Below are 57,671 nucleotides of genomic sequence, written 5' to 3' on the forward strand. Positions count from 1 at the left end.
TGTACGGCGCCGGGGGCCGGCCGTGAGGGGCGAGCGGTGCGTCAGTGCACCGGGACGACCTGCTTCTCCTCGGCGAAGTGGCACGCCGAGAGGTGGGCGGCCGGGTTGTCCTGAACGCCCTGGAAGCGCTCCGGGATCGCCAGGAGAGGAGTCTCCTGCGAGCACTTCTCCTGCGCCTTCCAGCAACGGGTGCGGAAGCTGCAGCCCGACGGCGGGTTCGCCGGCGAGGGGACGTCACCGGTCAGGATGATCCGCTCGCGGTGCGCGCGGGCCTGCGGGTCCGGCACCGGCACCGCGGAGAGCAGCGCCTGGGTGTACGGGTGCGTCGGGTGCTCGTAGATCTGCTCGTCCGTACCGATCTCGGCCATCTTGCCGAGGTACATGACGCCGACCCGGTCCGAGATGTGCCGGACGATCGACAGGTCGTGCGCGATGAAGAGGTAGGACAGGTTGAACTCGTCCTGGAGCTTCTCCATCAGGTTGATGACCTGCGCCTGGACGGAGACGTCCAGGGCCGAGACCGGCTCGTCGCAGATGATGATCTCCGGGTTGAGCGCGAGGCCTCGGGCGATGCCGATGCGCTGGCGCTGACCGCCGGAGAACTGGTGCGGGTACCGGTTGATGTACTCGGGGTTCAGACCGACGACGTCGAGGAGCTCCTGCACCTTGCGGCGCCGGTCGCCCTTCGGGGCCACCTCGGGGTGGATGTCGAAGGGCTCGCCGATGATGTCGCCGACCGTCATACGCGGGTTGAGCGAGGTGTACGGGTCCTGGAACACCATCTGGATGTTGCGGCGCACGGCCTTGAGGGCCCGCCCGCTCAGCTTGGTGATGTCCTGGCCCTTGTAGAAGACCTCGCCGGCGGTGGCCTGCTCCAGGTTCATCAGGAGCTTGGCGACCGTGGACTTGCCACAGCCGGACTCGCCCACGATGCCGAGGGTCTCGCCCTGGTAGAGGTCGAAGGAGACCCCGTCCACGGCCTTGACCGCGCCGACCTGCTTCTTGAAGAGGATGCCCTGCGTCAGCGGGAAGTGCTTCTTCAGGTTGCGCACCTGGAGGATCGGCTCGCCGCGGCCCACGCGGGACCCGCCGGCCGCGTCGTTCTTGCTGAGGTCAGCCATGGATCGTCTCCTTCCAGAAGTGGCAGGCGCTCTTGCGGCCCGGGAGGTCCGCACCGTTCTGCTCGGTGACCGGCGCCAGGGCCGGGATCTCCGTACGGCAGATGTCGTCGGCCTTGGGGCAGCGCGGGTTGAAGGCGCAGCCGGTGGGCACGCGAAGCAGGTTGGGCGGCAGGCCCTTGATCGCGTAGAGCTCCTGGCCCTTCTGGTCCAGGCGCGGGATCGAGTCCAGGAGGCCTCGGGTGTACGGGTGCGCGGGGCGCCCGTACAGCTCGTGCACCGGCGCCTGCTCGACGATCCGGCCGGCGTACATCACGGCGATCTTGTCCGCGACGTCGGCGACGACGCCGAGGTCGTGGGTGATCAGGATCAGGCCCATGTTGTATTCCTGCTGGAGCTCCGCGAGGAGGTCCATGACCTGGGCCTGGACGGTCACGTCGAGAGCCGTGGTGGGCTCGTCGGCGATGATCAGGTCCGGCTCCAGGGCGAGCGCCATCGCGATCATGATGCGCTGGCGCATACCGCCGGAGAACTGGTGGGGGTAGTCGGAGACCCGCGCCGCGGCGGCGGGGATCTTGACCTTGTCCATCAGCTCGATGGCCTTGACCTTGGCGTCCTTCTTGGACAGGCCCTGGTGCACCCGGAACATCTCGCCGAGCTGGTAACCGACGCTGAGAACCGGGTTGAGGGAGGACAGCGCGTCCTGGAAGATCATCGCGATCTTCCGGCCGCGGACCTTGCGGCGCTCCTCGTCGGACATCTTGAGCATGTCCTGGCCGCGGAACAGGATCTCGCCCTGCGGGATCTTGCCGGGCGGCATGTCGAGGATGCCCATGATGGCCTGCGCGGTCACGGACTTGCCGGAGCCGGACTCGCCGAGCACGGCGAGGGTCTCGCCGGCGTTCACCGAGTAGTTGACGCCGTTGACCGCCTTGGCCACACCGTCGCGGGTGTGGAACTCGACGTGCAGGTCGCGGACTTCGAGCAGCGGACCGTTGTGGCCGGAGCCGTCGCGGGGCGACGGGACCGTCGCGGTGTTGTCGATGATGGTCACCTTTACGCCCTCCTAGCGCAGCTTGGGGTCGAGGGCGTTGCGGACGGCTTCGCCGAGCATGATGAACGCCAGAACGGTGATGCTGAGCATGATCGAGGGCCACAGCAGGATGTGCTGCGCCACTCGGATCTGGTCGACACCGGTGGAGATGTCCACACCCCACGAGACGGTCGGGGCGGCGAGGCCCAGGCCCAGGTACGAGAGGGTGGCCTCGGCGGAGATGTACCCGCCCAGAGCGATGGTGGCGACGACGATCACCGGAGCCATGGCGTTCGGCAGGATGTGCCGGAACAGGATGCGGGTCGTGCCGGCGCCGAGCGCCTTGGCCGCGTGCACGTAGTCGGCCTGCTTGACCGTGATCACGGCGCCGCGCATGACGCGGGCCATCTGGGTCCAGCCGAGGAAGGCCAGGGCGAAGACGACGACCCAGACCGTGCGCTCGACGAAGGACTGCAGGACGACCATGGCGCCGAGCAGGAACGGGATGCCGAAGAAGATGTCGGTCAGCCGCGAGAGCAGCGCGTCGATCCAGCCGCCGAAGTAGCCGGCGAGCATGCCCATCACACCACCGACGAGGGTGACGATCGCGGTGACGGTGACGCCGACGATGATCGAGGCACGGGTGCCGTAGATCAGTCGGGCGTAGACCGAGCGGCCCTGGCCGTCGTAGCCGAGCCAGCCCTCGGAGCCGATCGCACCGAGCTCCGGCTTCCCGAGGAAGTGCTTCACCAGGTCGCCCTTGGTCGGCGACGCGCTGGTGAACACGCTCGGGAAGACGGCGATCAGCAGCAGGAAGAAGATCAGCACCGACGCCACGAGGAAGTACGGGTTGCGGCGGAGGTCGACCCAGGCGTCACCCCAGAGGCTGCGGGCCTTCTCCTGCTTCGCCGGAGCGGTGACGTCGGCGGGAAGCGCGACGGCGTCCTCGACGGCGGTCGCGGTCTTGGTCACGTCAGGCATACCGGATCCTCGGGTCCAGGACCGCGTACAGCAGGTCGATGAGCAGGCTGGTGACGAGGTAGATGATCACCAGGATGGTGACCAGGCCGACCAGGGTGGAGCCTTCGCGCCGGGTGATCGACTCGGCGATGAGGCCACCGACACCCTTGATGTTGAAGATGCGCTCGGTGACGACCGCGCCGCCCATGAGGGCGCCGATGTCGGTGCCGAGGAAGGTGACCACGGGGATCATCGAGTTGCGCATCAGGTGCACGCCGATGACACGGCGGCGGGGCAGGCCCTTGGCGACGGCCGTACGCATGTAGTCGGCGCGCAGGTTCTCCGCCATGGAGGTCCGGGTGAGCCGGGCCACATAGGCAAGCGAGAGACCGCCGAGCACAATGGCCGGAGCGATCATCTCGGACACCAACTGGTCGTTGCTGACGTTCGGTTCGATCCAGCCGAGCTCGAAGGCGAACACCATCTTGATGATGAAGCCGAGCACGAAGACCGGGATCGAGATGATCAGCAGCGTGAAGATCAGGATCGCGTTGTCGGCGAGCCGGCCGGCCTTGAGGCCCGCGATGATGCCGAGGCCGATGCCGAAGACCAGCTCGAACGCGAACGCCAGAGCGGCGAGCTGCAGAGTGACGGGGAACGCCTCACCCAGGACCTCGGTGATCGGGCGACCGTTGCGGATCTGGTTCCCGAAGTCGAAGTGCAGGATGATGTCGGTCATGTAGTTCCAGTACTGCTGCCAGAGCGGCAGATCCAGTCCCAGATCGTGTCTGATCTTCGCGAGGGTCGCGGGGTCAGCGCCCTTGTCCCCGAACATACCCGCCACGGGGTCGCCGGGCAGGCTGTAGACCATGAGGAAGATCAGCAGGGTGGTCCCGAGGAAAACCGGGATCATCTGGAGCAGTCGTCGTGCGACATAGCGCCCCATCATGCCTCCGTTGAAATATGACAGCAGCAACCGACGGGCCCTCCCTCGGCAACCGTGACCCGAAACGGGCACACGAATGTCGTGGAAGGGCCCCCCAGCCACATACGTAAGGCGCCGAGGGCGGGGCTGACATCCCGTCAGCCCCGCATCGGCAGGCGGACTACGCTTGGGTGATTACTTCTTGACCTCGACGCCGGTCAGGATCGGGTCGCCGTCCTGGCCGTACGCCACGCCCGAAACCTTCTCGGAGTAGCCCGCGTTGACCTTGTAGTACCAGAGCGGGATCGACGGCATGTAGTTGACCAGGTCCTTCTCGATGGCCTGGAACTGCTTCACCGACTCGTCCAGCGTCGCCGCGGAGTCAGCCTTGGCGATCTTGGCGTCCAGCTCCTTGTTGGAGAAGTCGCCCTGGTTGCCCGCCGCACCCGTACGGAACAGGTCCGAGATGAAGTTGGCGTTCACCGGGTAGTCGAGCACCCAGCCGGAGCGGTAGATCGACTTGACCTGCTTGGTCTTGCGAGCCTGCAGGTCGGCCTGGAAGTCCGGCTTGCCGTCGCCGACACACTGGACGGTCGTGGCCTGGGTGATGGAGTTGCAGACAGCGTCCACCCACTCCTTGTGGCCACCGTCGGCGTTGAACTGGATGGAGATCTTGTTGCCGGGGACGCCGCCGCCGGCCTTGATGAGCTCCTTGGCCTTCGCCGGGTCGAACTTGGTGACGCCGGCGCCACCGTCCTCCTGGAAGCCCAGGACACCCTTGGCGACCCAGCCGGTCGCCGGCTCACGCGTACCCTGCAGCACCGTCTTGGTGATGGTGGCACGGTCGATCGCCATCGACAGACCCTGGATGACCCGCGGGTCGATCGCCTTCGGCTTCTTCCACTGGTCGGCGTAGAAGGCGATGGCCATCGTCTGGATCGCGGAGTACGCCTGGTCCACGGCACGGTCGCCGAGGTCCTGACGGTAGACCGGGAGGTCCTTCGGCGCGATCTGACGCAGAACGTCGACGTTGCCCGACTTCAGGTCCTCGTACGCGGCCTCGAGGGTGGTGTAGTTCTTGAAGACCACACCGCCGTTCTTCGCCTTGTTCGGGCCCTTGTAGGCGTCGTATCGAGTGATCTCGATCTTCTTCTTGTGGTCCCAGCTCTTGAACTTGTAGGGACCGTTGCCGACCGGCTTCTGGCCGCCGGCCGCGGGGTCCTTGTAGAAGGACGCCGGGAGCGGGGCGAAGACGATGTAGGCGAGCTTGTGGCCGAAGTACGGAACGGCCTTCGTGAGCTCGATCTTGAAGGTCGTCTCGTCGACGACGGTCAGACCGTCCAGCTTGTCGGAGGTGGGCTTGGCGCCCTCCGCCTCGGGGTGGACCTTGTCGAAGCCCTTGATGTCCGCGAACCACGAGGACAGACCCTGGGCGTTCTTGACGTTGGCGTTCCAGTTCCACGCGTCCACGAAGGACTTGGAGGTCACCGGGGTGCCGTCGTGGAAGGTCCAGCCCGGCTTGAGCTTGACGGTCCACGTCTTCGAGTCCGTCGTGGTGACCGACTCGGCGTTGATCATCTCCAGCGAGCCGTCAGCCTTGTAGTCGACCAGGGTCGAGAACAGGCCGGCCATCACGGCGGAGCCGTTGGACTCCATCGTGTCACCGGTGAGCAGGGGCTTCTCAGGCTCGCCCAGCTCGACGGAGAAAATTCCGTTCGGGTCAACAGCGCCCTTGGCGTCGCTGCCGCCGTCGCTCTTACCCCCGCCACAGGCGGTCGCAGCAAGGGCGACGATGATCGCGCCCGTTACCCACTTGGCGCTCTTGGCACCGCGCATGGGTTCCTCCTCATGAGTCCACTTTGTCACTACAAGAGGGGCACTCCGAGTTTCGCCGACACCCCTGACGGCTTTGCACTCAAGTGCCCCGAGTGTGCTCGTGAGTCGGCACTCCCCACAGTGCGTGACCCATTGACCCGAGCTCAATGGAGCCAACTATTAAGTACGTCCGGGCTGTAAACCACACTTAAGTGGTCTCGTTTTGACAACATCACCACACCCCCGGATACCGAAATCCGGACAAACTGAGCACAGACAGACACCCGCGAAACGGACCGTTAACACACGTACCGGAGAGCGATGGCCGATATGCGGACACGTGGCCTCTGAAATGGAGTTGACGGAAGTTGACGAAAAGCCCGGACCCACCCACTGCCTGTGGGGGTCCGGGCTCCGGTGCTGACGCCGTGTCGAACCGAAAGCGGGGTAGATCACAGAATCGTGATCTACCCCACTGTCATCGGCCGCATGCGGCCGAACTCAGTCGATCTCTCCACCGAGTTCGGCGGTACTACGGGTGCGTCGCCGTACGGCCGGCACTGCTCGTGCTTGGGCTCGTGCTGCCGGTACCGCTCGCACCGCGTGTACGCGTACCGCTCGTACCGCTAATGCTGCTGCTCCTGCGCGGTTCAGCCGTTCTTGGCGCGGGAGGACGCACGACCACGCGCGTTCTGGTCCAGGATGACCTTGCGGATACGCACGGCCTCCGGGGTGACCTCGACGCACTCGTCGTCGCGGCAGAACTCCAGGGACTGCTCCAGGGAGAGCTTCCGCGGCGGGACGATCGCCTCGAAGGAGTCGGCGGAGGCGGAGCGCATGTTGGTGAGCTTCTTCTCCTTGGTGATGTTCACGTCCATGTCGTCGGAGCGCGAGTTCTCGCCGACGATCATGCCCTCGTACACCTCGGTGCCGGGGTCGGTGAACAGGACACCGCGCTCCTGGAGGTTCGTCATCGCGAAGGCGGTGACGGCGCCGGCGCGGTCGGCGACCAGCGAACCGTTGTTACGGGTCGTCAGCGTGCCGAACCACGGCTCGTGGCCCTCGTGGATCGAGTGGGCGATGCCCGTACCGCGGGTGTTGGTCAGGAACTCCGTACGGAAGCCGATGAGGCCACGGGACGGAACGACGAACTCCATGCGGACCCAGCCGGAGCCGTGGTTCGACATGTTGTCCATGCGGCCCTTGCGGACACCCATGAGCTGCGTGACCGCGCCCATGTGCTCCTCGGGCACGTCGACCGTGAGGCGCTCGACGGGCTCGTGCGTCTTGCCGTCGACCTCCTTGGTGACGACCTGCGGCTTGCCGATGGTGAGCTCGAAGCCCTCGCGGCGCATCTGCTCGACCAGGATGGCGAGCGCGAGCTCACCACGGCCCTGGACCTCCCAGGCGTCCGGGCGCTCGGTGTCGAGCACGCGGAGCGAGACGTTACCGATCAGCTCGCGGTCGAGGCGGTCCTTGACCTGACGGGCGGTGACCTTGCGCTGCTTGACCGCGGCCTTGGCGTCCGCGCCCTTGCCGGTGCCACCGCGGCCGACGAGCGGCGAGGTGTTGGTGCCGATGGTCATGGAGATGGCCGGCTGGTCGACCGTGATCAGCGGAAGCGCGATCGGGTTCTCCGGGTCGGCCAGGGTCTCGCCGATCATGATGTCGGGGATACCGGCGACGGCGCAGATGTCGCCGGGGCCGGCGACCTCGGCCGGCTTGCGGGTGAGCGCCTCGGTCATCATCAGCTCGGTGATGCGGACGTTGGAGATCGTGCCGTCCCGCTTGATCCACGCGACCGTCTGGCCCTTGCGCAGCTCGCCCTGCTCGACGCGGAGCAGCGCGATACGGCCGAGGAAGTTGTCGGCGTCCAGGTTGGTGACGTGGGCCTGGAGCGGGGCCTCCTCGTCGTACACCGGGGCCGGGACGTGCTCCAGGATGGCGCTGAAGAACGGCTCCAGGCTGTCGCTGTCCGCGGGGACCGTGCCGTTCTCCGGCTTGGTCAGCGAGGCGATGCCGTCACGGCCGCAGGCGTAGACGATCGGGAACTCGATCTGGTCCTCGTCCGCGTCCAGGTCGAGGAAGAGGTCGTAGGTCTCGTTGACGACCTCGTCGATCCGGGAGTCCGGGCGGTCCGTCTTGTTGATGCAGAGGATGACGGGCTTGCGCTGCTGGAGGGCCTTGCGCAGCACGAAGCGGGTCTGCGGGAGCGGACCCTCGGAGGCGTCCACGAGGAGGACGACCGCGTCCACCATCGAGAGACCGCGCTCGACCTCGCCACCGAAGTCGGCGTGGCCGGGGGTGTCGATGATGTTGATCGTGATCGGGGCCCCGCCGTCCTTGGGGTGATACTTCACCGCCGTGTTCTTGGCGAGGATCGTGATGCCCTTCTCACGCTCCAGGTCGTTCGAGTCCATCATGCGGTCGTCGAGCTGCTGGTGGGCGGCGAAGGCACCGGCCTGCTTGAGCATGGCGTCGACGATGGTCGTCTTGCCATGGTCGACGTGGGCGACGATGGCGACGTTACGGATGTCGTGGCGCGTGGGCATGGGTGCTTGCGCTTCTCTCGGATCGTGGGATGCGGCGTCAGTTCCTCGTACGCCCGCCGGGCGGACGCGCCACGGCTATGTCCTATGGTACGGGGCTGCCGCGCAAGGGGCTTCCCCGCCCGGATCCGAGAGGGTCCATCGGGGTGTTTCGCCGCCGCGCCCGGGGTGTGGCGCGGCGGTGGTACGACTGCGGTACGACGGCGGTGCACGTGCGGGGCGACTGCGAGTGACAGCGGGACGGGCCGGGTCAAAGGGCCGACGCGATCCTGCCCGCCGGGATCACCGGCGGGCAAGGAAATTGAGCTGGTTCTGAGGTTGTGACCAGTGCTTTCAGAGCTTTCAGGGGGTTCGGCTGTTTCGTTCGGCGCCCTTGGAGGTCTCGGCCTTCTTGAAGCCGATGTCCTGGTAGCGGGGACCGGCGAGACCCCAGGCTCCGGCGTTCACCAGATCGGCCTTGGCGGCGACGAGCTGGGGGCGCTGATAGAGGGGAATGGAACCGGCCGCGGCCCAGATCCGGGCGTCCGCCTGGCGGACGAGCTCGCGGGCCTCCTCCTCGTCGAGCGTCCCCGCCGCCTGGTCGAAGAGCTGGTCGATGCGGTCGGTGCCGACCCGCGAGTAGTTCTGCTCGACCAGGAGCGAGCCGTCCGAGGCGGGCTCGGGCTTGGCGAAGATCGGCCGGGCGTCGGTGGCCGGGAAGGCGGAGGCCGGCCAGGAGTAGAGGGCCAGGTCGTAGTCGCCCGAGGCGACGTGGTCCTTGAAGAAGCTCTCGTCGGAGACCTTGGTGACCTCGGTGCGGATGCCGACGGCGTCGAGCATCCGGACGATCCGGTCGCCGACCGCCCGCAGCGATTCGGAGCCGGGGCCGGAGGGCAGGACGAAGCGGAGGCTGAGCGCCTTGCCGTCCTTGCCGAGGGCCCGGGCGGCGTCGGGTGCCGTCACGGGGGCGGCGGTGCCGCGCGGGGCGTAGGCCCCGGCGACGCCCTTGTCCGTCCCGGAGACCGGCAGGGCGGCGCGGGCGCCGGAGCCCGTCCCGGTGTCGAGGGCCTCGGCCCGGGCGAGGAGTGCGGCGCTCTGGCGGGCGGCGGCGGGGGCCGGGGCGAGGATGCCGGTGGCGCTCTCGGCGCCGGCGGCGGGTGCGGGAACGGTTCGGCGCTCGCCGGGCTTGTCGTCGCCGACGATGTAGAGGCCCTCGTCGGAGGCGGTGTCGCCCGCCTCCTTCTTCTTGGCGTCGGTGGTTCCCTCGGCCTTGGCGGCCTCCTTCGCCGCCTCTTCCTTCGCCGCGTCCTCCTTGGTGCCGGTCGCCTTGTCGGCCGTCTTGCCGTTCGCCTTCTCCGCGGCCTTCCGCTCGGCCTCGCTGCCCGCCTTGGTGCCCGCGTCCGCGGGCTTCCTGACCGCGCCGCCGGGGACCCAGCCGGCGTCGGCGAGGAGCGCCCTCGCCTCCTCGGTGTCCTGGCTTCCGAGGGCGTCACTGCTGTCCGCGTACGCGGCCTGGCCGGCCAGGGCCAGATGGCTGCCGGGGGGCTTCGCCGGGAGTCCGAGCGGCTTGAGGACGGATTCGGCCAGTTCCTGGCGGTTGATGGCTCGGGCAACCGCGCGCCGTACCCGCTCGTCGGCGAGCGGCCCGGACTCGCCGTTCAGCGAGAGCTGGGTGTAGGCGGGCTCCAGGGACTTGCGGACCACGTACTTCGCCAGGGTGTCCTGGGCGCTCGCGTACACGGCGATGGCCTGCTGGTTCTTGGTGCGGGCGGCCTGGACCTCGGCCGCCTTCTCCTCGTCGGAGCCATGGGCCAGTGCCCAGGACTTCAGGGCCTTGGAGGGGGTGATCGAGGATCCGGGGCCGTGGGCGAGGGCGGCCTGGGCGCCGTTGCGTCCGGCGCGGGCGTCCCGGAGCGCGAGGGCGATCCGCTCGGCGGTGGACCGGTCGATTTCGGCCAGGTCGAGGGTGCCGGCGGCGAGGGAGGCCGCCCGGTCGGCGCGCGGGACGGCCGTGAGGACGACGCTGTCGAGCTTGGCGGGCTGTCCCCACCAGCGGGGGTTGCGGGTGAGGGTGACGGTGCTGCTCTTGCGGTCGATCGCCTTCAGGAGGAACGGTCCTGCAGTGGCCTTGAGGGTGGTGCGGGCCCCGTCGTTGAAGGTGTTCGGGGCGCCCATCACCTGCTTCGGATAGAGCGGGGTGAAGAGGGACTTCCAGTCGGAGTAGGGCTTGGCGAAGGTGACCCGTACCTCCAGGTCGTTCTTGCCCCGCTCGATCTTCTCGATCCGCTCGTAGCCGGAGTTGCGGGCGGTCCAGTACGCGGTGTCGCGCCCGCTCAGCGCCCGCCACTGGGCCACGAAGTCCGGAGCCCCGATCTCCCGGCCGTCGCTCCACACCGCCTGCTGGTTGAGCTTGTAGAGGACGACCTGCTTCGGCTCCGTCTCGACGACCTGCGCGGACTCCAGGTAGTCGGCGTTCCGCTGCGGTCTGCCCCGCGCGTCGAGCGTGTAGAGGGAGGGGAGCACGGCCCCGGCGATCCGGGAGGTGGTGCCGTCGGCGTCGGCCTGGAAGCTGTTGAGGGTGCTGGGCAGCGCGTCGACGGCCCAGCGCAGGGTGCCGCCGTCGGCGACCTTGTCGCGTGCGGCGGGCGCGTTGTCCTGGGCCGCGGCCGGGGCCTCGTCCGCCTCGTCGCCGGAGCTGCATCCGGCGAGGACGGTGACGGCGAGGACGGCGCTGGTGAGGGTGGCGACGGAGCGCAGCGTGCGGGAGCGGGGGCTCCTGGAGCATGTCCTCCCGCGAGGGGCGCCGATCTGGGACATGACTTGTACCCCTTCGTCCAGATTCATTCCATTTGGAGATGATCACACCTATTGCTCATACACTGAAAAGGACGGAGCGGATCCGGCCACGGCGACACGGCGGCACGTCCGGGAAACCCCACTCGTGCGGCCCAACCCGCCGGAAGAGGAGCGCTCCGGACGAGTGGAATCCCGTGCACATGGCTTCCCAAGCGGGAATGTGACGCGCGACACTCCTGCCGAAGCCGCTCGCGGAAGTGAGGGCAACCATGTCCGTTCAGGACGATCTGGCAGCCGTCAAGCGCTGCCTCGAAGACCTGGTGCGCACCGTCGGACAGCTGGAGCGCTCCGTCACGGCGGAGCGGGGCTCACCCCCGGAACCGGCCGGCCGACGCCCCGAGAACCTGGTGACCATCCCCGACACCCCGTACGACAGCGGGCTGTGGACGGACACGGACGACGAGGGACTGGGAGCACGCGACCGCCACGCACCCTGAGCAGCCACGGGAGCCCACCGGAGCCACGGGCCGGCTCCCGCCGTGGACCGCCACGCGCCGCAGGACGTACCGGCAACCGACCGTAGGAGGGCCTGTTGGCCACAGGTACGGAACCCCCGGGAACCGACCGCACCGCGACGGGCGTGCGCTCCCCGGGGCGCGCCGCGATCGCCGCCCGCCATCTGCGCACCGACCGCTGGTGGCTCTCCCCCGCCGCCACCGCCGCCGGACTGCTCGCCTTCGTCGCCTACTCGACCTGGCGGGCCTTCGCCAACGCCGACTACTACGCCGCCCCCTACGTCTCGCCGTTCTACTCGCCCTGTCTGGCGGAGAACTGCGTCCCCATGCGCGGCGGACCGAACTGGGAGATCTTCGGCAGCTGGTGGGGGCTCTCCCCCGCCCTGCTGATCCTGGTCTTCCCGCTCGGTTTCCGGCTGACCTGCTACTACTACCGGAAGGCGTACTACCGGGGGTTCTGGGCGGCTCCCCCCGCCTGCGCGGTCGCCGAGCCCCACCGGACCTACACCGGCGAGACCCGCTTCCCGCTCCTCCTGCAGAACCTCCACCGGTACTTCTTCTACGCCGCGCTGCCGGTGGCCGGAATCCTCACGTACGACACCGCGCTCACCTTCCGGAACGCCGACTACGCCTGGGGCCACGCGGGGTTCGGGACGCTCCTCTTCCTCGTCAACATCACCCTCATCTGGGCCTACACCCTCTCCTGCCACTCCTGCCGGCACATCGTCGGCGGCCGGCTGAAGCACTTCTCGAAACACCCCGTCCGCTACCGGCTGTGGACCTGGGTGGGCCGGCTGAACGCCCGCCACATGCTCCTCGCCTGGGCCTCCCTGATCAGCGTCGCCCTCTGCGACCTGTACGTGTACCTCCTCGCCACCGGCACCTTCGACGACCCGAGGTTCTTCTGAGATGACGCACGTCGAGCGAGAGCAGTGGGACGTGATCGTGGTCGGCGCGGGCGGCGCCGGCCTGCGGGCCGCGATCGAGGCACGCCGCGCGGGCGCCCGCACGGCGGTCGTCTGCAAGTCCCTCTTCGGCAAGGCGCACACCGTGATGGCGGAGGGCGGCATCGCCGCCTCCATGGCCAACGTCCACCCGCAGGACGACTGGAAGACCCACTTCCGCGACACCATGCGCGGCGGGAAGTTCCTCAACCAGTGGCGGATGGCCGAACTGCACGCCCAGGAGGCCCCCGAGCGGGTCTGGGAGCTGGAGACCTGGGGCGCGCTCTTCGACCGCACCCCCGACGGCCGGATCTCGCAGCGCAACTTCGGCGGTCACGAGTACCCGCGGCTCGCGCACGTCGGCGACCGCACCGGCCTCGAACTGCTCCGCACCCTCCAGCAGAGGTCCGTCGGGCTCCAGCAGGAGGACCATCGCGAAACGGGCGACCACGAGGCACGTCTGAAGGTCTTCCAGGAGTTCACCGTCACCCGGATCCTCAAGGACGGGGACGGCCGGGTCTCCGGGGTCTTCTGCTACGAGCGGGAGAGCGGACGCTTCCTCGTCCTGGAGGCGCCCTCGGTCGTCCTCGCCACCGGCGGCATCGGCAAGTCCTTCAAGGTGACCTCGAACTCCTGGGAGTACACGGGCGACGGGCACGCGCTCGCCCTGCTCGCCGGGGCGCCGCTGGTGCACATGGAGTTCGTGCAGTTCCATCCGACCGGCATGGTCTGGCCGCCGTCGGTCAAGGGCATCCTCGTCACCGAGTCCGTACGCGGAGACGGCGGCGTTCTCCGGAACTCCGAGGGCCGGCGCTTCATGTTCGACTACGTCCCCGATGTCTTCAAGGAGAAGTACGCGGAGACGGAGGAGGAGGGCGACCGCTGGTACGAGGACCCCGACCACAACCGGCGCCCGCCCGAGCTGCTGCCGCGCGACGAGGTGGCCCGGGCCATCAACTCCGAGGTGAAGGCGGGGCGCGGCTCCCCGCACGGCGGGGTGTTCCTGGACGTGTCGACCCGGATGCCCGCCGAGACGATCAAGCGCCGGCTGCCCTCGATGTACCACCAGTTCAAGGAACTGGCGGATGTCGACATCACGGCGGAGGCGATGGAGGTCGGGCCGACCTGCCACTACGTGATGGGCGGGGTAGCCGTCGACTCGGAGACCGCCGCGACCGTGGGCGTGCCGGGGCTCTTCGCGGCCGGCGAGGTGGCCGGCGGCATGCACGGCTCCAACCGGCTCGGCGGGAACTCCCTCTCCGACCTGCTGGTCTTCGGCCGGCGCGCCGGACTCCACGCCGCGCAGTACGCGCTCTCGGGCGCCGGCGGCGGAGTGGTGGCGGCCCAGGTCGATGCCGCGGCGGCGGAGGCACTCGCCCCGTTCGGCTCCCCCGACGGGCACGCCCCGGAGAATCCGTACACCCTGCACCAGGAGCTCCAGCAGACCATGAACGACCTCGTCGGGATCATCCGGCGGGAGGGCGAGATGGCCGAGGCCCTGGAACGGATCGCCGCCCTGCGGGCGCGGGCCCGGCACGTCTCGGTCGAGGGCCACCGGCAGTTCAACCCCGGCTGGCACCTGGCCCTCGACCTGCGCAACATGCTGCTCGTCGGCGAGTGCGTGGCCCGCGCCGCCCTGGAGCGCACCGAGTCCCGGGGCGGCCACACCCGCGAGGACTACCCGGCGATGGACCGCTCCTGGCGCCCGGTGAACCTGCGCTGTCACCTGGACGGCGACGGCATCGCGCTCGAACGGACGCGTACGGAGCCCGTCCGGCCCGATCTGCTCGCGCTGTTCGAGCGGGAGGAGCTGGCCAAGTACCTGGCCGAGGACGAGCTGGAAGGGGGGCGTGGCGCATGAGTACGTACGACGCGCGGTTCCGCGTGTGGCGGGGGGACGCCGGCGGCGGTGAGCTGACCGACTACACCGTGGAGGTGCACGACGGGGAGGTCGTCCTCGACGTGCTGCACCGCCTCCAGGCCACCCAGACGCCGGACCTGGCGGTGCGGTGGAACTGCAAGGCGGGCAAGTGCGGTTCCTGCTCGGCGGAGATCAACGGCCGGCCGCGGCTGCTCTGCATGACCCGGATGTCGGTCTTCGCCCGGGACGAGGTGATCACCGTGACCCCGATGCGCGCCTTCCCCGTCGTGCGCGACCTGGTCACCGACGCCTCCTTCAACTACGCGAAGGCCCGGGAGATCCCGGCGTTCGTGCCGCCCGCCGGGGTCGGACCCGGTGAGTACCGGATGCGGCAGGAGGACGTGGAGCGCTCGCAGGAGTTCAGGAAGTGCATCGAGTGCTTCCTGTGCCAGGACACCTGCCATGTGGTGCGCGACCACGAGGAGAACAAGGAGGCCTTCGCCGGGCCCCGCTTCCTCATGCGGGTCGCGGAGCTCGACATGCACCCGCTGGACGCGGCGGAGGAGGCCGGGCTCGACCGCCGGCGAACGGCCCAGGAGGAGCACGGACTCGGCTACTGCAACATCACGAAGTGCTGTACGGAGGTGTGCCCGGAGTCCATCCACATCACCGACAACGCCCTGATCCCGCTGAAGGAGCGGGTCGTGGACCGGAAGTACGACCCGCTGGTGTGGCTGGGCAACACGATCGGACGGCGGCGGAACCGACGAGCTCCGTAGCCGTTCCCGCCCGCGGGCCGTCGGCCCGGTCTCCGGCCGCACGCGGGCGTGTCCCCGCCGCTCAGTGCCAGCCCGCGCGGTAGGCCGCCCAGTCGCCCTCCTCCGCGGCGAAGTCGACGTACAGCGCGACGCCGAACCGTTCACGGTCCGGGTCGGTGCGCCCGAGCCCGAGTCTGACGCCCCGGACGGCGGCCTCGACGGTCTCGGCGTTCTCGTGGTGGCCGAGGTCGTCCTCGTGGAAGAAGGGGAGTCCCATCAGCAGGTCGGTCGACTCGGGGGTCACTTCGAGGGCCAGGCTGGTCTGCTGGGCGACGTACCCGCCGTACAGGCTCTCCAGCGGCATCCAGGTGTCGTACGACATGACGGCGATCTGGTCGACCCGCCGGGCGACCTGCCCGAAGAACTCCTGCGACCACCACTTCTCCCTGCCGCTGAGCGCGCCGTTCACCGAGTGCGCGCCCGGCAGCGGGTCGATCTGGTGGGCGGCGATGGAGAGCTGAGCCCTCCGCACCCGGGTCAGCTCCCGGAGGTCGTCGAGGAGGGAGAGGTAGTCGGCGTCGTCGGAGAGCAGCGGTTCCAGGTCGAAGTGGACCCCGTCGAAACCGACGTTCAGGATCTGCCGGGCCGAGGTGACGACGGCCGCCCGGGACTCGGCCCTGTCCAGCCGCAGCCCGTCGGTGCCCTCGGTGACCAGGACGTCCCCGAGCCAGGCCTGCACCCGTATCCCGGGCATCGTGCGGTGCACCGCGTCGATGAGCCACTTCGCGCGCGGGTACCGGGCGGCGGGCAGGGTGCCGTCGTGCTCCAGGGGTCCCGCGTGGACGTACAGGTCGCGTATGCCCGTGCCCTTGATCCGGGCGGCGAACGCGGCGAGGTCGGCGTCCTTCTTCCGCCCGTCGACCCAGGCGTGCCCGAGCCAGATGGCGTCCTTGCTCCGGGTCCGCGCGTCCTCCCTGACATCGCCCGCGTAGCTGACGCGCAGGGCGAGCGCACCGAACAGCGGGGGCACCACGAGGAGGAGGACGAGACCGAGCACCAACCAGCGCCCCCGCCGCCACATTCTCCTCAGTCGTCCACTCACCGGAGCCCCCCAAGAGCCGTCGTGTCACTGGTCCCACCGCTTCACACGGTAGCGGTGGCTACCGACAGTGACGCCAGGCTGTGCAGAATGGTTTCCGTACGGCCCGGGTCGCCCGGCCGTCCGGTCGCGGAGCGACATACCCGGACATAGCCTCCCCTTTGTGACGCGAATAGCCACCCGAGCCCTTCTCGCGGTACTGGTGGCGGCGTGGTGGCTCCTCGTGCCCGCCGTTCACGGTGCCCACGCCGACGACCCCGTCGTCCTGTCCCGGGACGGCCAGATCACCGACCGGGTGGACGCCCTCGGCGACCGCCGCACCTCCGTGGCCGAAGCCCTCGACCGGCTCTACGACGAGCGACGGATCCAGCTCTTCGTCGTCTACGTACGGGACTTCTCCGGCCGCACCGGGCAGGCCTGGGCCGACGCGACGGCCGAGCGCAACGGCCTCGGACTCGACGACCTGCTGCTCGCCGTCGCCACCCACGACCGCCGGTACGGCTACTCCGCCGACCCGGACTCGCGCCTCACCGCGGACCAGCTCGACGAGGTGGCGCGGACCGCCGTCGAACCGGCGCTGCGACAGAACGACTGGGCGGGGGCCGCGATCGGCGCCGCCGACGGCTACTCCGCCGTCCTCGCCGGCCGGCCCGTCCCCACCCCGGCCATCACCCCCGGGCCCGCCGACCCCGGCGGCGCGGCCGACGACGGCACCTCCGCGACCGATCTGGTCCTCCCCGTGGTCCTGGTCGGCGGCGCCGCCGCCGTGGCCGCCTACGCCTACACCAAGCGGCGCCGGCGGACCGAGACCCGCACCACGCCCGGCGGCGGCCAGGGCTGGGGCACCCCCAGGGAACCCCCGGCACCGACCCTCGAAGAGCTCGACGGGCAGGCCCGGCAGACCCTCGTCGCCACCGACGACGCCGTCCGCACCAGCCAGGAGGAACTCGGCTTCGCGTCCGCCCAGTTCGGCGAGGAGGCCGTACGCCCCTTCACCGAGGCGGTCGCCTTCGCCGAGGAGCAGCTGACCGCCTCCTTCCGGCTGCGGCAGAAACTCGACGACTCCTTCCCCGAGGACGACTCGGCCCGCCGTGCCATGCTCGACGAGATCCTGCGCCGCTGCGCGGAGGCGAACGCGCGCCTCGACGCCGAGAGCGAGGACTTCGACCGGCTGCGCGCCCTGGAGCGGACCGCGCCCGAGGCGCTCGACACGGTCGAGGCCGCCTCCCGCGAGCAGACCGGGCGGATGGGCATGGCCGAGGCCGCGCTCACCGCGATGCGCGAGCGGTACGCCGAGACGGCCGCCGCCCCCGTCGCGGGCGACGTCGAGCAGGCCAGGGACCGGCTCGTGTTCGCCACCTCCCATGTCGACCAGGCCCGCCGGCGGATCGACGCCGGCGACAACGGCGGGGCCGCCGTCCACATCCGCGCGGCCGAGGGCGCGGTGGACCAGGCGGCGCGGCTGATCGAGGCCGTCGACCGGCGGGCGCAGGAACTCGCCGAGGCGGTCGGCAAGCTGCCGGGCGCGCTCTCGGAGACGGACGCGGACCTCGCGGACGCCCGTGGCCTGTTGCAGGGGACCGCCGAGGGCGTGTCCACGGCCGACCTCCGGGGCCGGATCGCCCGTGCCGAGTCGGTGGTCGCGGAGGTGCGGCGGCTCGTGGACTCCGGACGGTACGACCCCCTGGACGCCCTTCGCCGCGTCGAGCAGGCCGACACGGCGCTCGACGAGGCACTCGAGGGCGCGCGGGAGCGTGAGTCGGGCAGTCGGCGCGCCCGCGCGCTCCTCGATCAGGCGATGCTGACGGCCCGCTCGGCGATCGGAGCGGCCTCGGACTACATCACCACGCACCGGGGCGCGGTGGGCAGTGAGGCCCGTACCCGCCTGGCCGAGGCCCACCGCCGCTGGGAGAAGGCGCGTTCGCTCGCCGAGGCGGAGGACCCCGGGGCCGCCCTCGCGGAGGCCCAGCAGGCGGACGCCCTGGCCCGGCGCGCCCAGGACCTCGCCGAGCAGGACGTCAGGACGTATGGGAACCCGAACGGCCTGGGCGGTGTATCAGGGGTGGGCGGAGGAGGAGGCGGCGGGCTCGGCGGTGCGGTGCTCGGCGGCATCATCCTCGGCGGACTGTTCGGCGGGGGAAGGGGAGGCGGACATGGGGGGTTCGGTGGCGGTACGGGTGGGGGGTTCGGGGGCGGTTCGGGCGGGGGGTTCGGGGGCGGAGGTTTCGGCGGCGGGCCCGGCAGCTTCGGCGGCAGCGGCACACGCGGCCGGCGTGGCGGCGGAGGCCGTTTCTGAGGACGGCGCGACCGGTGTCCTCCCCGTTTCTGTCCCTCTCAAGGAGAAGAGCCATGAGCAAGCAGACCATCCTCGGCCGGGTCACCCAGCTGGCGAAGGCCAACATCAACGCTCTGCTGGACCAGGCGGAGGATCCGCAGAAGATGCTGGACCAGCTGATCCGCGACTACGCGAACAACATCGCGGAGGCGGAGGAGGCGGTGGCCACGACCATCGGGAACCTCCGGCTGATGGAGCAGGACCACCAGGAGGACGTGGCGGCGGCGAAGGAGTGGGGCGGCAAGGCGCTCGCCGCCAGCCGCAAGGCCGACGAACTGCGCGGCGGCGGGCGGACGGACGAGGCGGACCGCTTCGACAATCTGGCGAAGGTGGCGCTCGGCCGCCAGCTCCAGTCGGAGAAGGAGGCGAGGACGGCGGAGCCGACGATCGCCGCGCAGAGCGAGGTGGTGTCGAAGCTCAGGACGGGCCTCGACCAGATGAAAGCCAAGCTCGGCGAGTTGCGGGCCAAGCGGGACGAGCTGGTGGCGCGCGCCAAGTCGGCCGAGGCGCAGCACACGATGATGGACGCGGTGAAGAGCATCGACGTGCTCGACCCGACCAGCGAACTGAACCGCTTCGAGGAGAAGGTGCGCCGGGAGGAGGCGCGGGCGATGGGCAAGCAGGAGCTCGCCGCCTCTTCCCTGGACGCGCAGTTCGAGGAGCTGGACGGGCTGGGCGACAGCGCCGAGGTCGAGGCCCGGCTGGCGGCGCTCAAGCGCTGACCCGCCGCCCGGCCGACGGCCACCCGGCCCGGGCGCGGCATGCGGACCGGGCGTGGCTCGGGGACCGGGCGTGGCTCGGCCCGGTGTCGCGGCGCGTGGGCGGCCCGGTGTGGCTGTGCCGTGCGGCCGGCTGGGTGCGGCGGCGGTCAGAACATGCTGAGGAGCTGTTCCACCGTGGGTTCCGCCGTCCCCTCTCCGTCGGGCAGGGCCAGTTCGAACCAGACGGTCTTGCCCCGCGGGGTCCGGCGCGAGCCCCAGGAGGAGCTGAGCAGACCGACCAGCTGGAGGCCTCGGCCGCCCTCGTCGGTGTCCTTGGCGCGGCGCCGGCGCGGCTGGACCAGGCCGGCGTCCCAGACCTCGCAGACGAGGGTGCGGTCGCGGAGCAGTCGCAGCCGGATCTCCCCCTCGCCGTAGCGCAGGGCGTTGGTGACGAGTTCGCTGACGAGGAGTTCGACGGTGTCGACGAGCGGTTCGAGGTCCCAGGCCTTGAGCTGGGCGCGGGCGAGCTCCCGGGCCCGGCCGACCGATCGGGGTTCCCTGGGCAGCTGCCAGTCGCCGACCGCCTCGCCGGGCAGTCCCTGGATCCTGGCCATGAGGAGGGCGATGTCGTCCTCGCCGTGCCCGGTCTCCAGGCTGTTGAGGACCCGGTCGCAGACGTCCTCCAGCGGGCGCGCCGGATCGGTGAGGGCGCGCCGGAAGGCGCTCAGGCCCTCGTCGAGGGGGTGGTCGCGGGACTCGACGAGCCCGTCGGTGTAGAGGGCGAGGAGGGCGCCCTCCGGCAGTTCGACCTCGACCTCCTCGAAGGGTTCGCCGCCGACTCCGAGCGGCATCCCGGGAGGTACGTCGAGCAGCAGGGCCTCCTCGCCGGGTTCGACGAGCACCGGTGGGAGGTGACCGGCGTTGGCGAAGGTGCAGCGCCGGGTGACCGGGTCGTAGACGGCGTAGACGCAGGTCGCGAGGTAGACCTCGGAGAGTTCCGGGCCCCGGGACTTGTGGCCGCGGGACTGCTGGGCTCCGATGGGGGCGCCGAGGCCGCGGGCGATCTCGTCGAGATGGGAGAGGACCTCGGCCGGCTCCAGATCGAGCTGGGCGAGGGTGCGGACGGCGGTGCGCAGTTCGCCCATGGCGACGGCGGCGCGCAGGCCCCGGCCCATGACGTCCCCGATGACGAGGGCGGTGCGGTGGCCGGGGAGTTCGATGACGTCGAACCAGTCGCCTCCGACCTCGGTGGCGGCGGTGCCGGGGAGGTAGCGGCAGGCGATGTCGAGGCCGGCCGCCTCGGGGTCGCCGGGCGGGAGCAGGCTGCGCTGGAGGATCAGGGCCCGCTCGTGCTCGCGGCGGTAGAGACGGGCGTTGTCGATGCAGACGGCGGCGCGGGCGGCGAGTTCGACGGCGAGGGCCCGGTCGCGCTCCCCGAAGGACTCGCTGCCCTTGGTGCGGGAGAACTGGACGAGGCCGACGACGGTGTCGTGGGCGACCATCGGGACCACCAGGGTGGTCTGGACGAGGTCGCCGTCGACGCCGGGCACGGTCCGGAGTCGGCCGGTGCGCAGGGCTCCCGCGCAGGGCGAGTTGAAGGGGTAGCGGTGGACGGCACCGACCTCGATCGGTTCGGGTCCGCAACAGCCGCCGTCCTGCCGGTGCCCCTCGTCGGTTCTGAGGGGGGTGTCGGAGACGGCGCTGGCGACGGCGACCCTGCGGAGTTCGGCGCTGCCGGCCCCGTAGCCGACGTCGTGGGAGCTCCCCCAACGGCCGGGCGGTGCCTCGTCGCCGGTCAGCAGGCCCTGGTAGAGGTCGACGGAGGCCAGGTCGCAGAAGCCGGGGACGGCGACGGCGAGCAGCTCGCGGGCGGTGGCCTCCAGGTCGAGGGAGTTGCCGATGCGAGCGCCGGCCTCGTTGAGGAGGGCGAGGTTGCGGCGGGCGCTGGCGGCTTCCCTGGCCGCGTTGTGGCGGCGGGTCACATCGATGCCGAGGCCGGCGACGCCGATCGGGCGGCCGGAGCCGCTGTGCACCCGGTAGAGGTTGATGGACCAGTGGCGTCGGTCCCGGGCACCGGGCGCGGCGCCGACGATCTCGAAGTCGGTGACGGACTCCCCGGTCTCCAGGACGCCCCGGAGGGCGGCGGTCATCCGGTCGGCCTCGGGCCGGTTGAGGTAGTCGTGGACGGTCCGGCCTCGGTGGTCGTCGGCGGAGCCGCCGAAGACGGTGGCGAAGCGCCGGTTGGCCCGCTTCACGGTGAGGTCGGTGCCGAAGAGGAGAAAACCGAAGGGGGATTGGCCGAATATCGCCTGGGAGGCGGCGAGGTCGGTCTCGATGCGGCGCAGGGCGCGCACATCGACGACGATGCACAGCGCGGCCCGTTCCCCGGACTGGGTCTCGCTCGGCATGACGTACATCTCGGCGATGCCGTGGGGCCGTTCCTCGCCGGGAATCCGGAAGGGGACGAGGCCTGTCCACTCCTTGCCGTCGAGGATCTCCCGGACCCGTCGATGACCGCGCTCGCGCAGGTCGGCGGGCATGAAGGCCTCGACGGGGTCCTTGCCCCTGGCCTCCTCGGCAGTGACCCCGAAAAGGTCCACGGCCCGTCGGCTCCACTGTTCGACGAGTCCGTCGGGCCCGATGGAGAAGGACGCCACCCGGATGTAGTCGTAGATGGAGCCGGGCGGGCTGCTCTGCCACACGACGCCGCCACTCGCCTGCTCAGGTATCTCGCTCACGCGACCGTCCCCTCCAGCTCACCGCACCGGACCGGCCATGCCCGCAGTATTCAATACGGCAGGCCCCGACGGCACGACGTTCACGATCACAGGGTGGTCTCGGTCGTCCCGCGCCGAGTACCGGTGATCGTTGTCCCACTCTGTTTACTCACCAGGGAGAGCCAGCTCGAACCATACGGTTTTGCCCGTCCTGCCCTTTCGGGTCCCCCAGCGGCGTGCGGAACAGGCCACGAGCCCGAGTCCACGGCCCCCTTCGTCCTCGGGTCCGGGGGCGCGCTCGGTCGGCGGATCCGGAAGCGGATCGGAAACCTCCACGAGCAGCGCGGGCGGGTGGGCGGGGTCGGCCCCGTCGGGCCGGGGGCGGACCAGGCGGACCCCGATCGGCCCGGAGGCGTACCGCAGGGAGTTGGTCACCAGCTCGCTGACCAGCAGGACGGTCACATCACCGAGGGCGGAGTCGAGCTCCCACGCCCTCAGGGTTTCGCGCACGGCGTGCCGGGCCGTGCGCACGGCGTTCGCCTCCGCCGGGAAGTTCCACTCGGCGCGGTCGCCGTCGGTGTCGATCACACCCGATCACTTCCCCAGCCGTGCGTCAGCAGGAAGGCCCACGTCCTCATTCAACGGGTCAATCAGGACATACCCGATATTTGGGGCGAGATATCGCGCTGGGCGCAGCAGCGGGCGCACGGTGGCACGAACGGCGTAGAGACTCAGCCGTGCGCTCCGCCATCGGGCGCCGCCGGGAGTCTCCGCGCGGCCTCGGCGACGGCGGGGCGGTCCTGGTCGAGCCAGTCGACCGAGTCGAGCTCGGACCGGGAGAGCCAGCGCAGCGCGTCATGGTCCTCCAGCGGGCGGGGTTCGCCGGAGAGCAGCCGGGCGGTCCACACCCGGAGGACGTATCCGGGCTTCAGCGGCCATTCGCCGGGGATGCGCTCACCCGGTTCGACCTCGACGCCCAGTTCCTCCCGCAGCTCGCGGATCAGGGCTTCCTCGGGACTCTCGCCCGGTTCGAGCTTGCCGCCGGGCAGTTCCCAGCGGCCGGCGAGCTCGACGGGGGCGCTGCGGCGCGCGGCCAGCAGCCGCCCCCGGTCGTACAGCGCGCCCGCGACGACGACCACGACGGGATCGCGGGGCGTGGCGGGGTGGAGTGGGGCGGGCCGGGTGGGAGGTTCGGTCATGGGCGCGAGCGTAGCCCGGCCCGGCCGGCACCCGCCGGGGTCAGAGGGCGGGGCTGCCGATGCGCTCGACCCAGTAGAGCTGCTTGTGGCCGCGGTCGTCGAGGCTGTCCGCGATCCGCTGTGCTTCGTCCTTCGTCGCGTACCGCCCCACCCGGTAGCGGTTGCCGTTGTCGTCCTGCCGAATGACGAGCCAGGCGAGGTCGGGGCCGCTGTCGGTCATCAGGCTTCTCCCTCCGCCGGTCCGGGCGCCACCAAGGATCTCCGGGAAACCGCAATCCGCATATGCCGGAGCTTACGCCTGACCTTCACACAGCGGATACGGAATTACACAAAGAGATACGGATCGGCCGGGAACCGACGGAGCGAGGCCGAAGGTCACGCCCCCGGGGCGGCCCCCGGGACGGTCGGCACGGGCATCAGGACCGGCCCGCCCGCGCCCTTCGGGTCCTTGCGGCAGACGTCCCCGCACGTGGCGTCGAGCGAGCAGCAGAGGGAGCAGACAGGGCCGGAGCGCACCGGGCAGTCGGCGATGTCGGGAAGCTCGTAGGCCGTCTCGCACTCCGCGCAGAGGTGGGTCGCCCGCTCGTCGACGGCACCCGCCGCGGGGCCGTTCACCGTGTTGGGGCGGGCCAGGTAGTAGCGGCCCCGGGTCGCCCAGGCGAGCAGCGGGCAGAGGACGAGGGCGAGACCGGCGGCGATGAAGGTGGAGAAGGCCTGGGCGTACGCACCGAAGACACCGAAGAAGGCGAGGATCGAGACGAGGGAGGCGATGACCATCGCGCCGAAGCCCGCGGGGTTCACGGCATACAGATAGGCGCGCTTGAACTCGATGTACGGGGGACTCCAGCCGGCCCGCTTGTTGACGACGAGGTCGACGGCGACGGCGGTGATCCAGGCGATGCCGACGTTGGAGTAGAACCCGAGCAGCTTGTTCAGGGCCGCGAACATGTTCATCTCCATCAGCGTCAGCGCGATGGCGAGGTTGAGGAAGATGTACCAGACGCGCCCGGGGTGGCGGTGGGTGACGCGGGAGAAGAAGTTCGACCAGGACAGTGAGCCGCTGTAGGCGTTGGTGACGTTGATCTTGATCTGGGAGACGATCACGATGAGCGCGGCGGCGGGCAGGGCGAAGGTGCCGAGCCAGGGCTTGAGCGCCTCGATCTGCGGGGCGATCGGCTCCAGGGCGTGGGTCCTGCCGACGGCCTCCAGGGCGACGAAGGCGAGGAAAGCGCCGCCGAGTTGCTTGGCCGCGCCGATGACGACCCAGCCGGGCCCGGCGGCGAGGACGGCGAGGTTCCACCGGCGCCTGGTGGCCTCCGTCTTCGCGGGCATGAAGCGCAGATAGTCGGCCTGTTCGCCGATCTGGGCGATCAGGGAGAGCGCGACACCGGTGCCGAGACCGAAGCCGATCCACGAGAAGCCGGCTCCGGCACCCTCCGTTCCGCCGAAGGAGGCGAAGGCGCCCCAGGCGTCGGGCGCTTCGAAGGCCAGGACGACGAAGGGCAGCACCATGCCGATGAGCCAGATCGGCTGGGTCCAGGCCTGCACCTTGGCGAGGGCGCCCATGCCGCGGAAGACGATCGGGATGACGATCAGGGTCGTGATCAGATACCCGATCTCGACCGGCAGGCCGACGGCCTGATGCATGGCCTGGGCCATGATCGAGCCTTCGAGGGCGAAGAAGATGAAGGTGAAGGAGGCGTAGATGAGCGAGGTGAGGGTGGAGCCGAAGTAGCCGAAGCCGGCGCCGCGGGTGATCAGATCCATGTCCAGGCCGTACTCCGCACAGGCCCGGGCGATGGGGATGCCGGTGAGGAAGATGAGCGTGGCGGCGGTGAGAATCGAGGCGAGTCCACTGCCGAAGCCGTAGGTGAAGACGATCGAGGCACCGATCGCGAAGTCGGCGAGGTAGGCGATGCCGCCGAGGGCGGTCCCGGCCACCGTCGCGGGCGACCAACGGCGGAAGGAGTGCGGGGCGTAGCGGAGCGAGTAGTCCTCGCGGCTCTCGTCGGCGGCCAGCTTGGCGTAACTGCGGCGGGGGCCGCCGGGTGGCGGCGCGAGTTCCGGCGGCGCTTCGAGCGCCGGTGCGGGGCTCCCTCCCGGCTCCGGGGCGGGGGTGGTGACCGTGTCCGTCATGAGGGTTCCTGTCGTCCGACCGGTTCGCGGGTACGGACGAGGAAGGTAGGAGCCCGGCGTGACGGGGGGCGTCGGCGCGCCGTTGCCGGGCGGTTAAGCGAGTTGACGCCCCGTTAACTCGCGGTCACGCCGCACGGACGGCGGGATCCGCTGAACGGTCACGACCCCGCGCACCACCGCGGACGCCGGCACCCCTCCGCGCACACCCCCACGCACACGGACGCGCCACGCATCCGGACGCGGCCACGCGCACGGCCTTCGGCGCGCCCCCACCACGCGACCCGCGCCACGCGGGCGCCACCACCCGGGCCTCCCCGAGCGGCCACGCGCACGGCCGACGCCTCCGCACGACCGAAGCCCCCGCACGGCCGGCGTCCCCACATGGTCGGCGCCCCCGCCGACGAGGTCTCAGCGCACCGGCAGGTGGTACGAGAGGCGGTAGCGGTCGGCCGGGACCACGACGTCCGCCGTCTCGACGGCCCGGCCCGAGGCGTAGTACGTCCGCTCCACGACCATCACCACGTGCCCCGGCACCCCGCCGAGCGCCAGGAGTTCCTCGGCGAGGCCCGGCCGGGCCCCGACCTCCTCCACCACGTTGTCCACGACGACGTCGATGGCCGCCATCCGCTCGACGACACCGCAGCCGCCCAGCGGGCCCTCCTCGGGCAGCATGACCGGCGTCCGGCCGGTGACGGCGAGCGGCTCCCACGAGGTGGCGACCATCATGGGCTCGCCCCCGTCCCGGTACACGTACCGCGTGCGCATGACCCGCTCCCCCGGCTCGATGCCGAGCCGCTCGGCCACCTCCCCGCTCGCGTCCTCCTGCTCGCTGCCCGACTCCCAGGTGCCACGGGCCCCTTCGGCGGCCTGTTCCTGCCGGAAGGGGCTGGCGCCGGCCGCCGGGCGATAGCCGGAGCGTGCGATGCGGCGCGGCACCGGGCGCTCCCGCACATAGGTGCCCGAGCCGGAGCGCCCCTCCACGAGTCCCTCGGCCATGAGTACCTTGCGGGCCTCCAGCGCGACGGTGTCCGACACCCCGTACTCCTCGCGGATGCGTGCCTGCGAGGGGAGACGGGTATGCGGCGGAAGCGAGCCGTTCGCGATCTTCTCCCGCAGATCGCTCGCCACGCGCAGATAGGCGGGCTGCTCACCGAACGTCACTGGACACTCCCCTCAGCTTGACTGACAGCTACAGCCTGGCAACCCTCGGTCGCCATCCGCAAGCATGGGCCAAAGTTTCACTCGAAGTGATGACACCGAGATCACACCTCTTGCTACCCATGGTCACCCCGAGTAGGCGGTGGCGAGATCGCGTCGAACCCCTTGACCCCCATTGGTACAGACCAATACGTTCCTGCTGCACGCTCCCTCCGCACGCTCCATCCCGCCTCGCACAGGAACGAGCCCATGCGTCCCAGAGCCATGACCAAGCTGACCTTCGGTGCGGCCGCCGCGGCCACTCTCGGTCTCCTCGCCACCCTGGCCCCCACCGCCGACGCGCACCAGCCCTCCGGGCACAAGCCCGAGCTGAAGCGCATCGGCTACTTCACCCAATGGGGCATCTACGGACGGAACTTCCAGGTCAAGGACCTGGAGACGAGCGGCACCGCCGCCAAGCTGACCCACATCAACTACGCCTTCGGCGTGGTCGGTTCGGACGGCAAGTGCCTCATGGGCAACGCGCCCGGCTCCGACCCCTGGGCCGACTACGTGCGCCCCGTCGACGCGGCCACCTCGGTGGACGGAGTCGGTGACACCGCCGACCAGCGGCTCGCCGGAAACTTCAACGAGCTGCGCGAGCTCAAGGCGAAGAACCCCGGCCTCAAGGTCATGATCTCGCTGGGCGGCTGGAGCGGCTCGGCGCACTTCTCGGACGCGGTGCGCACCGACGCCGGACGCAAGACCCTGGTCGCCTCCTGCATCGACACGTACATCAAGGGCAACCTGCCCGTCGACGGAGCCCGGGGTGGCGCCGGAGCCGCCGCGGGGATCTTCGACGGCGTCGACCTGGACTGGGAGTGGCCGGGCTCGGAGGGCAACCCCGGGAACGGGATCCGCCCCGAGGACAAGCCCAACTTCACCAAGCTGGTACGGGAGTTCCGCACCCAGCTCGACACCTACGGGCGCTCCCTGAAGAAGCGCAAGCACTACGACCTCAGCGCGTACGTGCCCACCGCCCCGGCCAAAATCGACGCGGGCTTCGAAGTCCCGAAGATCATGCGGGACTTCGACTTCGTGAACCTCCAGGGCTACGACTTCCACGTCTCCGGCGAGAAGACCACCGCCCAGCAGTCCGCGCTCTTCGCCAAGAACGACTTCAGTGTCGACCAGACCGTCGACGCCTGGCTGCGGCGCGGAGCCCCCGCCCACAAGCTCGTGGTCGGCATGCCGTTCTACGGCCAGGGCTGGACCGGCGTCACCGGCGGCGGCGACGGACTCGGCCAGCCGGCCGCCGCTCCCGCCCCCGCCACCTGGGCGGCCGGTTCCGAGGACTACAAGTTCCTCAAGGAGCTGGCGAACTCGGGGACGTACAAGCTGTACCGGGGATACCGCAACGGCCACGCGTGGCTCTTCGACGGCACCACCCTGTGGACGTACGACGACCCGACGGTGCTGCGCACCAAGGCCTCCTACGTCCGGCAGAACGGTCTCGGCGGCGCGATGGTCTGGTCGCTCGACGGTGACACCCCGGACGGCGAGCTGATCACCGCCATCGACCGGGGCCTGTCCCGGCGCTGACGCCCCCGGCGCCGGGGCACCCCGGCGCAGGTACCCCGGTGCCGGTACCCCCGGCTCGTCGGTACCCCGGCGTCGGCACCCCCGCCCCGGCCGCCCGCTCGGCGGCCGGGGCCCCCGAACCGCGGACCGGTCCCGCCGATCGTGGTGGGCCGGGAGCGGCGGTCGGTCACGGGCCGCCGTCTCCTGTCCCACCGCACGGTCCGCACACGACGGGGCCGGGCCTCCCGAGGGAGACCCGGCCCCGTTCTCGTACCTCTCGGCGGGCGGGGCTCAGGCGGCGGTGCCCTCGCGCTCCGGCGGTGCGCCCGTCAGTCCGAGCGCGGTCCGCGCGTCCGCGCCCAGATCCCCGGGCACGGTGTCCCAGGCCGTGTCGTACGCCGCCCAGTAGGCCTCCGCGTCGGCCGCGGTCGACAGCTTGCCCCACTCCTTCGAGGCGGCTTCGAGCTCCTTGCGGAGCGCGGCGACGGCGGTGGCGGACTCGGCGGACCAGGAGTGCAGTTCGAGTCGCGTGCGCGCCGTGTCGATCGTCGAGAGGAACTCCCCGGCCCACACCTTGTTGGCCGCGAAGTCCTCGTCGGGGTCCTCGTCCGGCTCCCGGTACGAGACCGTCTCGATCGGGTTGACGGTCTTGAGGAAGTACTTCTGGTCGTCGGTCAGCGTGGTCGCGTCGGAGCGCACCGAGCCGCTGAAGGACTTCTTCTCGGTGGCGAACGCGCAGGTCACCATCCGGTCTCCGAGGCGCCAACTCTGGGCGCTGGGAAGGTAGTAGTACAGCCAGACGTCCACCGGCACGGCCCAGGTGTCCAGCGCGTACGCGGCGTTGACCGACTCGCAGCGCTTCTCCGCGATCGCGTCGATCGCGTCCTCGCCCGGCCACTTGTCGAAGCCGGTGACCTTGAAGCCGCCGCTGACCTCGCCGTCGTGCGGGCGGTCGCAGTCGACGATCGTGACGTCCGTCGTGTACTCCTCCAGCTTCCCCTCGTCGAGGAAGCACTGACCGGTCCGCAGCGAGAGCGGCGACTTCGAGCGGGCCGCCTCGTCCACGCCCTCCTGGAAGTCGCTCCAGGCCGAGCCGATCCCGCCGGTGACGAGGCCGACCACGAGCAGCAGGCAGCTGACGGCGGAGAGGACGATGCCGGCGACCGCGAGGCCCTTGCCCGCCTGGTCCCGCTTTCTGATCTGCGGGAGGGCGACGAGCCCGAGGACCAGACCGAGGGGCGGCAGGCAGCAGACGATGCCGGAGACGAAGGAGCCGATGGCGAGGCCGTTGGTGGTGCGCCGGGGCTGCCCGTAGGGGCCGGCTCCGGGCGCACCGGGCGGACCGGCGTAGGGACCGGCCGTGTACGGCATCCCCGGGGAGGTGTACGGGCCCGGAGCGGGCCATCCCCCCTGCTGCGGGCCGCCCTGGGGGGACGGCGGCGGCGGGGGCGGCGGGGTCGGCTCCACGGGTACGGTGCTCCTGTTCGGGGCGGGCGGCACGAACAAACGATCGGTCGCGCATCGTACGTGGCCGGGCCTGGGCGGCGGAGCGCGGGGCCGTCCCGCGGACGACGGGGCCGCTCGCGGCGGGCGACAGGGCCGACCGTGGCGGGCGACCCCGCCGAGCGGCGCCGCGCGACGCAAGGGGCGCAAGGGGCGGCCGCACCCGGCGACGGAAGGGGCGGCCGCCCGCAGGCGACCGCCCCTCGTCGTTCGTTCATTCAGTCACGCGGGTTCCGCCGGGCTCAGAACTGCAGGGCCCAGGAGTCGATCTTTCCGGTGTCGGCGTTCGCGTTGTCCGTGACCCGGAGCTTCCACGTGCCGTTCGCGACCTCCGAGGAGGCGTTCACGGTGTACGTGGTGTTGATGTTGTCCGTGCTGCCGCCGGTGCCGAAGCCCTTCAGCGTGTACGCCGAGCCGTCGGGGGCGATCAGCTGGACCTGGAGGTCACCGATGTAGGTGTGGACGATGTTCACCGGCACCTGGAGGGCGGCGGGGGCGTTGCCCGTGACACCGCTGACGGTGACCGGGGACTCGACGGTCGCGTTGTCGGCGATGGCGTAGTCGGCGGTGTTCTCGAACTTCGGGCCGGGGGGCGTGGTGGTGCCGCCGCCGATGTACAGCAGCCGGTTCGGGGAGCCGCTGCCGGGGTTGGTGACGACGTTCGGGGTGGCGGCGGTCGTCAGCGCCGTGGAGACCTGTGCGGGGGTCGCGGTCGGGTTGCCGGCGAGGTAGACGGCCGCGGCGCCCGCGACGTGCGGGGTCGCCATGGACGTACCGGAGATGGTGTTGGTGGCGGAGTCGCTGGAGTTCCAGGACGAGGTGATGTTGGAGCCCGGGGCGAAGATGTCCAGGACGCTGCCGTAGTTGGAGAAGCTGGAGCGGGCGTCGGTGTTGGTCGTGGAGCCGACCGTGATGGCCTCGGAGACCCGCGCCGGCGAGTAGTTGGAGGCGTTGGAGTTGTCGTTGCCCGCGGCGACGGCGTAGGTGACGCCGGAGGCGATCGAGTTCCGTACGGCCGTGTCGAGGGCGGTGTCGACTCCGCCGCCGAGGCTCATGTTGGCGACGGCCGGCTTCACGGCGTTCTGCGTGACCCAGTCGATGCCGGCGACGACCTGCGCGGTGGTGCCGGAGCCCTGGTTGTTGAGGACGCGGACGCCGACGATCTTCGCCTTCTTGGCGACGCCGTACGACGTGCCCGCGACGGTGCCGGCGACGTGGGTGCCGTGGCCGTGGCCGTCCTGGGCGACGTTGTCGTTGTCGATGGCGTCGTAGCCGTTGAAGGCGCGGCCGCCGAAGTCGCTGTGCGAGATCCGCACACCGGTGTCGATGATGTACGCGGTGACGCCCTGGCCCGCGGTGTCCGGGTAGGTGTAGCTCTGGTTCAGCGGAAGGGCCTTCTGGTCGATCCGGTCCAGGCCCCAGGAGGGCGGGGAGGGCTGCGTACCGTCGATCGTGAAGACGCGGTTCTGGACGACGGAGCTCACGGCGGGGTCGGCCGCGAGCTTCTTCGCCTGCGCCTCGGAGAGTTCGACGGCGTAGCCGTTGAGCGCCGAGGTGTACGTCCGCTTGATCTTCGCGCCGAACCTGGCGGCCACGGCCCTGCCCTCGGCGGTCTCCGCCCGGGCCGACTCGTCGAGGGTGACGATGTAGCTGCCCGCGATCGCCCCTTCGGCTCCGGCGTTCTCGATGACGCCTTCCGGGGCGGCCGGTGAGGCGGCGGCCGGGAGGGCGGAGAGGGAGCCGAGGGTGAGGGCGGCGACGGCCATGGCCGCGGCGGTGGCGATTCTGCGCCGCGAATCACGCATCACTGACATGTGAGGGGTCCTCCTCATTGGTGGTGCGTTGCTGTGGGGGTAGGCAGGGACATGACAAGGCAACGCAAGCACCGCGCCGCTTCGCACATCCGGCTGCCGAGCGAAAGATTGACTGATCCATAGGAATCTCACAAGGGCTGTCGACGCCCCGCAACACCCGTGCCACACGGCTGACATGCTGACCGTCATGACCTCATACGTGTGCCCCCGTTGCCGGATTCACTCCCCCACCGACGCGCTCACCTGGTGTTGTCCGAAGTGCCGCGGCCCCTGGGACCTGGAGTTCGCGAGTGCGCCCGTTTCGCTCCCGTCACTCGCGTCCCGCCGAAATTCATTGTGGCGTTACGAGGAGGCGCTACCGCCGATGCCGTACGCGCCGGAGGTGACGCTCGGAGAGGGCCGCACCCCCCTCGTGCCCCTCCTGGAGGGGGAAGCGGGATCGGTTTCGGCCAAGCTCGACTTCCTCATGCCGACGCTGTCGTTCAAGGACCGCGGCGCGGTGATGCTCGCCGCCCACGCCCTCCGCCTCGCCCGGAACGGCGGCCTGGACCGGGTCGTCGCCGACAGCAGCGGAAACGCGGGCACGGCGGTCGCCGCGTACGGCGCGCGGGCCGGACTGGACTGCCTCGTGTACGTGCCCGAGGGCACCTCGCCCAAGAAGCTGGAGCAGATCCGGGCGCACGGGGCCCGGGTCGTCGAGGTCCCCGGCGACCGCGAGGCGACGGCCCGCGCCGCGCGTGCGGCCGCCGACGAGCCCGGCACCTTCTACGCCTCGCACGTCCACAACCCGTACTTCCTGCACGGCACCAAGACCTATGTGTACGAGCTCTGGGAGGAGCTCGGCGGGCGCCTCCCCGACACGATCGTCGTCCCGGTGGGGAACGGCACCCTGCTCCTCGGCGCCGCCCTCGCCCTCGGCGAACTGCACCGCCACGGCCTCACCGACAACCGGCCGGCCCTCGTCGCCGTCCAGGCCGAGGCCGTCTCCCCCCTGGCCGCTGCCTTCCACGCGGGCGCGGACGAACTCGGCGCACCCGCCGCCGTCCGCCCCACCCTCGCCGAGGGCATCGCGATCCCGGCCCCGCCGCGCGCCCACCAGATCCTGCGCGCGGTACGCGCGACGGGCGGCACGTTCCTGACCGTGACCGAGGATCAGATCCGTACCGCCCAGCGGGACCTGGCCCGCCGGGGCCTCTTCGTCGAGTCCACCGGCGTCGCCTGCTGGGCCGCGGTCCGGGCGGCCCCGCCCCGCCCCGGCCTCACCGTGGTGCCGCTGTGCGGGGCGGGAGCGAAGACCGGCCTGGCGCCCTGACGCGGGACGCGTACGGCTCGGGCCCGATCAGAACTCGTCGGCGCCGTTGCGGAGCTCGTACGTCCAGTAGCCCGTCTTCGCGGCGGCCTCGTCGACTGCCAGGCCGCCCGCGGGAGCGTCGACCACGATGCTGCCCTCGGCGGGACCCTCGGGGGCGAAGAGGTTCACGTTGAAGCTCTTCACGACCTTGTTGTCCTCGTGGGCGCCGCCGAGCGCGACACGCACGTTGGCGTAAGCGGGCGCTCCCGGCTTCAGGACGATCGGGGCGGCCGGCTTGCTCTTCGCGACGGCGGGCACGTCCTTGGCGGTCTGGATGGGGCCGAAGGCGATCAACGGGTACTCGAGCAGGGTGCAGGCGCTGCCGGAGGTGTTGGTGGCGGTGAGGACGATGTGCTCGGTCGGGACCTCGTCGGCCTTCTTCGCCGTGACCTTGATGTCGCCGTAGGCGCAGGCGGGCGCCTTGGCGGAGGTCTTGCCGCCGGTGGATCCACCGGTCGTGGAGCCGGCCGTGGAGCCCTTGCCGCCGGTGGTCGTCGAACCACCCGTGGAACCTCCCGTCGAGCCACCGGTGGAGCCCGAGCCGCTCTTCGCGGAGGTCTGGTCGGCGCCGCCGGCGGCGCCCGTCCCGGAGTCGGCCGCCCCGGAGGCCTGCTGCGAGGCGCTCGCGCTCCCCGCGTCCTTGGCGCCGGTGTCCGTGCCTCCGCAGGCGGTCAGCCCGAGCGACAGGACGGTCAGGGCGGCGGCGGCCAGGACGGTGGACTTGTGGTGGGTACGCATGGTGGTTCTCCCCCGTGGAACGGTCGGACGGTGTGTGCTGCATCCAGCTTCCGCCCCCACGCTGCCGTCCCGCTTGCGTACCGCTAACGATCCGCTGACAGGCGCGAAAGGCGGGCCGCCGCCCTCGCCGACCCCTCGGTGAAACCTGCCGCGTCGGCCGCCACGATCGCGCGTTCCAGCTGGTCGGCAGCCTCTTCATGGCGCCCGATGCCGGCCAGCGCCTCGCCCCGGACGATTTGCAGCTGGGCCTGGACGACCACCGCGTCGGGTGCCACCAGTTCCCCGGCGCGAAGGGTGTGGGCGAGCGCCGCCTCGTAGTCCCCCGCCTTCATGCAGTGGTCCGCAAGGTGCTGGAGGGTCAGCGCCTGGGTGGACGGATGGCCCGTGCGGTCGGCGAGCGAGACCGCGTGGATCATGAGCAGCCCGGCCCGGTCGTGCTCGCCCGTCGCCTCCAGGACGGCGGCGTAGTTGACGTAGGCGATCGCCTCGCTGATGGTGTCGCCGACCCGGGCGGCCAGCCCCGGCGCCTTCTCCAGATGGACGAGCGCCTCGGCGTCCCGGCCCTCCTCGTGGAGGATCCAGCCGAGCAGCGCCCGGGCCCTCGACTGGGCGTCGAGGTCGCCCACGTGCTCGGCCGAGGCGAGCCCGGCCTCCAGGAGCGGCGTCCAGCCGTCCCCGATCCGCATGAGCATCAGCGGCCACTGCACCAGGGCGAGCCGCCAGGCCCGGTCGTGCAGGCCGAGGGCCGCCGCGGCGGTGACCGCGCCCTCCAGGGCGGCGCGTTCGGCCACGTACCAGTCGAGGGCCGCCGTACGGTCCTCGAACTCGCGCGTCGCGGCGGGCCGCCGGGCGTCGGCGGGCAGCGAGTAGCAGGGCTGGGAACCCGGCTCGGCGGCGGCGTCGGCGGCGAGACCCGTGTACAGGTAGTGGTCGAAGAGGCGGGGCAGTCCCTCCGGATCGGCCCCCGGGGCGAGGTGGCGGGCGTAGAGGCGCACCAGGTCGTGCGGCGTCCAGCGGCCGGGGACGGACTCGGTGAGCAGATGGGCGGCGGCGAGCCGGTCCAGGTCGGCGGAGGCCTGGGTGGGGGACGTACCGACCAGTGCGCCCGCCGCGAACCGGTCCAGATCCGAGCCGGTGTGCAGCCCGATGGCGCGGAACAGCCGGGCCGCCGACTCGGGCAGCTGTTGCACGGTGAGGTGCAGCGCGGCGGACACGCCCCGGTCCTCGACGTCGAGCAGCATCAGCCTGCCCTGCTCGTCGGCGAGCTCGCCGACCATCGCGTCGAGGGTCCACTGCGGGCGCTCGGCGAGCCGGGCCGCCGTCACCCGCAGCGCGAGCGGCAGGCCGTCGCAGAGCCCGGCGAGCCGAGCCGCGGCGGCGGGTTCGGCGGCGACCCGCGTCTCGCCGAGGACGGTGGTGAGCAGCGCCGCCGAGTCGGCCGGCGGGAGATGGCCCAGCGGCACCGGCCGGGCCGCGTCGGAGGCGATGAGGCCGCCGAGCCGGTCGCGGCTGGTGACCAGGGTCGTGCAGTGGTCGCCGCCCGGCAGCAGGGGTCTGACCTGCTCGGAGGAACGGGCGTTGTCGAGGACGACGAGCAGTCGGCGGCCGGCGGTCAGCGAGCGGAAGAGGGCGCCGCGCGCCTCGACGGCCTCGGGAATCCGCTGCGGGGGCACACCGAGGGAGAGCAGGAACTCGCGCAGGACCCCGGCCGCCTCGGGCGCCGGGGTGTCGCTGAAGCCGCGCAGGTCGGCGAAGATCCGCCCGTCGGGGTAGTCGGCGCGGCGCTCGTACGCCCAGTGCACGGCGAAGGCCGTCTTGCCGACGCCGGCGGGCCCCGTGACGAGGCAGACGGGCCCTTCCCCACCGCGCACGGCACGGTCGAGGGCGGCCAGTTCGGCACCGCGCCCGGTGAAGCCGCGCGGCGCGCGCGGCAGCCCCTCGGGCGCCGGGACGGCGGCGGGAACGCTCGGACGGGCCACGGCGACGGGCTCGGCGGAGCGGAGCAGCGTGGCGTACGCCTCGCTGAGCGTCTCGCCGGGGTCGACGCCCAGCTCCTCGGCGAGCAGCCGCCGGGTGCGGTGGTACCAGTCGATCGCGTCCGACTGCCGGCCCGAACGGCCGAGGGCCAGCATCAGCGCGGCCGCGAGGGACTCCCGCAGGGGGTGCGCGACGGCCTCGGTACGGAGCACGGCGGCGGCCCTGCCGTGCTCACCGAGCTGCCCGTACGCCTCCGCCAGCGCCTCCACCGAGGAGAGCCGCAGCTCTTCGAGGCCACTCGCCGCGGCCTCCAGGGGCCGGCTGTGCACGGTGCCGCTGAGCGCGGGCCCCTGCCAGTACGACAAGGCCTCCCGCAACATCCGCACCGCGTCCGCCGGCCGGCGCTGCACCCCGGCGAGCGCCACGAGCTCCTCGAACCGGTGCACGTCCACCAGTGACTCCGGCATCCGCAGCACATACGCCGACCCCTGGGTGGCCAGCTCCACCCCGTACGCGTCCGCACCGTGCTCGGCGAGCAGCGCCCGCAGCCGCGAGACATGTCCCTGCAGCACGGTCTTGGCGTGGGTGGGCGGTTCCTCCTCCCACAGTGCGTCGATCAACTGACCGACGTTCACGGCACTGTTGGGCCGCAGCAGGAGCATGACCAGGAGGCTGGACCGTTTGGCGGGCCCCAGGGCTACGTCCCCGTCCTCCGTCACCAGCGCAACGGAGCCGAGCAGCCGGAACTCCACCAGTACACCTCCGCGATCCCTCTCCCCCATTTCCCCAGCAGTCGAGGATACGTGGGGTGGAGGGGTCGAAAGCGCAGGGAGATCCCCGATCCCGCCCTCGCTGTCCGGATCCGCTCGGAACGACGGAGGCCGGGACTCGCCCGGGTGGCGCGGCGACCGTCGCCGCAGCCGCCCGAACACCCGGCCCTCCGCGCCACGACCACTCGGCTCCGACGCGCCCTCGGGCCGCCCCGACCGCGTACTGCCCCGACTCCCCTACTCGACGCTACGACGACGGCGGCCGCACCTCCAGGATCTCCGCCGTCCCACCGGCCACCGCGGTCTCGTACAGGGTGATCCGATCGCCGGGGGCGAGACGCCTCCACCGCTCCGGATCCAGCGGGAGAAGACGCACCGGAGCCCGCGCGCCGGGCGCCAGCTCGGAGGCGAACTCGACCCACACGAGGGCGATGTCCCGTTCGGGCGCTCCGTCGTCCCCCTGGTTGCCGATGTCCCACATGGGCCGCAGAACGCCGGCGCCGGGGATCGGCGTACGCCGGAACGTCTCACCGGCGGGGCGGAGGGCGAGCTCGGCCCGGACGACCCCTGCGCGCACCTCGGCCCCCCGCCACCAGGCCCACTCCCGGCTCCGTTCGAACCCCAGCGCCCCGGCCGCCCGCCCCAGCTCCTCCCAGAAGCCCGCCGGCGCGTTCCACCCGTCACCCGCCGCCCGCAGCAGATCGAACGCCACTTCCCACTCGTCGCGCGCGAGGAACTCCCAGACGTCGGACACGGTGACGTCGCCGTCGCCGGCGACGTCCTCGGGCACCAGCAGGGAGGCGGCTTCGAGTATCCGGACGACATCCATGCGCCGAGTATGGATCAGCGACACGACCAGCCCTCACACCGGCCGCGACCACCGGGACGGCCCCACTCCTCCCTGCGAAATCGCCGGTCCGGATTCGTCGGCTCACCGGCCTGGGCTGCTGCCCGCTACCGTGAAGCCATGGCCGCACTGCCCGACTGGATGCGCCCGCCGCGCGAGGAAGGCTGGTTCGCGGAGGACTTGGACCGCCTCCCGGAAGCGCCGCGCCACACCGAGCTGATCGACGGAGCCCTCGTCTTCATGATGTCGCCCCAGAGGTGGTGGTACGGCCACCTCGTCACCATGCTCACGGTCGCACTCATGGAGCAGGTTCCCGCCGACACCAGAGTCGGCCGCGAGATGACCATCAAGCTCGACCCGCGCAACCGTCCCGAACCGGACCTGCTCGTGACGACGGCCGACTTCGACGGCGACCGCACCTGGTTCGCGCCGGAGGACGTCCGGCTCGTCATCGAGGTCGTCTCCCCCGAGTCCGCCCATCGCGATCGCACCGTGAAGCTCCGCAAGTACGCGGAGGCCGGCATCCCGCACTACTGGTGCGTCGAGGACGAGCACGGGGCACCCGTCGTCCACGTCTACGAGCTCGACGAACCCACCGGTGCCTACGCCCCCGCCGGGATCTTCCGCGGCACCCTCCAACGCCCGGTGCCCTTCGCGGTCAGCCTGGACCTCGACAAGCTCACGCCACCCCGAAGCAGCTGAAAGTCGGCACGGGAACGCGGAAGGGGCCGGACTCACCGGAGTCCGACCCCTTCCGACCTGCGAAACGATCACACGTTGAAGCGGAACTCCACCACGTCGCCGTCCTGCATGACGTACTCCTTGCCCTCCATGCGGGCCTTGCCCTTCGCGCGGGCCTCGGCGACCGAGCCGGTCTCGACGAGGTCGTGGAAGGAGATGATCTCGGCCTTGATGAAGCCCTTCTGGAAGTCGGTGTGGATGACACCGGCCGCCTCGGGGGCCGTCGCGCCCTGCTTGATCGTCCAGGCGCGGGATTCCTTCGGGCCGGCCGTCAGGTAGGTCTGGAGGCCGAGGGTGGCGAAGCCGACGCGGGCGAGGATGGCCAGGCCGGGCTCCTCGGCGCCGACGGACTGGAGGAGCTCCATGGCGTCCTCCTCGTCCAGCTCGGCCAGGTCCTGCTCCAGCTTGGCGTTGAGGAAGATCGCCTCCGCCGGAGCGACCAGCGCGCTCTGCTCCGCCTTGAAGGCGTCGTCCGTCAGCTCGTCCTCGTCCACGTTGAACACGTAGAGGAACGGCTTGGTGGTGAGCAGGTGCAGGTCGTGGAGGAGCTCCGTCTTCTCCGTGCCCTGGACGATGCCCTGCGAGAACAGGGTGTCGCCGCGCTCCAGGATCGCCTGGGCGGCCTCGACCGCCGCGACCTTCGGCGCGATGTCCTTCTTGATCCGCATCTCCTTCTGGAGGCGCGGGAGGACCTTCTCGATCGTCTGGAGGTCCGCGAGGATCAGCTCCGTGTTGATCGTCTCGATGTCGTCCTTCGGCGAGACCTTGCCGTCGACGTGTACGACGTTCTCGTCCTTGAAGGCGCGGATGACCTGGCAGATCGCATCCGACTCGCGGATGTTCGCCAGGAACTTGTTGCCGAGACCCTCGCCCTCGCTCGCGCCGCGCACGATGCCCGCGATGTCGACGAAGTCGACCGTCGCCGGGAGGACGCGCTGGGAGCCGAAGATCTCCGCGAGCTTGGTCAGACGCGCGTCGGGGACACCGACGACGCCGACGTTGGGCTCGATCGTGGCGAACGGGTAGTTGGCCGCCAGCACGTCGTTCTTGGTCAGGGCGTTGAACAGGGTCGACTTGCCGACATTCGGCAGACCGACGATTCCGATCGTGAGCGACACGGTGGCGACTTCCTGAAGGTGTGGACGGGGGGCCGATCCCCCAGTTTACGGGCGGGCCGAACCGGCCAGTGACGCCGACCTTCGGTCGTTCTCGGGCGCAAGGTCACCCAAAGGGCGTGTCCCGGACCCGGTTCCCGCCCTCTCCCGACCTACGTTGGTCGAGTGGAGCAGCACAGGACAAGTCAGCCGCAAGGCCGCCGACGGCCGCAAACCCCCGTCACGCCGCCCGTCACGCCGCCGACCGCGCTCGCGGAGGGCTCGACCGTCTACCGCGTGACCGGCCGGACCCGGCGGGGCCCGGGCGGCGCGCGCGTCGAGCGCGCCGGGGCCCCCGGGGTGACGGGAGGACCGTCCGCCCGGCGACCCGTGCCGCCCGTCGTCCTCGCGCTGCGGCGCCTCCCGCAGCCCCGTCTCACCGGGCTGGGCGCCGGGCTCTTCGCCGCCGCCGTCATGCTGGCGCTCGGCTTCCTCGACCGGCTGCTCCTCGACGGCTCGCCCGTCGTCTACGGACTGCTGTTCCTGCCGGTCAGCGCCCTGACCGCGCTCTGGGTCCGCACCGCCGACCTGGTCACCGCCCCCATCGGCGTGCCCATCGCCTTCGCCGTCGGCGTCGTCCCCATCGCGGGCGGCACGGGCGGCTTCGGCGGCCAGGCCATGGCCGTCGTGACCGCCCTCGCCGTGCACGCCGGCTGGCTCTACGGCGGCACCCTCGTCGCCGGGCTCATCGCGAGCGTGCGGAAGGTGCGGGAGATGGGCCGACGCCAGCACCTCGCCCGGTCGTCCGGCTCCGGTACGGCCGGGCAGGCCAAGGCCGCCGGGACCACCAGGGCGGAGGGGAGGTCCGGGGTGTCCGGGCCCGCCGCCGCGGCGCCCTCCGTGGCCGGTGAGGCACCGGGCGGCCGTGGCGGCCCCGGCGGAGCCACCGCCCGCCGCCGCCCCGTCGTATAGCCGGGAGGGGGCCTGCGGCACGGTCCGGGGGCCGTCGCGCAGCCCGGGAACCGTCGCACCGGCCCGGGAGCAGTCGCATGGCGCGGAGGCCGTCGTACGGCCCGCGAGCAGCCGTCGCACACGCCGGGGCCGTCGTACAGCCGGGGGCCTGTCGCACGGTCCGGGGGCAGTCGCACAGGCCGGGAGCCGCCGCACGGCCCAGAAGCCGTCGCCCGGCCCGGGAGCCGTCGCGCAGGTCTGGGCCCGCTCACGTAACCGGGGCCCACTCACGTAACCGAGGCCCGCGCGTCACCGGGGCCTCTCGCGTACTCCGGCCCCCCTCACGTGGCCGGGGCGCGTGCCGGGGTGCCGGCGGCGGTGGAGCCGCACCGGCCCGTCGTCTCTACTCCGACCCCGCCGCCATCCCCGCCCCCACGATCCCCGCGTTGTTCTGAAGTTCCGCCGGGACGATCTCCGCGCGGATCCCTTCGATCAGCGGCAGGAACTTGTCCGCCTTCCGGCTCACCCCGCCGCCGATGATGAACAGTTCCGGCGAGAACAGCATCTCCACGTGCGCGAGGTACTTCCGGACCCTCCGGGTCGCCCAGTGGTGCCAGCTGAGGTCCTCGTCCTCCTTGGCCTTCGTCGACGCCCTGGTCTCCGCGTCGTGGCCCTTGAGCTCCAGATGGCCCAGTTCCGTGTTGGGGACCAGGCGGCCGTCGACGAAGACGGCCGAGCCGATGCCCGTGCCGAGGGTCAGCATGATCACGGTGCCCTTGCGGCCCCGGCCCGCGCCGAAGGTCATCTCGGCGATCCCGGCCGCGTCGGCGTCGTTCAGGACGGTCACCGGGAGGCCGCCCAGCCGGGCGCCGATGAGCGTGCCCGCGTCCACGCCGATCCACGACTTGTCGACGTTCGCGGCCGTACGGATGGTGGAGCCGGTCACCACCCCGGGGAAGGTCACCCCCACGGGTCCGGTCCAGCCGAAGTGCTCCACGACCTCCGCGACGCAGCCCGCCACACCGTCGGGTGTGGCGGGCTGCGGGGTGAGTACCTTGTGGCGCTCCTCGGTGAGCGCTCCGCGCTCCAGGTCCACGGGAGCGCCCTTGATGCCCGAGCCGCCGATGTCCACTCCGAAGACGTTCATGGAATCCACGGTACGGGCTGGGGCGCGGAGTTACTGCTCGACTACTCCTGAACGGGCGCGCCCGCGCCGAGCTTCTCGGCGACGGCCCGCAGGTCCTTGTTGCGGAGCTCCTTGGGCAGCGAGAAGGTGAGGGACTCGTCGGCGGTCTTGACGATCTCCACGTCCGCGTAGCCGCGCTCGGAGAGCCATTCCAGGACCTCCTGCACCAGGATGTCCGGGACGGAGGCGCCGGAGGAGAGGCCGACGCTGGTGACGCCCTCCAGCCAGGCCTCGTCGATCTCGCTGGCGAAGTCGACCAGGTACGCGGCGGGGACGCCGGCCTGCTTGGCGACCTCGACCATGCGGATCGAGTTCGAGGAGTTCTTCGAGCCGACGACGATCACCAGCTCGGCCTGGCCGGCCAGCTCCTTGATCGCGATCTGGCGGTTCTGCGTGGCGTAGCAGATGTCGTCGGACGGCGGGGAGATCAGCTGCGGGAACTTCTCCTTCAGCGCGTCGACCGTCTCCATCGTCTCGTCGACCGAGAGCGTGGTCTGGGAGAGCCAGACGACGCGGGACGGGTCGCGGACCTCGATCTTGGCCACGTCGTCCGGGCCGTCGACGAGCTGGATGTGGTCGGGGGCCTCGCCGGAGGTGCCGATGACCTCCTCGTGGCCCTCGTGGCCGATGAGGAGGATGTCGAAGTCCTCGTTGGCGAAGCGGACGGCTTCCTTGTGGACCTTGGTGACCAGCGGGCAGGTGGCGTCGATGGTCGCGAGCCGGCCCTGGCGGGCCTCCTCGTGGACGGTCGGGGCGACGCCGTGCGCGGAGAACATCACGATGTTGCCCGGGGGCACCTCGGTCGCCTGGTCGACGAAGATCGCGCCCTTCCGCTCCAGGGTCTGGACGACGTACTTGTTGTGGACGATCTCGTGCCGGACGTAGATCGGTGCCCCGTACTGCTCCAGGGCCTTCTCCACGGCGATCACCGCACGGTCCACGCCCGCGCAGTAGCCGCGGGGAGCGGCGAGCAGGACACGCTTCGGGCGGTTCGTCGCGGAGGCGGAATCGGGCGTCGGCGCGGGCGTTGCAGTCATGCGTCCCATCGTAAGGCCGCGTCGGTGAGCGGTTTGATCGGAGCCTTGGCCGAAACTGTGGCCATGGCCGAGGAATCGCAGGTGGCGGCGCGCGGGGAAGATCCGGAACACACGGGGCTTCGTAGGAACCTCGGGTTCCGGGACCTGGTCGTCTACGGACTGCTCTTCATCGCGCCCATGGCGCCCGTCGGCGTCTTCGGCACGCTCGACGCGAAGTCCGGCGGCGCGGTCGCGCTGGTGTACATCGTGGCCACGGTCGCCATGGCGTTCACCGCCTTCAGTTACGCGCAGATGGTGCGGGTCGCACCGCAGGCCGGCTCCGTCTTCACGTACGCGCGCAAGGGCCTCGGAGAAGGGCCGGGATTCATCGCCGGATGGATGGCGATGCTCGACTATCTGCTCATCCCGGCCGTCGCCTATCTCTTCGCGGGCATCGCGATGGAGGCGCTGGTCCCGGAGGTGGACCGGTGGGTGTGGACCGGGATCGCCGTGGTCGTCACCACCCTGCTCAACCTCTGGGGCGTACGGGCCGCGGCCCGGGTCGGCTTCGCGGTGCTCGCGATGGAGATCGTCGTCCTGCTGATCTTCGTGGTCTCGGCCCTCGTGGTCCTCGCGCAGGACGGGGCGCGACGCGACTGGTGGTCGCCGCTCACCGGCGACGCCGCCTTCTCGCTCGCCGCCGTGGTCGGTGCGGTGTCGGTGGCGGTGCTGTCCTACCTGGGCTTCGACGCGATCGCCTCCTTCGCGGAGGAGGTGACGGGCGGCTCGGCGAAGGTGGCACGGGCGGTGCTGTTCTGCCTGGCCCTCGCGGGCGTCCTCTTCGTCGCGCAGTCCTGGCTGGTGGCGCTCCTCGAACCGGTCTCCTCGGCCGAGCTCGCGGCGGACCCCGGGAAGCAGGGCTCGGCCTTCTACGACGCCGTGGACGTCTCGGTCGGTGACTGGCTGCACGATCTGGTCGCCGTCTCCAAGGCGATCGGAGCGGCCTTCGCGGCGCTCGCGGGGCAGGCGGCCGGCGCCCGGCTGCTCTTCGCGATGGGGCGCGACCGGCGCCTGCCGCACCTGCTCGCCCGTACGGACGGGGGTGTGCCGCGGGTGGCGCTGCTCGTGGCGGCGACGGTGACGATGATCGCGGCGGTGTGGGCGGCCCGCCGGGACGACGGGCTCGACCACCTGGTGTCGGTGGTCGACGTGGGCGCCCTGACGGCCTTCGTCCTGCTGCACGCGAGCGTGGTGGGCTGGTTCGCGGTGAAGAGGGCCGAGGGGCCGCCGAACCGGCTGAAGCACATCGTCCTGCCGGTGGTCGGGGCGGCGATCCTGATCGCGGTGATCGTGGAGGCCTCGGTCGCGGCGCAGGTGGTGGGTGTGGTGTGGCTGGGGGTGGGCATGGTGGTCCTGGCCGTGCAGGGGACGACACGGACATCGGCGCGGAACTGAGCCCGCCGGGGCGGATGTCCCGGCGGGGCGCGTGGCGGCGGGGCGGATGTCCCGGCGGGGCGCGTGGCGGCGGGTGCCGGGGCGGCTGCCCCGGCGGGGGCGGCGAGGCCGGTGTCGTGTGCGGCCCTGACGTTGTCGTACCGCGCGGTTACGCTCGGTCCATGGCTCTGACTACGTCCGCCGAAGCACCGCTTCCCGTCGGTGAGGTCTCCCGGCTGATCGGAGGGTGGATCGACCGGCTCGGGGCGATCTGGGTCGAGGGGCAGATCACCCAGCTGTCCCGGCGCCCGGGCGCCGGGGTCGTCTTCCTGACCCTGCGGGATCCCTCGTACGACATCTCCATCGGCGTCACCTGCTACCGCCAGGTCTTCGACGCGGTCGCGGACGTCGTGTCGGAGGGCGCGCGGGTCGTCGTGCGCGCCAAGCCCGAGTGGTACGCGCCGCGCGGGCAGCTCTCGCTGCGGGCCGTGGAGATCAAGCCGGTCGGGATCGGAGAGCTGCTCGCCCGGCTGGAACAGCTGAAGCGGAGCCTGGCGTCGGAGGGGCTCTTCGCACTCGACCGGAAGAAGCCGCTGCCGTTCCTGCCGCACCGGATCGGGCTCGTCTGCGGCCGCGCGTCGGCGGCGGAGCGGGACGTCCTGGAGAACGCGCGGCGACGCTGGCCGGCCGTCGCCTTCGAGGTGCGGAACGTGGCGGTGCAGGGTGTGAAGGCCGTTCCGCAGGTCGTGCAGGCGGTCAGGGAGCTCGACGCCCAGGAGGACGTCGACGTGATCGTCGTCGCCCGGGGCGGCGGCAGCGTCGAGGACCTGCTGCCGTTCTCGGACGAGCAGCTGATCCGGGCCGTCGCCGAGTGCCGTACGCCGGTCGTCTCGGCGATCGGGCACGAACCCGACTCGCCCCTCCTCGACCTGGTGGCCGATCTGCGCGCCTCGACACCGACGGACGCGGCCAAGAAGGTCGTCCCGGACGTCGGCGAGGAGCTGGACCGGGTGCGCGGGCTGCGGGACCGGGCCCTGCGGACCGTACGGGGACTCCTCGACCGGGAGGAGCGCGGACTCGCGCACGCGCTCGCGCGGCCCGTCATGGAGCATCCGCAGCGCATGGTCGAGGTCCGTGAGGACGAGCTCGTCGCGCTGCTCGCGCGGAGCCGGCGCGTCCTCGGGCATCTCCTGGACCGGGCGGACTCCGAGCTCTCCCACACGCGGGCGCGGGTCCGGGCGCTGTCGCCCGCCGCGACGATGGAGCGGGGGTACGCGGTGCTCCAGCGGGCGGATGGCACGGTGGTCCGCTCCCCCGAGGAGGTCGCGGAGGGCGAGGGGCTGCGGGCCAGGGTCGCCGAGGGCGAGTTCGCGGTGCGCCGCGTGACCGACCCGGCCTGAGCGGGACCGCGGACGCGGGCTCATCCCAGCGGGACCACGCGGTGACCCGTTCCGAGCGGGGCCGTGCGCGCGGCCCGGCACGGGCGGGGCCGCGGAAGACGTAAGAGAGAACCGGACACGGAGGGTGGAGCGGCAGATGGCAGCGGGAACGGGAACGGACGAGGCGGCGCTCGGGTACGAGGAGGCGCGCGACGAGCTGATCGAGGTCGTTCGGCGGCTCGAGGCGGGTGGCACGTCCCTGGAGGAGTCCCTCGCGCTCTGGGAGCGCGGCGAGGAGCTGGCGAAGGTCTGCCGGCGTCGCCTGGAGGGGGCGCGGGCCCGGCTGGACGCCTCGCTCGCGGCGGAGCGCGCGGCGGAGGAGGCGGACGGGGACGGCGACGGGGACGAGTAGCCGCCCCCGGCGCCCGGGGGCAGTGGCTCCCGCCCCGGTCCCGCCGGGCCTGGCGTAGACTCCGGAGTGAAGCGGATCACTATCCGGATGGATTAGTTGAAATTTCACCAATCATCGGCGTACTGTCGAGGACATCGCTTGAAGCCCCACGAGCGAGCCCCCTTTTGCAGTCCGGAAGGTACGCAGCATGTCTCTCGCCCTTGACGCCGCCGCTCAGGATCTCCTGTTCCGTGAGGCCCGCACCGCCAACACGTTCTCCGACGAGCCGGTGACCGACGAGCAGATCCAGGCGATCTACGACCTGGTGAAGTACGGCCCCACCGCCTTCAACCAGACCCCGCTGCGCATCACCCTGGTCCGCTCCCCCGAGGCCCGCGAGCGCCTGGTCAAGCACATGGCCGAGGGCAACCGGCCCAAGACCGCCACCGCCCCGCTGGTCGCGATACTCTCCGCCGACAACGAGTTCCACGAGGAGCTCCCGGCCCTGCTCCCGCACTTCCCGCAGGCCAAGGACATGTTCTTCGCCGAGCGCCCGGTCCGCGAGCAGTCCGCCATCCTGAACGGCGCCCTCCAGGCCGCGTACTTCATCGTGGGCGTCCGCGCCGCCGGCCTGGCCGCCGGCCCGATGACCGGTCTGGACTTCGCCGGCCTCCAGAAGGAGTTCCTGGACGCCGACCACACCCCGCTGATGGTCGTCAACATCGGCAAGCCGGGCGAGGACGCCTGGTTCCCGCGCTCCCCGCGCCTGGCCTACGACGAGGTCGTCACCACCGTCTGAGCCCCAGCCCGACGCGGTGCCGCAGCGCACCGCCGCACGGCACACGAAAGGCCCCGCACTCCCTGAGTGCGGGGCCTTTCCCGTATCCCGGCGCGGACCGTCCCGGCTGTCCCGGCGCGGCTGTCCCGGCCCGGACGGTCCTCCACCGGACCGCCCTTGCCCGGACCCGCCGAGGGCCGGGTGTCAGACCTTCTTCGACTGGAGCGAGGCCGCCATCTCGGCGAGCCGCTCGAACGAGGCCGTGCCGGTCACCACCGTCGTCGCCCCGCCGTCCACGCGGACGAGCGCGTCGTACTTCGGCCCCTCCCAGCGCTGCCAGACCTGGCCGGCCACCGTCTGGGTCTTCCCGGTGTTCTTCGCCCGCTGGGTGACGTCCGGCACGTACGTGCCCGGCGCCGCCGTCGACTGGTGGATCGCCACGTACTGGGTGTCCGGGGAGAGGAAACCGAGCTGCCAGGCGTTGGCCTCCTCGCGCTTGTACGAGACGACCGTCGCCTTCCAGCCCTCGCCGAGGCCCTCGGGGGCCAGCACCGGATACGGCGCCGCCCGCTGGGCCGTCAGGAGCTCGACCCGGTAGTCCTTCGCCTTGACCGGTTCGGCGCTCTCATCGTGCGGGATGAAGAGATACATCACCCCCGCGGCGACCAAGATCACCCCAAGGGACTGGAACATCCCGCGTACCGTCTGCCTGCCTCGCGTACCTGCCACGTGCACCATGGTCGCATCACGGTGCCGTGCTCATACGTGGGCCCCTCTGCTCATTTTGTCGACGTACCGATAGAGTCGCATCACCCTCTTTTTTCTTCCGGCCGTCGCCGTACAGAAAGGTGCGCTCCGATGACCGAGCACTCCCTGCCGTCCGAGCTGGAGGTCTCTCCCGAGGCCCCCGACCGCAACCTCGCCCTGGAGCTGGTCCGCGTCACGGAGGCCGCCGCCATGGCCGCCGGCCGCTGGGTCGGCCGCGGCGACAAGATCGGTGCGGACGGCGCCGCGGTGAACGCGATGCGGACGCTGATCTCCACCGTCTCGATGAACGGCGTCGTCGTCATCGGCGAGGGCGAGAAGGACGAAGCCCCGATGCTGTTCAACGGCGAGCGGGTCGGCGACGGCACCGGTGCCGAGGTCGACATCGCCGTGGACCCGATCGACGGCACCACGCTCAACGCCAAGGGCATGCCCAACGCGATCGCCGTCCTGGCCGCCGCCGACCGCGGCACCATGTTCGACCCGTCCGCGGTCTTCTACATGGACAAGCTGGTCACCGGCCCCGAGGCCGCCGACTTCGTCGACATCAACGCACCCGTCTCGGTCAACATCCGCCGTGTCGCCAAGGCCAAGAGCATGGCCCCCGAGGACGTCACCGTCGTGATCCTGGACCGCCCCCGCCACGAGGGCATCGTCAAGGAGATCCGCGAGACCGGCGCCCGGATCAAGTTCATCACGGACGGTGACGTCGCCGGCTCGATCATGGCCGTCCGCGAGAACACCGGCGTGGATCTGCTCCTCGGCATCGGCGGCACGCCCGAGGGCATCATCTCGGCCTGCGCCATAAAGTGCCTGGGCGGTGTCATCCAGGGCAAGCTCTGGCCCAAGGACGAGGCCGAGCGCCAGAAGGCGATCGACGCGGGTCACGACCTGGACCGCGTGCTGTCCACCGACGACCTGGTCAGCGGCGAGAACGTGTTCTTCGTCGCCACCGGCATCACGGACGGCGAGCTGCTGCGCGGTGTCCGCTACCGCTCGGAGACCGCGACCACGTCGTCGCTGGTGATGCGCTCGAAGTCCGGCACGATCCGCCAGATCGACTCCACGCACCGGCTCTCGAAGCTGCGCGCGTACAGCAAGATCGACTTCGATCGCGCCAACTGACCGACCCGGGCCCGGTCCGGGCCCGACCCGCGCCCCGAGCGCGGCACCGGATCGTGGCCGACGAGGCCGACGGGGCACGGAGGCCACGGAGGCCACGGAGGCCACGGAGGCCACGGACGGGACGATACGAAGAGGGGCGCCCCCATGTGCGGTGGGGGCGCCCCTCTTCGTACGGTACGACGGACGTGTCCGCGCTCCCGTCGGTCTCCGTCAGCCCGCCTGCGCGATCCGGTCGGTCGCGGACGCCTTCCGCAGCTCCACCTCGCGCCGCCGGCGCCTGGCCAGGGCGACCCGGCGCTCGGCGGCCGTGAGCCCGCCCCACACGCCGTACGGCTCGGGCTGGAGCAGTGCGTGCTCCCGGCACTCGACCATCACGGGACAGCGACCGCAGACCCGCTTGGCCGCCGCCTCACGCGCGAGCCGCGCGGCGGTCGGCTCCTTGGAGGGCGCGAAGAACAGTCCCGCCTCGTCCCGGCGGCACACCGCCTCCGCGTGCCAGGGGCCGGCCTCGTCCTCCCGGGCAGGGGCGCGCTGAGGGGGCACGGCGGCGACCTGGAGGGGCTGATGCGGCAGTTGCAGCACGGTCTACTCCTGACGACGGCTTCGCGAGAGCGGCGATGCCCCAGCCCTACCCGCTGTGCGCGCGCCTATGCACTGCGTGCCGCGCCGTTCCGCTCTGCGGATACCCGACGGCGAATTCCGGTCAGCCCCGGTCCCGCACCCCCCGTCACCGGGAGTCACCGCGGCCGCCCGGCGGTATCAGTGGCCGAGATGCTTGCGCAGTTTGTCCTGGAGATCGGTGATCCACTTGCCGCGCTTGGGGCGCGCCTCGACGTTCCCGAAGACCGAGTAGCCGTTGATGACGACGACCGGGGCCTGCGGGTCGACGCCCTCCAGGGTCACGACCTCGAAGTTGCCGAAGACTCCGCTGCCGCTGCCGCGCAGACTGATGTTCTCCGGGACCCGGACCTCCACGTTGCCGAAGATCGACGTGGCGTTGATGGTGGTCAGACGCTGCGCGAAGATCGCCTCGGTCAGATCGATCTCGATGTTGCCGAAGAGCGCGAAGGCGTTCGTCCGCCGGCTCACCCTCCAGCGTCCCTTGCGGGTGTTGCTGGAGAAGATCGCGACGAGGTTCTCCGGGGGACCGTCGGCGCCGTCCGGGGCGTACCCGTACTCCGGCGCGGGCTCCTGGTGCCGCCGGGCGCCCGGCAGGTCGCGGACGATCGGCTCCAGCTCTCCGACGGTCTTCGCCCGGTACACCGCGTCGATCCGGTCCGAGTGCTCCTCGGCGTCGATCCGCCCCTCGGCCAGGGCGTCCCTGAGGATGTCCGCGATCCGGTCCCGGTCCGCGTCCGAGGCCCGCAACGAGCCCTGGGGGTCGGCGAAGACGGTCTCGGCGGGGGCGGTCTCGGCGGGCGAGACCTGCCGCTGCGGCTGCGGCTGCTGTTCGGGTTCGGGCTTCTTTTCGAGGTCCACGGAGCCAGCCTAGCGAAACGCGATAGATCGCGACCAGGGGGCAGGCCGAGGCCCCTGGACAAAGGCGCGAACGCGCCACTCCGGCACGGTCCCGGCCCCAAGTGAGCCTTACCTCACAGGACCGCGCCCCGGACCGCGTTCTACGCTGGAGGGCGCACTGCCAACGGAGGCGGTGCGACGTCTTGCCGAGTGAGGAATGGCCCCCATGCCAGAGTTTGCGTACTCCGATCTGCTCCCCCTGGGAGAGGACACCACGCCCTACCGCCTGGTGACCTCCGAAGGTGTCTCCACCTTCGAGGCCGACGGCCGTACGTTCCTCAAGGTCGAGCCGGAGGCGCTGCGCACGCTGGCCGCCGAGGCGATCCACGACATCCAGCACTTCCTGCGCCCGGCCCACCTGGCCCAGCTCCGCCGGATCATCGACGACCCCGAGGCCTCCTCGAACGACAAGTTCGTCGCGCTCGACCTCCTCAAGAACGCGAACATCGCCGCCGCCGGCGTCCTGCCCATGTGCCAGGACACCGGCACCGCGATCGTCATGGGCAAGCGCGGCCAGAACGTGCTGACCCCGGGCCGCGACGAGGAGGCCCTGTCGAAGGGCATCTACGACGCGTACACCAAGCTGAACCTGCGGTACTCGCAGATGGCCCCGGTGACCATGTGGGAGGAGAAGAACACCGGCTCGAACCTGCCCGCGCAGATCGAGCTGTACGCGACCGACGGCGGCGCGTACAAGTTCCTCTTCATGGCCAAGGGCGGCGGCTCCGCCAACAAGTCCTTCCTCTACCAGGAGACGAAGGCCGTCCTCAACGAGGCGAGCATGATGAAGTTCCTGGAGGAGAAGATCCGTTCGCTCGGTACCGCGGCCTGCCCGCCGTACCACCTGGCGATCGTCGTCGGCGGCACCTCCGCCGAGTTCGCGCTCAAGACCGCGAAGTACGCCTCCGCGCACTACCTGGACGAGCTGCCCTCCGAGGGCTCCGCCGAGACCGGCCACGGCTTCCGTGACAAGGAGCTGGAGGAGAAGGTCTTCGAGCTGACGCAGAGGATCGGCATCGGCGCGCAGTTCGGCGGCAAGTACTTCTGCCACGACGTCCGCGTCGTCCGCCTCCCGCGCCACGGCGCCTCGCTGCCCGTCGCCATCGCCGTCTCCTGCTCGGCGGACCGCCAGGCCGTCGCCAAGATCACCGCCGAGGGCGTCTTCCTGGAGCAGCTGGAGACCGACCCGGCGCGCTTCCTGCCGGACACCACCGACGAGCACCTGTCGGAGGAGGCCGACGTCGTCACCATCGACCTGAACCAGCCGATGGACGACATCCTCGCCGAGCTGACCAAGTACCCGGTCAAGACCCGGCTCTCGCTCAACGGCCCGCTGGTCGTGGCGCGTGACATCGCGCACGCCAAGATCAAGGAGCGGCTGGACGCGGGCGAGGAGATGCCGCAGTACCTGAAGGACCACCCGGTCTACTACGCGGGCCCCGCGAAGACCCCCGAGGGCTACGCCTCCGGTTCCTTCGGTCCGACCACGGCCGGCCGGATGGACTCGTACGTGGAGCAGTTCCAGGCGGCGGGCGGCTCGAAGGTCATGCTGGCCAAGGGCAACCGCTCGCAGCAGGTCACGAACGCCTGCGGCAGCCACGGCGGCTTCTACCTCGGCTCGATCGGCGGCCCGGCGGCGCGTCTCGCGCAGGACTGCATCAAGAAGGTCGAGGTCGTCGAGTACGAGGAGCTCGGCATGGAGGCGGTCTGGAAGATCGAGGTCGAGGACTTCCCGGCGTTCATCGTGGTGGACGACAAGGGCAACGACTTCTTCCAGAACCCGGCCCCCGAGCCGACGTTCACGCACATCCCGGTGCGGGGTCCCGGTCTCGGCTGATCACCCGGCGCCTGACGTCCGCCCCTCGGTCCTCCGGACCGGGGGGCTTCGTCGTCCGCTCAGAAAGTTGCTACCGACCGGTAGCCAACTCGTTGCCTCCTGTCCAGTATTGAGCGCGAGCATGCCAAAGTCCTGAGCTGGTCGACCAAGGAGCCCCCCATGCCCGTCACGCCCTTCCGCAGGCGCGCCGCCGCCGGAACCACCGCCACGCTCGCGCTGACCGCCCTCCTCGTCGTCGGCCCCGCGCCCACCGCCTCCGCCTCCGACCCGGACCGGCACAGCACGTCGACCGCGGCCTTCAAGGACGTCGACTACGCGACCTGGCTCCGCGATGTGGCGGCCGTCGTCGCCGAGGCCCGCCCGTACATCGAGGAGCGGTCGGAGAACGCCGGGCGCGAGAAGCAGGCGATCGTCCTCGACATCGACAACAGCTCCCTGGAGACGGACTTCCACCCGTTCTGGGAGCTTCCGACGCCCGCCATCGCCGATGTGCGCGACCTCGTCCGGGACGCCCACGGGCGCGGGGTGGACGTCTTCTTCGTGACCGCCCGCCCGGGCATCATCCACTCCCTGACCGACTGGAACCTGAAGAAGGCCGGCTACCCGGTCGACGGTCTGTACGTGCGCTCGCTGCCCGATCTCTTCGCCGAGGTCAGCGCGTACAAGACGGAGAAGCGCGCGGAGATCGAGGCCAAGGGCTACACGATCATCGCGAACATCGGCAACAACACCACCGACCTGGTCGGCGGCCACGCCGAGCGCACGTTCAAGCTCCCGGACTACGGCGGCAAGCTCTCCTGACCGGAGGCCCGGAAGGTCCCGGAGGCCCGGGAGCCCCGCCGGTCGGATTCCGGGGCTCCCGCTAGCGGGTGATGTGGAACTCCAGCCTGGAGAAGTCCCCGTCCGGGGTCGAGCGAATGGTGCCGCGCGCGTCCTTGAAGTCGCCGGTCCCACCGGTGACGGCGATGTCGAACGCGGCCTGCTCCTCGGCGTCCGGGTCGACCGACAGCAGGGTCTGCCCCATGATCTGCCCGCCGGGTCCGCCGTTCAGCACGAAAGTGCCCACGCACACCAGGTCGTTGGGGCTGCCGGTGCGGACCACGGTGCAGGTCACGCCGTCCCGGCCGACCTTGTCGCCGCCCTTGGACCTGAAGAGGTCGTCGGCGAAGGCGAACGAGTCCCCGAGCTCGGGCGGCGGCGCGGTCGTGTCGCCGCCCTGATCGGTCGGGACCTCCTGGGCGTAGAGCGTGAACTCGAAACCCTCGGCCGCGGACGCGGGGACGGCGGCGACGGCGGAGAAGGCACCGGCGGCCACGGCGGTGACCCCGAGCACGCCGACCCTCCTGAAGCTACGGAACATGTCCTGCCTCCTGCGGGGAGTCCCCCTTCGGATCTTCGGACCTGCTTCACATTGTGCGACGGCCACCCCGGATACGCCCGTCCGGTGGACGGCCGGCCCGCCACTACGCTGACGCGCATGAGACACCCGATACGACCCCTGGCCCCCGCAGCCGCGGCCCTGGCGGCCGGGCTGCTGCTCGCCGGCTGCGCCGACGCCGAGCCGATGCCCGAGGTCACGCAGGGCGCCCGGCCCACGGCGGCGCCCACCGCGAAGGCGCCCGCGGCCGCCGCGTCCCGTGCGACCGTCGGTGGTCCCGGGACGGCCTGCGCGCTGCCCGTCGCGTTCGCGGTGGCGGAGAAGTGGACGCCGAAGGCCGTCGAGGACCCCGAGAACCCGGAGTTCGCGGCCCTCACGCGCCAGGGTCCGGCGACGGTTCGCTGCGAGGTGGACGCGAAGCCGGCCGGGCACGTGGGCTATCTGCGGGTGTGGACGGCCGGAAAGGGGCCTGCCAGGACGGCGCTCGAAGGGTTCGTGAAGGCCGCGCAGAACACCTCCGGGGTCACCTACAAGGAGAGCGGGTCCGGCGCGGGGCCCGTCACCGAGGTGACGTACACCGTCTACAACAAGCTCATGGAGGAGTCGAAGGAGGAGCGGGCCTTCGCCGTCGCGACCCCGAAGGGGACGGTGATCGTGCACCTCGGCGGGCTCGACACCGCGGAGCACCGGGCGATGGTCCCCGCCTACGAGCTGGCCCGGACCACGCTCAAGGCGCTCTGAGGCGGTACCCGCGCCGAGGACGGCCGGCCGTGGTCCCGCTCGGGCGAGGCCGGCCTTGCTCCCGGCCCCGGAGACGGCCGTGGTCCCGCCCCGAACACGGCCGTGGCCCCGGCCTCGGAGACGGCCGTGGCCCCCGTCCGATCCCGGACGGGGGCCACGGCGTTCCTCGACGGCGCGCGGGCTACGCGAACTTCTGGTTCGCCGAGCCGTCGCAGGCCTGGAGCCGGATCGGCTGCCGCGCCGCGCTCTGGCTGAGGCAGAGGCCCGTCGCGTCGGCGGGCCGGAGCGTGGCGCCGTCCCGGACGAACTTCTGGTTGGCGCCGCCGTGGCAGTTCCAGATGATGAGGGCCCTGCCCGCCTGGTAGCCGGACGCGGGGACGTCCAGGCAGCGGTCCTGGGTGAGCTGGGTGTGGACGGTCCGGCGGGTGGAGTCGTACCACCAGCCCTGGTTGCGGCCGCCGTGGCAGTCCCAGCCGAGGACACCGGTGTCGTTGGCCGAGGAGGCCGCCTCGACGTCCAGACAGTCGCCGGTCGCCTGGTTCTTCAGGGGCTTGTACACGTCGTCCCAGGCCAGCGGGAAGAGGGTCGGCGTGCCCGAGGAGTTCACATCGGCACAACTCGCCTCACGTGAGCCGGAGTTGTAGATCTGGGTGAGGCAGGACGCGAAGGCGGCGTGCCCCCGCGCGTTGGGGTGGAAGGACTGCCGCACCGAGTTCGCGTCCGGGGTGCCCGGCTTGGAGAGGTCGATGTAGAGGCCTCGGGCCCAGGTGTCCTCCATGCAGACCTCGTGGCCGTGGAAGAGCCGGGAGTTGTCGAGGTAGACGGCCCCGGTGGAGGCGGCGGCCGCGCGCATTCCGCGTTCGAAGGCGGGGACGGCGGTGTTGCGGCCCCACACGGTGTCGGAGTCGTAGCCGAGTCCGCCGCAGACCAGCTTCCCCGGGAAGTCGGGGTTGTCGTGGAAGTCGGGGCCGATGGGGCTGGGGTAGCCCATGAGGACGAGCTTGTAGTCACCGTCGGCGTATCCGGCGTCGCGCATGACGCTCTTGAGGTCGCGCACGGTCTGCTCGACCTTGGGGACGAGGCCGTCGACGCGGGACTGCCAGCCCGGGGCGTACTTGGGCTCGCAGGTGCCCTGGAGCAGCAGGTAGCGCTGGACGCAGTCGGTCATGACGGGTCCGAACTGCAGGTCGTCGTTGGCTCCGGCGACGAGCAGGACCATCTTGATGCGGGTGTTGCGCGCCTTGACGGCCAGGTTGTCGCTCTGGACGAGCTCGTCGGCGTACTGCTTCGAGCCGCCGATCCGGATGTTGCCGGTGTACGCGCCGGAGCAGGACACGTTGAACGTGAGGTCCGCGGGGATCCCGGTGCGGTGGATGGCGGCGTCGGGCGAACGGTGGCACCAGTTGGTGGGGCCGTTGGTGGGGGGCTCGTACGTACCGACGCCCTCGCCGGAGATCTCGCTGTCGCCGAGGGAGATCAGCCCGGTCCTGCGCTGGGCAAGGGGGCGCTCCTCGGGGCTGCCGTAGATCCTGGTGGCCTCGGCGGCCCGGATCGCCTCCAGCTCGGGCGGGAGCGGGACGGCGGCGGTGACGGCCGCGGTGCCGACGGTGCCGGTGCCGGCCGCGCCGGCGGGGGCGGCCGCGGTCATCGTGCCGAGTGCGGCGGCGGCCGCGGCGACGGCGGCTATGGGCCAGCGGAGTCTGTACCTGGTGCGCCTCATTGCGCCTCCTGGAAGTGGGGTTACCCACGGTTTTTACTGGCCGGTACGCGTGATGGGAATACATCGAACAAGACAAGTGCTCATCTTTTTCGGGGGGGTTCGGGGCGCCCCCCGACGGGCACGGCGTGGAAGGTTGGAGCACATGAACGACACAGACCAGGCGGACGGCTACCGGATCGAGCACGACTCCATGGGCGAGGTACGGGTCCCCGCCCACGCCAAATGGAGGGCCCAGACCCAACGGGCGGTGGAGAACTTCCCGGTCTCCGGGCAGCGCCTGGAGCGCGCCCACATCGAGGCCCTGGCCCGGATCAAGGCCGCCGCCGCCCAGGTCAACGCGGAGCTCGGGGTGATCGACAAGGACCGCGCGGAGGCCATCGTCTCGGCGGCGGCCGAGGTCGCCGAGGGGCGCTGGGACGAGCACTTCCCGGTGGACGTCTTCCAGACCGGCTCGGGCACCTCGTCCAACATGAACACCAACGAGGTGATCGCCACCCTCGCCACCGAGCGGCTCCCCGAGGGGCGCGAGGTCCACCCCAACGACCATGTGAACGCCTCGCAGTCCTCCAACGACGTCTTCCCCTCCTCCATCCACATCGCGGCCACCAGCGCCGTCACCCGCGACCTGATCCCCGCCCTCGAGCATCTGGCCGCCTCCCTGGAGCGAAAATCGGCCGAATTCGCGACGGTCGTGAAGTCCGGCCGCACGCACCTGATGGACGCCACCCCGGTCACCCTCGGCCAGGAGTTCGGCGGCTACGCGGCGCAGGTCGCGTACGGCGTCGAGCGGCTGCGCTCCGCCCTCCCCCGGCTCGCCGAACTCCCCCTCGGCGGTACGGCGGTGGGCACCGGCATCAACACCCCGGCCGGCTTCTCGGCGACCGTCATCGCGGCGGTCTCGCGCGCGACCGGCCTGCCGCTCACCGAGGCCCGTGACCACTTCGAGGCACAGGGCGCCCGCGACGCCCTGGTGGAGACGTCCGGGCAGCTCCGCACCGTCGCCGTCTCTCTCACCAAGATCGCCAACGATCTGCGCTGGATGGCCAGCGGGCCGCGGACGGGCCTCGCCGAGATCAACCTCCCCGACCTCCAGCCCGGCTCGTCGATCATGCCGGGCAAGGTGAACCCGGTGATCCCCGAGGCGGTCCTGATGGTCGCCGCGCAGGTGACCGGAAACGACACCACGGTGGCGGTGGCGGGCGCGGCCGGGAACTTCGAGCTCAACGTCATGCTGCCGGTGATGGCGAAGAACCTCCTGGAGTCCGTACGGCTGCTCGCCAACGCCTCCCGGCTGCTCGCCGACCGCACGGTGGACGGGATCACCGCCAACGTCGAGCGGGCCCGCGAGTACGCCGAGTCCTCGCCTTCGGTGGTCACCCCGCTGAACAAGTACATCGGCTACGAGGAAGCGGCCAAGGTCGCCAAGAAGTCCCTCGCCGAGCGGAAGACCATCCGCGAGGTGGTGCTCGAGTCCGGGTACGTGGAGCGCGGCGACCTGACGGTCGAGCAGCTGGACGAGGCGCTGGACGTCCTGCGCATGACCCGCCCGTAGCCCGGACCCGCGGGTGCGTCCCCGGGGCCCGGGAACGCACCCGCCGGGACGGCGGTGGGCGCCCGGCCGTCGGCGCCCCGCCCACGTGACCGGCCCTCGGCGACCCGCCCACGTGACCGATCGTCGGCGACCCGCCCACGCGACCGGCCGTGGGCAACCCGCCGTGAGCGACCCACCGGGGTGACCGGCCATGGCGACCGTACGCAAGTGACCGACGGGTAGTGACCGGCCGGTAGCCGACTCATCCGTGACCTGTGCCGCAGCGGTCGTGGGAGCGCGCCCCTAAGATCTGCGCATGACAGGATCGGGCGGCTCCCAGCACTGGGCGCCTGGGGATCACATCCTCTGGCGCTATCGCGGCAACGGCACCGGAGAGGTGCACATCTGCCGACCCGTGACGGTCGTCCAGGACACCCCCGAGCTGCTCGCCGTCTGGATGGCCCCCGGCACGGAGTGCGTCCGCCCCGTGCTCACCGACGGCACGCCCGTCCACGAGGAGCCGCTCGCCACCCGCTACACCGCCCCGCGCACCACCGAGCGCGCGGAGTGGTCCGGCAGCGGGGTCCTGAAGCTGGCGAGACCAGGCGAACCGTGGTCGGTGTGGCTGTTCTGGGAACGGGGCTGGCGCTTCCGCAGCTGGTACGTGAACCTGGAGGAGCCGCGGGTCCGGTGGTCCGGCGGTTTCGACTCCGAGGACCATTTCCTCGACATCTCCGTCTACCCCGACCGCAGCTGGCTGTGGCGCGACGAGGACGAGTTCGCGCAGGCCCAACGGTCCGGGCTGATGGGCCCGGAGCAGGCCGCGCGGGTGCGCGCGGCGGGACGGCTGGCGGTGGAGCGGATCAAGGAGTGGGGGGCGCCGTTCGCGGACGGCTGGGAGGACTGGCGACCCGATCCGGCATGGCGG

At 71.2% G+C, this 57,671-nt stretch carries 47 protein-coding genes (1 of these 47 running past the window's edge); 20 read left to right on the forward strand and 27 right to left on the reverse strand.

Annotated features, from left to right (window positions below; translation table 11 throughout):
- Nucleotides 1-41: 41 nt before the first annotated feature.
- From IE311_RS24700 to IE311_RS24730, 7 genes are all read right to left on the reverse strand, one after another.
- The gene (locus IE311_RS24700; protein WP_189833993.1) at nt 42-1,121 is read right to left on the reverse strand and encodes an ABC transporter ATP-binding protein; all 1,080 of its coding nucleotides are present in this window, start codon (nt 1,119-1,121) and stop codon (nt 42-44) included.
- The gene (locus tag IE311_RS24705) at nt 1,114-2,172 is read right to left on the reverse strand and encodes an ABC transporter ATP-binding protein (protein WP_189833994.1); all 1,059 of its coding nucleotides are present in this window, start codon (nt 2,170-2,172) and stop codon (nt 1,114-1,116) included. The genes IE311_RS24700 and IE311_RS24705 overlap by 8 nt, the downstream gene beginning before the upstream one ends.
- A gap of 12 nt (nt 2,173-2,184) precedes the next feature.
- Nucleotides 2,185-3,132: an ABC transporter permease gene (locus IE311_RS24710; RefSeq protein WP_189833995.1), complete on the reverse strand. Its 948-nt coding sequence runs from the start codon at nt 3,130-3,132 to the stop codon at nt 2,185-2,187.
- Nucleotides 3,125-4,057, reverse strand: a complete 933-nt coding sequence (locus tag IE311_RS24715) for an ABC transporter permease (RefSeq protein ID WP_187622567.1) — start codon at nt 4,055-4,057, stop codon at nt 3,125-3,127. Before IE311_RS24715 ends, IE311_RS24710 begins: the two co-directional genes overlap by 8 nt.
- 174 nt (nt 4,058-4,231) lie before the next feature.
- Nucleotides 4,232-5,872 carry a peptide ABC transporter substrate-binding protein gene (locus tag IE311_RS24720; protein ID WP_189833996.1) on the reverse strand — a complete coding sequence of 547 codons (1,641 nt, stop codon included), beginning with the start codon at nt 5,870-5,872 and terminating at the stop codon, nt 4,232-4,234.
- A 629-nt stretch (nt 5,873-6,501) separates the two neighbouring features.
- Nucleotides 6,502-8,403 (reverse strand): translational GTPase TypA, encoded by a 1,902-nt coding sequence (gene typA, locus IE311_RS24725; RefSeq protein ID WP_189833997.1) that lies wholly within the window; start codon nt 8,401-8,403, stop codon nt 6,502-6,504.
- Nucleotides 8,404-8,742: 339 nt separating this feature from the next.
- Nucleotides 8,743-11,196: an ABC transporter family substrate-binding protein gene (locus IE311_RS24730; protein WP_229902135.1), complete on the reverse strand. Its 2,454-nt coding sequence runs from the start codon at nt 11,194-11,196 to the stop codon at nt 8,743-8,745.
- 248 nt (nt 11,197-11,444) lie between these two features.
- Between IE311_RS24730 and IE311_RS24735 the strand changes: the two genes are divergently transcribed.
- The 4 genes from IE311_RS24735 to IE311_RS24750 all read left to right on the forward strand — a co-directional run bounded on the left by IE311_RS24735 (nt 11,445) and on the right by IE311_RS24750 (nt 15,274).
- The gene (locus IE311_RS24735; protein ID WP_189833998.1) at nt 11,445-11,672 is read left to right on the forward strand and encodes a hypothetical protein; all 228 of its coding nucleotides are present in this window, start codon (nt 11,445-11,447) and stop codon (nt 11,670-11,672) included.
- A 95-nt stretch (nt 11,673-11,767) separates the two neighbouring features.
- Entirely contained in the window at nt 11,768-12,598 is an 831-nt protein-coding gene (locus tag IE311_RS24740) for a hypothetical protein (protein ID WP_189833999.1), read from the forward strand.
- A 1-nt stretch (nt 12,599) separates the two neighbouring features.
- Nucleotides 12,600-14,495, forward strand: coding sequence for a fumarate reductase/succinate dehydrogenase flavoprotein subunit (locus tag IE311_RS24745; RefSeq protein ID WP_189834000.1), 1,896 nt, complete (start codon nt 12,600-12,602; stop codon nt 14,493-14,495).
- Nucleotides 14,492-15,274 carry a succinate dehydrogenase/fumarate reductase iron-sulfur subunit gene (locus IE311_RS24750; RefSeq protein WP_189834001.1) on the forward strand — a complete coding sequence of 261 codons (783 nt, stop codon included), beginning with the start codon at nt 14,492-14,494 and terminating at the stop codon, nt 15,272-15,274. The genes IE311_RS24745 and IE311_RS24750 overlap by 4 nt, the downstream gene beginning before the upstream one ends.
- Nucleotides 15,275-15,335: 61 nt before the next feature.
- Here the strand turns inward: IE311_RS24750 and IE311_RS24755 are convergent, their stop codons facing one another.
- A complete protein-coding gene (locus IE311_RS24755) occupies nt 15,336-16,334 on the reverse strand; it encodes a glycoside hydrolase family 18 protein (protein ID WP_189834100.1) in 999 nt (332 codons plus the stop codon).
- 181 nt (nt 16,335-16,515) lie between these two features.
- Here IE311_RS24755 and IE311_RS24760 point away from each other — a divergent pair, with 181 nt between their 5' ends.
- Together IE311_RS24760 and IE311_RS24765 are read left to right on the forward strand one after the other, a co-directional pair.
- Complete coding sequence (locus IE311_RS24760) at nt 16,516-18,648, forward strand: TPM domain-containing protein (protein WP_189834002.1); 2,133 nt, start codon at nt 16,516-16,518, stop codon at nt 18,646-18,648.
- A 53-nt stretch (nt 18,649-18,701) separates the two neighbouring features.
- The gene (locus tag IE311_RS24765; protein ID WP_189834003.1) at nt 18,702-19,409 is read left to right on the forward strand and encodes a PspA/IM30 family protein; all 708 of its coding nucleotides are present in this window, start codon (nt 18,702-18,704) and stop codon (nt 19,407-19,409) included.
- 146 nt (nt 19,410-19,555) lie between these two features.
- Here the strand turns inward: IE311_RS24765 and IE311_RS24770 are convergent, their stop codons facing one another.
- The 6 genes from IE311_RS24770 to IE311_RS24795 all read right to left on the reverse strand — a co-directional run bounded on the left by IE311_RS24770 (nt 19,556) and on the right by IE311_RS24795 (nt 26,601).
- A complete protein-coding gene (locus tag IE311_RS24770) occupies nt 19,556-22,126 on the reverse strand; it encodes a SpoIIE family protein phosphatase (RefSeq protein WP_189834004.1) in 2,571 nt (856 codons plus the stop codon).
- 144 nt (nt 22,127-22,270) lie between these two features.
- The gene (locus IE311_RS24775) at nt 22,271-22,693 is read right to left on the reverse strand and encodes an ATP-binding protein (protein WP_189834005.1); all 423 of its coding nucleotides are present in this window, start codon (nt 22,691-22,693) and stop codon (nt 22,271-22,273) included.
- Nucleotides 22,694-22,836: 143 nt separating this feature from the next.
- A complete protein-coding gene (locus IE311_RS24780; RefSeq protein WP_229902136.1) occupies nt 22,837-23,304 on the reverse strand; it encodes a (deoxy)nucleoside triphosphate pyrophosphohydrolase in 468 nt (155 codons plus the stop codon).
- 40 nt (nt 23,305-23,344) lie between these two features.
- On the reverse strand, nt 23,345-23,524 hold the full coding sequence (locus IE311_RS24785; RefSeq protein ID WP_189834006.1) for an SPOR domain-containing protein: 180 nt from the start codon (nt 23,522-23,524) through the stop codon (nt 23,345-23,347).
- Between the two features lie 155 nt (nt 23,525-23,679).
- Nucleotides 23,680-25,440 (reverse strand): purine-cytosine permease family protein, encoded by a 1,761-nt coding sequence (locus IE311_RS24790; RefSeq protein ID WP_189834007.1) that lies wholly within the window; start codon nt 25,438-25,440, stop codon nt 23,680-23,682.
- A 408-nt stretch (nt 25,441-25,848) separates the two neighbouring features.
- On the reverse strand, nt 25,849-26,601 hold the full coding sequence (locus IE311_RS24795; RefSeq protein WP_189834008.1) for a GntR family transcriptional regulator: 753 nt from the start codon (nt 26,599-26,601) through the stop codon (nt 25,849-25,851).
- Between the two features lie 246 nt (nt 26,602-26,847).
- Between IE311_RS24795 and IE311_RS24800 the strand changes: the two genes are divergently transcribed.
- Nucleotides 26,848-28,179 (forward strand): glycoside hydrolase family 18 protein, encoded by a 1,332-nt coding sequence (locus IE311_RS24800; RefSeq protein WP_189834009.1) that lies wholly within the window; start codon nt 26,848-26,850, stop codon nt 28,177-28,179.
- A gap of 270 nt (nt 28,180-28,449) precedes the next feature.
- On the opposite strand, the gene IE311_RS24805 is transcribed toward IE311_RS24800, so the two are convergent.
- Both IE311_RS24805 and IE311_RS24810 read right to left on the reverse strand, forming a co-directional pair.
- On the reverse strand, nt 28,450-29,625 hold the full coding sequence (locus IE311_RS24805) for a DUF4190 domain-containing protein (RefSeq protein WP_189834010.1): 1,176 nt from the start codon (nt 29,623-29,625) through the stop codon (nt 28,450-28,452).
- A gap of 278 nt (nt 29,626-29,903) precedes the next feature.
- Nucleotides 29,904-31,475 (reverse strand): S8 family peptidase, encoded by a 1,572-nt coding sequence (locus IE311_RS24810; protein WP_189834011.1) that lies wholly within the window; start codon nt 31,473-31,475, stop codon nt 29,904-29,906.
- A 175-nt stretch (nt 31,476-31,650) separates the two neighbouring features.
- Between IE311_RS24810 and IE311_RS24815 the strand changes: the two genes are divergently transcribed.
- The gene (locus IE311_RS24815; RefSeq protein ID WP_189834012.1) at nt 31,651-32,787 is read left to right on the forward strand and encodes a threonine synthase; all 1,137 of its coding nucleotides are present in this window, start codon (nt 31,651-31,653) and stop codon (nt 32,785-32,787) included.
- Between the two features lie 27 nt (nt 32,788-32,814).
- On the opposite strand, the gene IE311_RS24820 is transcribed toward IE311_RS24815, so the two are convergent.
- The 3 genes from IE311_RS24820 to IE311_RS24830 form a co-directional block, all read right to left on the reverse strand.
- Nucleotides 32,815-33,564 carry a DUF4232 domain-containing protein gene (locus IE311_RS24820; RefSeq protein WP_189834013.1) on the reverse strand — a complete coding sequence of 250 codons (750 nt, stop codon included), beginning with the start codon at nt 33,562-33,564 and terminating at the stop codon, nt 32,815-32,817.
- An 83-nt stretch (nt 33,565-33,647) separates the two neighbouring features.
- Nucleotides 33,648-36,293, reverse strand: coding sequence for an AfsR/SARP family transcriptional regulator (locus IE311_RS24825; protein ID WP_189834014.1), 2,646 nt, complete (start codon nt 36,291-36,293; stop codon nt 33,648-33,650).
- A 265-nt stretch (nt 36,294-36,558) separates the two neighbouring features.
- Nucleotides 36,559-37,140, reverse strand: coding sequence for a hypothetical protein (locus tag IE311_RS24830; protein WP_189834015.1), 582 nt, complete (start codon nt 37,138-37,140; stop codon nt 36,559-36,561).
- 138 nt (nt 37,141-37,278) lie between these two features.
- Here IE311_RS24830 and IE311_RS24835 point away from each other — a divergent pair, with 138 nt between their 5' ends.
- Nucleotides 37,279-37,860: a Uma2 family endonuclease gene (locus IE311_RS24835; RefSeq protein WP_189834016.1), complete on the forward strand. Its 582-nt coding sequence runs from the start codon at nt 37,279-37,281 to the stop codon at nt 37,858-37,860.
- A 68-nt stretch (nt 37,861-37,928) separates the two neighbouring features.
- On the opposite strand, the gene ychF is transcribed toward IE311_RS24835, so the two are convergent.
- Nucleotides 37,929-39,017, reverse strand: coding sequence for a redox-regulated ATPase YchF (gene ychF, locus IE311_RS24840; protein WP_189834017.1), 1,089 nt, complete (start codon nt 39,015-39,017; stop codon nt 37,929-37,931).
- Between the two features lie 336 nt (nt 39,018-39,353).
- Between ychF and IE311_RS24845 the strand changes: the two genes are divergently transcribed.
- Nucleotides 39,354-39,965, forward strand: a complete 612-nt coding sequence (locus IE311_RS24845) for a DUF6542 domain-containing protein (RefSeq protein ID WP_229902142.1) — start codon at nt 39,354-39,356, stop codon at nt 39,963-39,965.
- A 382-nt stretch (nt 39,966-40,347) separates the two neighbouring features.
- Here IE311_RS24845 and ppgK read toward each other — a convergent pair whose 3' ends face one another.
- Nucleotides 40,348-41,091, reverse strand: coding sequence for a polyphosphate--glucose phosphotransferase (ppgK, locus tag IE311_RS24850; protein ID WP_189834018.1), 744 nt, complete (start codon nt 41,089-41,091; stop codon nt 40,348-40,350).
- Between the two features lie 41 nt (nt 41,092-41,132).
- Nucleotides 41,133-42,176, reverse strand: coding sequence for a 4-hydroxy-3-methylbut-2-enyl diphosphate reductase (locus IE311_RS24855; protein WP_371635685.1), 1,044 nt, complete (start codon nt 42,174-42,176; stop codon nt 41,133-41,135).
- 54 nt (nt 42,177-42,230) lie between these two features.
- Here IE311_RS24855 and IE311_RS24860 point away from each other — a divergent pair, with 54 nt between their 5' ends.
- The 4 genes from IE311_RS24860 (at nt 42,231) to IE311_RS24875 (ending at nt 46,149) form a co-directional block, all read left to right on the forward strand.
- Nucleotides 42,231-43,601: an APC family permease gene (locus tag IE311_RS24860; RefSeq protein ID WP_189834020.1), complete on the forward strand. Its 1,371-nt coding sequence runs from the start codon at nt 42,231-42,233 to the stop codon at nt 43,599-43,601.
- 161 nt (nt 43,602-43,762) lie between these two features.
- Entirely contained in the window at nt 43,763-44,980 is a 1,218-nt protein-coding gene (gene xseA, locus IE311_RS24865) for an exodeoxyribonuclease VII large subunit (RefSeq protein WP_189834021.1), read from the forward strand.
- Between the two features lie 136 nt (nt 44,981-45,116).
- Nucleotides 45,117-45,371 (forward strand): exodeoxyribonuclease VII small subunit, encoded by a 255-nt coding sequence (locus IE311_RS24870; protein ID WP_189834022.1) that lies wholly within the window; start codon nt 45,117-45,119, stop codon nt 45,369-45,371.
- 187 nt (nt 45,372-45,558) lie between these two features.
- Nucleotides 45,559-46,149 (forward strand): malonic semialdehyde reductase, encoded by a 591-nt coding sequence (locus tag IE311_RS24875; protein ID WP_189834023.1) that lies wholly within the window; start codon nt 45,559-45,561, stop codon nt 46,147-46,149.
- A 183-nt stretch (nt 46,150-46,332) separates the two neighbouring features.
- Here IE311_RS24875 and IE311_RS24880 read toward each other — a convergent pair whose 3' ends face one another.
- Nucleotides 46,333-46,821, reverse strand: coding sequence for a DUF4245 domain-containing protein (locus tag IE311_RS24880; RefSeq protein ID WP_229902137.1), 489 nt, complete (start codon nt 46,819-46,821; stop codon nt 46,333-46,335).
- A 165-nt stretch (nt 46,822-46,986) separates the two neighbouring features.
- Between IE311_RS24880 and glpX the strand changes: the two genes are divergently transcribed.
- Complete coding sequence (gene glpX / locus IE311_RS24885) at nt 46,987-48,018, forward strand: class II fructose-bisphosphatase (RefSeq protein WP_189834025.1); 1,032 nt, start codon at nt 46,987-46,989, stop codon at nt 48,016-48,018.
- 210 nt (nt 48,019-48,228) lie between these two features.
- Here glpX and IE311_RS24890 read toward each other — a convergent pair whose 3' ends face one another.
- Nucleotides 48,229-48,600, reverse strand: a complete 372-nt coding sequence (locus IE311_RS24890; protein WP_189834026.1) for a WhiB family transcriptional regulator — start codon at nt 48,598-48,600, stop codon at nt 48,229-48,231.
- Between the two features lie 177 nt (nt 48,601-48,777).
- Entirely contained in the window at nt 48,778-49,497 is a 720-nt protein-coding gene (locus IE311_RS24895) for a DUF1707 SHOCT-like domain-containing protein (protein WP_189834027.1), read from the reverse strand.
- Between the two features lie 205 nt (nt 49,498-49,702).
- Between IE311_RS24895 and IE311_RS24900 the strand changes: the two genes are divergently transcribed.
- The gene (locus IE311_RS24900) at nt 49,703-51,373 is read left to right on the forward strand and encodes a fumarate hydratase (RefSeq protein WP_189834028.1); all 1,671 of its coding nucleotides are present in this window, start codon (nt 49,703-49,705) and stop codon (nt 51,371-51,373) included.
- Nucleotides 51,374-51,532: 159 nt separating this feature from the next.
- On the forward strand, nt 51,533-52,174 hold the full coding sequence (locus IE311_RS24905; RefSeq protein ID WP_189834029.1) for an HAD family acid phosphatase: 642 nt from the start codon (nt 51,533-51,535) through the stop codon (nt 52,172-52,174).
- Nucleotides 52,175-52,235: 61 nt separating this feature from the next.
- On the opposite strand, the gene IE311_RS24910 is transcribed toward IE311_RS24905, so the two are convergent.
- Entirely contained in the window at nt 52,236-52,733 is a 498-nt protein-coding gene (locus tag IE311_RS24910) for a hypothetical protein (protein ID WP_189834030.1), read from the reverse strand.
- A gap of 117 nt (nt 52,734-52,850) precedes the next feature.
- Between IE311_RS24910 and IE311_RS24915 the strand changes: the two genes are divergently transcribed.
- Nucleotides 52,851-53,492, forward strand: coding sequence for a lipoprotein (locus IE311_RS24915; protein ID WP_189834031.1), 642 nt, complete (start codon nt 52,851-52,853; stop codon nt 53,490-53,492).
- A gap of 181 nt (nt 53,493-53,673) precedes the next feature.
- On the opposite strand, the gene IE311_RS24920 is transcribed toward IE311_RS24915, so the two are convergent.
- Nucleotides 53,674-55,212 carry a ricin-type beta-trefoil lectin domain protein gene (locus IE311_RS24920; RefSeq protein ID WP_189834032.1) on the reverse strand — a complete coding sequence of 513 codons (1,539 nt, stop codon included), beginning with the start codon at nt 55,210-55,212 and terminating at the stop codon, nt 53,674-53,676.
- Nucleotides 55,213-55,354: 142 nt separating this feature from the next.
- Between IE311_RS24920 and IE311_RS24925 the strand changes: the two genes are divergently transcribed.
- Nucleotides 55,355-56,764, forward strand: a complete 1,410-nt coding sequence (locus tag IE311_RS24925) for a class II fumarate hydratase (protein ID WP_189834033.1) — start codon at nt 55,355-55,357, stop codon at nt 56,762-56,764.
- A 295-nt stretch (nt 56,765-57,059) separates the two neighbouring features.
- On the forward strand, nt 57,060-57,671 hold the 5' portion of the coding sequence (gene fomD, locus IE311_RS24930; RefSeq protein ID WP_189834034.1) for a cytidylyl-2-hydroxypropylphosphonate hydrolase. 54 nt of this gene lie beyond the right edge of the window; the window shows 612 of its 666 coding nt (coding positions 1-612); the start codon lies at nt 57,060-57,062; its stop codon lies off the right edge, out of view.

This window comes from Streptomyces zaomyceticus, from assembly GCF_014656215.1.
Taxonomy (GTDB): domain Bacteria; phylum Actinomycetota; class Actinomycetes; order Streptomycetales; family Streptomycetaceae; genus Streptomyces; species Streptomyces zaomyceticus.

Bases quoted from the DNA above. Each gene is read 5' to 3' on its own strand.
- IE311_RS24915 (WP_189834031.1), top strand. From the start codon at position 52,851: ATGAGACACCCGATACGACCCCTGGCCCCCGCAGCCGCGGCCCTGGCG.
- IE311_RS24835 (WP_189834016.1), top strand. From the start codon at position 37,279: ATGGCCGCACTGCCCGACTGGATGCGCCCGCCGCGCGAGGAAGGCTGG.
- glpX (WP_189834025.1), top strand. From the start codon at position 46,987: ATGACCGAGCACTCCCTGCCGTCCGAGCTGGAGGTCTCTCCCGAGGCC.
- IE311_RS24870 (WP_189834022.1), top strand. From the start codon at position 45,117: ATGGCAGCGGGAACGGGAACGGACGAGGCGGCGCTCGGGTACGAGGAG.
- IE311_RS24720 (WP_189833996.1), bottom strand. From the start codon at position 5,872: ATGCGCGGTGCCAAGAGCGCCAAGTGGGTAACGGGCGCGATCATCGTC.
- IE311_RS24860 (WP_189834020.1), top strand. From the start codon at position 42,231: ATGGCCGAGGAATCGCAGGTGGCGGCGCGCGGGGAAGATCCGGAACAC.
- IE311_RS24810 (WP_189834011.1), bottom strand. From the start codon at position 31,475: ATGTCAGTGATGCGTGATTCGCGGCGCAGAATCGCCACCGCCGCGGCC.
- typA (WP_189833997.1), bottom strand. From the start codon at position 8,403: ATGCCCACGCGCCACGACATCCGTAACGTCGCCATCGTCGCCCACGTC.
- IE311_RS24745 (WP_189834000.1), top strand. From the start codon at position 12,600: ATGACGCACGTCGAGCGAGAGCAGTGGGACGTGATCGTGGTCGGCGCG.
- IE311_RS24785 (WP_189834006.1), bottom strand. From the start codon at position 23,524: ATGACCGACAGCGGCCCCGACCTCGCCTGGCTCGTCATTCGGCAGGAC.
- IE311_RS24815 (WP_189834012.1), top strand. From the start codon at position 31,651: ATGCTGACCGTCATGACCTCATACGTGTGCCCCCGTTGCCGGATTCAC.
- IE311_RS24755 (WP_189834100.1), bottom strand. From the start codon at position 16,334: ATGTGGCGGCGGGGGCGCTGGTTGGTGCTCGGTCTCGTCCTCCTCCTC.
- IE311_RS24830 (WP_189834015.1), bottom strand. From the start codon at position 37,140: ATGGATGTCGTCCGGATACTCGAAGCCGCCTCCCTGCTGGTGCCCGAG.
- IE311_RS24730 (WP_229902135.1), bottom strand. From the start codon at position 11,196: ATGTCCCAGATCGGCGCCCCTCGCGGGAGGACATGCTCCAGGAGCCCC.
- IE311_RS24910 (WP_189834030.1), bottom strand. From the start codon at position 52,733: ATGTTCCGTAGCTTCAGGAGGGTCGGCGTGCTCGGGGTCACCGCCGTG.
- xseA (WP_189834021.1), top strand. From the start codon at position 43,763: ATGGCTCTGACTACGTCCGCCGAAGCACCGCTTCCCGTCGGTGAGGTC.
- IE311_RS24710 (WP_189833995.1), bottom strand. From the start codon at position 3,132: ATGCCTGACGTGACCAAGACCGCGACCGCCGTCGAGGACGCCGTCGCG.
- IE311_RS24905 (WP_189834029.1), top strand. From the start codon at position 51,533: ATGCCCGTCACGCCCTTCCGCAGGCGCGCCGCCGCCGGAACCACCGCC.
- ppgK (WP_189834018.1), bottom strand. From the start codon at position 41,091: ATGAACGTCTTCGGAGTGGACATCGGCGGCTCGGGCATCAAGGGCGCT.
- IE311_RS24800 (WP_189834009.1), top strand. From the start codon at position 26,848: ATGCGTCCCAGAGCCATGACCAAGCTGACCTTCGGTGCGGCCGCCGCG.
- IE311_RS24790 (WP_189834007.1), bottom strand. From the start codon at position 25,440: ATGACGGACACGGTCACCACCCCCGCCCCGGAGCCGGGAGGGAGCCCC.
- IE311_RS24875 (WP_189834023.1), top strand. From the start codon at position 45,559: ATGTCTCTCGCCCTTGACGCCGCCGCTCAGGATCTCCTGTTCCGTGAG.
- IE311_RS24900 (WP_189834028.1), top strand. From the start codon at position 49,703: ATGCCAGAGTTTGCGTACTCCGATCTGCTCCCCCTGGGAGAGGACACC.
- IE311_RS24880 (WP_229902137.1), bottom strand. From the start codon at position 46,821: ATGTTCCAGTCCCTTGGGGTGATCTTGGTCGCCGCGGGGGTGATGTAT.
- IE311_RS24780 (WP_229902136.1), bottom strand. From the start codon at position 23,304: ATGACCGAACCTCCCACCCGGCCCGCCCCACTCCACCCCGCCACGCCC.
- IE311_RS24750 (WP_189834001.1), top strand. From the start codon at position 14,492: ATGAGTACGTACGACGCGCGGTTCCGCGTGTGGCGGGGGGACGCCGGC.
- IE311_RS24925 (WP_189834033.1), top strand. From the start codon at position 55,355: ATGAACGACACAGACCAGGCGGACGGCTACCGGATCGAGCACGACTCC.
- IE311_RS24920 (WP_189834032.1), bottom strand. From the start codon at position 55,212: ATGAGGCGCACCAGGTACAGACTCCGCTGGCCCATAGCCGCCGTCGCC.
- IE311_RS24820 (WP_189834013.1), bottom strand. From the start codon at position 33,564: ATGCGTACCCACCACAAGTCCACCGTCCTGGCCGCCGCCGCCCTGACC.
- IE311_RS24715 (WP_187622567.1), bottom strand. From the start codon at position 4,057: ATGGGGCGCTATGTCGCACGACGACTGCTCCAGATGATCCCGGTTTTC.
- IE311_RS24765 (WP_189834003.1), top strand. From the start codon at position 18,702: ATGAGCAAGCAGACCATCCTCGGCCGGGTCACCCAGCTGGCGAAGGCC.
- IE311_RS24855 (WP_371635685.1), bottom strand. From the start codon at position 42,176: ATGGGACGCATGACTGCAACGCCCGCGCCGACGCCCGATTCCGCCTCC.
- IE311_RS24735 (WP_189833998.1), top strand. From the start codon at position 11,445: ATGTCCGTTCAGGACGATCTGGCAGCCGTCAAGCGCTGCCTCGAAGAC.
- IE311_RS24700 (WP_189833993.1), bottom strand. From the start codon at position 1,121: ATGGCTGACCTCAGCAAGAACGACGCGGCCGGCGGGTCCCGCGTGGGC.